Annotated in this window: 47 protein-coding genes and 6 pseudogenes; 27 read left to right on the forward strand and 26 right to left on the reverse strand. The window is 64.9% G+C overall.

Annotation, left to right across the window (positions count from 1 at the left end; genetic code table 11):
* Positions 1 to 522 (reverse strand): radical SAM protein (locus G205_RS11165; protein ID WP_200859157.1); only part of this gene is annotated, 522 nt, incomplete at its 3' end.
* A gap of 278 nt (positions 523 to 800) precedes the next feature.
* Here G205_RS11165 and G205_RS11170 point away from each other — a divergent pair.
* The 6 genes and pseudogenes from G205_RS11170 to G205_RS11190 all read left to right on the forward strand — a co-directional run bounded on the left by G205_RS11170 (position 801) and on the right by G205_RS11190 (position 6,103).
* Positions 801 to 2,090 carry a molybdopterin molybdotransferase MoeA gene (locus G205_RS11170; RefSeq protein WP_083875050.1) on the forward strand — a complete coding sequence of 430 codons (1,290 nt, stop codon included), beginning with the start codon at positions 801 to 803 and terminating at the stop codon, positions 2,088 to 2,090.
* Complete coding sequence (gene moaC, locus G205_RS11175; protein ID WP_009358050.1) at positions 2,087 to 2,572, forward strand: cyclic pyranopterin monophosphate synthase MoaC; 486 nt, start codon at positions 2,087 to 2,089, stop codon at positions 2,570 to 2,572. Before G205_RS11170 ends, moaC begins: the two co-directional genes overlap by 4 nt.
* Before the next feature lie 64 nt (positions 2,573 to 2,636).
* On the forward strand, positions 2,637 to 3,158 hold the full coding sequence (locus G205_RS21090; protein ID WP_083875047.1) for a molybdenum cofactor biosynthesis protein MoaE: 522 nt from the start codon (positions 2,637 to 2,639) through the stop codon (positions 3,156 to 3,158).
* A 250-nt stretch (positions 3,159 to 3,408) separates the two neighbouring features.
* Entirely contained in the window at positions 3,409 to 4,221 is an 813-nt protein-coding gene (modA, locus tag G205_RS11180; protein ID WP_009358052.1) for a molybdate ABC transporter substrate-binding protein, read from the forward strand.
* 18 nt (positions 4,222 to 4,239) lie between these two features.
* Positions 4,240 to 5,057: pseudogene (locus G205_RS11185) on the forward strand (ABC transporter permease).
* Positions 5,054 to 6,103 carry a sulfate/molybdate ABC transporter ATP-binding protein gene (locus G205_RS11190; protein ID WP_009358054.1) on the forward strand — a complete coding sequence of 350 codons (1,050 nt, stop codon included), beginning with the start codon at positions 5,054 to 5,056 and terminating at the stop codon, positions 6,101 to 6,103. Before G205_RS11185 ends, G205_RS11190 begins: the two are co-directional and overlap by 4 nt.
* Positions 6,104 to 8,210: 2,107 nt before the next feature.
* Here G205_RS11190 and G205_RS11195 read toward each other — a convergent pair.
* From G205_RS11195 to G205_RS22790, 3 genes are all read right to left on the reverse strand, one after another.
* Positions 8,211 to 8,516, reverse strand: a complete 306-nt coding sequence (locus G205_RS11195; RefSeq protein ID WP_009358055.1) for an antibiotic biosynthesis monooxygenase family protein — start codon at positions 8,514 to 8,516, stop codon at positions 8,211 to 8,213.
* A gap of 274 nt (positions 8,517 to 8,790) precedes the next feature.
* Positions 8,791 to 9,915 (reverse strand): APC family permease, encoded by a 1,125-nt coding sequence (locus tag G205_RS11200; protein WP_235046870.1) that lies wholly within the window; start codon positions 9,913 to 9,915, stop codon positions 8,791 to 8,793.
* On the reverse strand, positions 9,816 to 10,124 hold the full coding sequence (locus G205_RS22790) for a hypothetical protein (protein ID WP_235046883.1): 309 nt from the start codon (positions 10,122 to 10,124) through the stop codon (positions 9,816 to 9,818). Before G205_RS22790 ends, G205_RS11200 begins: the two co-directional genes overlap by 100 nt.
* A gap of 788 nt (positions 10,125 to 10,912) precedes the next feature.
* Between G205_RS22790 and G205_RS11205 the strand changes: the two genes are divergently transcribed.
* Positions 10,913 to 12,289 carry an FAD-binding oxidoreductase gene (locus G205_RS11205; protein WP_035752807.1) on the forward strand — a complete coding sequence of 459 codons (1,377 nt, stop codon included), beginning with the start codon at positions 10,913 to 10,915 and terminating at the stop codon, positions 12,287 to 12,289.
* A gap of 546 nt (positions 12,290 to 12,835) precedes the next feature.
* On the opposite strand, the gene G205_RS11210 is transcribed toward G205_RS11205, so the two are convergent.
* Positions 12,836 to 13,426: a TetR/AcrR family transcriptional regulator gene (locus tag G205_RS11210; RefSeq protein ID WP_235046871.1), complete on the reverse strand. Its 591-nt coding sequence runs from the start codon at positions 13,424 to 13,426 to the stop codon at positions 12,836 to 12,838.
* A gap of 624 nt (positions 13,427 to 14,050) precedes the next feature.
* On the opposite strand from G205_RS11210, the gene G205_RS11215 reads away from it, so the two are divergent.
* Positions 14,051 to 14,308, forward strand: coding sequence for a DUF3072 domain-containing protein (locus G205_RS11215; RefSeq protein WP_009358058.1), 258 nt, complete (start codon positions 14,051 to 14,053; stop codon positions 14,306 to 14,308).
* A 26-nt stretch (positions 14,309 to 14,334) separates the two neighbouring features.
* Here G205_RS11215 and G205_RS11220 read toward each other — a convergent pair whose 3' ends face one another.
* Complete coding sequence (locus G205_RS11220; protein WP_009358059.1) at positions 14,335 to 14,538, reverse strand: hypothetical protein; 204 nt, start codon at positions 14,536 to 14,538, stop codon at positions 14,335 to 14,337.
* 398 nt (positions 14,539 to 14,936) lie between these two features.
* Between G205_RS11220 and G205_RS11225 the strand changes: the two are divergent.
* Positions 14,937 to 16,176 (forward strand): annotated as a pseudogene (locus G205_RS11225) (glycosyltransferase 87 family protein).
* A gap of 28 nt (positions 16,177 to 16,204) precedes the next feature.
* Positions 16,205 to 17,464: a glycosyltransferase 87 family protein gene (locus G205_RS11230; protein WP_009358061.1), complete on the forward strand. Its 1,260-nt coding sequence runs from the start codon at positions 16,205 to 16,207 to the stop codon at positions 17,462 to 17,464.
* Between the two features lie 20 nt (positions 17,465 to 17,484).
* On the opposite strand, the gene mptB is transcribed toward G205_RS11230, so the two are convergent.
* The gene (gene mptB, locus G205_RS11235) at positions 17,485 to 19,068 is read right to left on the reverse strand and encodes a polyprenol phosphomannose-dependent alpha 1,6 mannosyltransferase MptB (RefSeq protein ID WP_009358062.1); all 1,584 of its coding nucleotides are present in this window, start codon (positions 19,066 to 19,068) and stop codon (positions 17,485 to 17,487) included.
* A gap of 292 nt (positions 19,069 to 19,360) precedes the next feature.
* Between mptB and G205_RS11240 the strand changes: the two are divergent.
* Positions 19,361 to 20,859, forward strand: a pseudogene (locus G205_RS11240) (SulP family inorganic anion transporter).
* A 52-nt stretch (positions 20,860 to 20,911) separates the two neighbouring features.
* On the opposite strand, the gene G205_RS11245 reads toward G205_RS11240, so the two are convergent.
* The 5 genes from G205_RS11245 to G205_RS11265 all read right to left on the reverse strand — a co-directional run bounded on the left by G205_RS11245 (position 20,912) and on the right by G205_RS11265 (position 25,655).
* A complete protein-coding gene (locus G205_RS11245; protein ID WP_009358064.1) occupies positions 20,912 to 22,033 on the reverse strand; it encodes an NAD(P)/FAD-dependent oxidoreductase in 1,122 nt (373 codons plus the stop codon).
* Positions 22,034 to 22,108: 75 nt separating this feature from the next.
* Complete coding sequence (locus G205_RS11250; protein ID WP_009358065.1) at positions 22,109 to 23,152, reverse strand: Gfo/Idh/MocA family protein; 1,044 nt, start codon at positions 23,150 to 23,152, stop codon at positions 22,109 to 22,111.
* Positions 23,152 to 23,931 (reverse strand): amino acid ABC transporter ATP-binding protein, encoded by a 780-nt coding sequence (locus G205_RS11255; protein WP_009358066.1) that lies wholly within the window; start codon positions 23,929 to 23,931, stop codon positions 23,152 to 23,154. The genes G205_RS11250 and G205_RS11255 overlap by 1 nt, the downstream gene beginning before the upstream one ends.
* Positions 23,928 to 24,716 (reverse strand): amino acid ABC transporter permease, encoded by a 789-nt coding sequence (locus G205_RS11260; RefSeq protein ID WP_009358067.1) that lies wholly within the window; start codon positions 24,714 to 24,716, stop codon positions 23,928 to 23,930. Before G205_RS11260 ends, G205_RS11255 begins: the two co-directional genes overlap by 4 nt.
* A gap of 78 nt (positions 24,717 to 24,794) precedes the next feature.
* Complete coding sequence (locus G205_RS11265) at positions 24,795 to 25,655, reverse strand: ABC transporter substrate-binding protein (protein ID WP_009358068.1); 861 nt, start codon at positions 25,653 to 25,655, stop codon at positions 24,795 to 24,797.
* Between the two features lie 173 nt (positions 25,656 to 25,828).
* On the opposite strand from G205_RS11265, the gene G205_RS11270 reads away from it, so the two are divergent.
* The gene (locus G205_RS11270) at positions 25,829 to 26,935 is read left to right on the forward strand and encodes a LacI family DNA-binding transcriptional regulator (RefSeq protein ID WP_035752803.1); all 1,107 of its coding nucleotides are present in this window, start codon (positions 25,829 to 25,831) and stop codon (positions 26,933 to 26,935) included.
* Here G205_RS11270 and G205_RS11275 read toward each other — a convergent pair.
* Positions 26,891 to 28,042, reverse strand: coding sequence for a GGDEF domain-containing protein (locus G205_RS11275; protein ID WP_035752809.1), 1,152 nt, complete (start codon positions 28,040 to 28,042; stop codon positions 26,891 to 26,893). The two genes, G205_RS11270 and G205_RS11275, sit on opposite strands and share 45 nt — an antisense overlap.
* A gap of 156 nt (positions 28,043 to 28,198) precedes the next feature.
* Here G205_RS11275 and G205_RS11280 point away from each other — a divergent pair, with 156 nt between their 5' ends.
* From G205_RS11280 to G205_RS11290, 3 genes are all read left to right on the forward strand, one after another.
* Positions 28,199 to 28,435 (forward strand): zinc-ribbon domain-containing protein, encoded by a 237-nt coding sequence (locus tag G205_RS11280; protein ID WP_009358071.1) that lies wholly within the window; start codon positions 28,199 to 28,201, stop codon positions 28,433 to 28,435.
* 250 nt (positions 28,436 to 28,685) lie between these two features.
* Positions 28,686 to 29,849, forward strand: a complete 1,164-nt coding sequence (gene rsgA, locus G205_RS11285) for a ribosome small subunit-dependent GTPase A (RefSeq protein WP_009358072.1) — start codon at positions 28,686 to 28,688, stop codon at positions 29,847 to 29,849.
* Between the two features lie 96 nt (positions 29,850 to 29,945).
* Positions 29,946 to 30,974, forward strand: a complete 1,029-nt coding sequence (locus G205_RS11290) for a LacI family DNA-binding transcriptional regulator (RefSeq protein WP_009358073.1) — start codon at positions 29,946 to 29,948, stop codon at positions 30,972 to 30,974.
* 3 nt (positions 30,975 to 30,977) lie between these two features.
* Here G205_RS11290 and G205_RS11295 read toward each other — a convergent pair whose 3' ends face one another.
* From G205_RS11295 to G205_RS11330, 10 genes are all read right to left on the reverse strand, one after another.
* Positions 30,978 to 32,009 (reverse strand): arabinan endo-1,5-alpha-L-arabinosidase, encoded by a 1,032-nt coding sequence (locus tag G205_RS11295; protein ID WP_235046872.1) that lies wholly within the window; start codon positions 32,007 to 32,009, stop codon positions 30,978 to 30,980.
* A 1-nt stretch (position 32,010) separates the two neighbouring features.
* Complete coding sequence (arfA, locus tag G205_RS11300) at positions 32,011 to 33,516, reverse strand: arabinosylfuranosidase ArfA (protein WP_035752812.1); 1,506 nt, start codon at positions 33,514 to 33,516, stop codon at positions 32,011 to 32,013.
* 120 nt (positions 33,517 to 33,636) lie between these two features.
* The gene (locus G205_RS11305; protein WP_009358076.1) at positions 33,637 to 33,954 is read right to left on the reverse strand and encodes a hypothetical protein; all 318 of its coding nucleotides are present in this window, start codon (positions 33,952 to 33,954) and stop codon (positions 33,637 to 33,639) included.
* Positions 33,942 to 34,262: a DUF624 domain-containing protein gene (locus G205_RS21915; protein WP_009358077.1), complete on the reverse strand. Its 321-nt coding sequence runs from the start codon at positions 34,260 to 34,262 to the stop codon at positions 33,942 to 33,944. Before G205_RS21915 ends, G205_RS11305 begins: the two co-directional genes overlap by 13 nt.
* 7 nt (positions 34,263 to 34,269) lie before the next feature.
* Positions 34,270 to 35,628 (reverse strand): arabinan endo-1,5-alpha-L-arabinosidase, encoded by a 1,359-nt coding sequence (locus G205_RS11315; protein ID WP_235046873.1) that lies wholly within the window; start codon positions 35,626 to 35,628, stop codon positions 34,270 to 34,272.
* Between the two features lie 3 nt (positions 35,629 to 35,631).
* Positions 35,632 to 36,102, reverse strand: a complete 471-nt coding sequence (locus tag G205_RS22795) for a carbohydrate ABC transporter permease (RefSeq protein WP_235046874.1) — start codon at positions 36,100 to 36,102, stop codon at positions 35,632 to 35,634.
* A 17-nt stretch (positions 36,103 to 36,119) separates the two neighbouring features.
* The gene (locus tag G205_RS22800; RefSeq protein WP_235046875.1) at positions 36,120 to 36,584 is read right to left on the reverse strand and encodes a carbohydrate ABC transporter permease; all 465 of its coding nucleotides are present in this window, start codon (positions 36,582 to 36,584) and stop codon (positions 36,120 to 36,122) included.
* An 11-nt stretch (positions 36,585 to 36,595) separates the two neighbouring features.
* Positions 36,596 to 37,108 (reverse strand): carbohydrate ABC transporter permease, encoded by a 513-nt coding sequence (locus tag G205_RS22805; protein ID WP_235046876.1) that lies wholly within the window; start codon positions 37,106 to 37,108, stop codon positions 36,596 to 36,598.
* Positions 37,081 to 37,503 carry a carbohydrate ABC transporter permease gene (locus G205_RS22810; RefSeq protein WP_235046877.1) on the reverse strand — a complete coding sequence of 141 codons (423 nt, stop codon included), beginning with the start codon at positions 37,501 to 37,503 and terminating at the stop codon, positions 37,081 to 37,083. The genes G205_RS22805 and G205_RS22810 overlap by 28 nt, the downstream gene beginning before the upstream one ends.
* A gap of 17 nt (positions 37,504 to 37,520) precedes the next feature.
* Positions 37,521 to 38,852 carry an ABC transporter substrate-binding protein gene (locus tag G205_RS11330; RefSeq protein ID WP_009358079.1) on the reverse strand — a complete coding sequence of 444 codons (1,332 nt, stop codon included), beginning with the start codon at positions 38,850 to 38,852 and terminating at the stop codon, positions 37,521 to 37,523.
* 296 nt (positions 38,853 to 39,148) lie between these two features.
* On the opposite strand from G205_RS11330, the gene G205_RS20610 reads away from it, so the two are divergent.
* Entirely contained in the window at positions 39,149 to 40,609 is a 1,461-nt protein-coding gene (locus G205_RS20610) for an arabinan endo-1,5-alpha-L-arabinosidase (RefSeq protein ID WP_009358080.1), read from the forward strand.
* A gap of 11 nt (positions 40,610 to 40,620) precedes the next feature.
* Here the strand turns inward: G205_RS20610 and G205_RS21100 are convergent, their stop codons facing one another.
* Positions 40,621 to 40,758 carry a methionine/alanine import family NSS transporter small subunit gene (locus G205_RS21100; protein WP_009358081.1) on the reverse strand — a complete coding sequence of 46 codons (138 nt, stop codon included), beginning with the start codon at positions 40,756 to 40,758 and terminating at the stop codon, positions 40,621 to 40,623.
* Positions 40,755 to 42,328: pseudogene (locus tag G205_RS11340) on the reverse strand (sodium-dependent transporter). Before G205_RS11340 ends, G205_RS21100 begins: the two are co-directional and overlap by 4 nt.
* Before the next feature lie 112 nt (positions 42,329 to 42,440).
* On the opposite strand from G205_RS11340, the gene G205_RS11345 reads away from it, so the two are divergent.
* From G205_RS11345 to G205_RS11385, 10 genes and pseudogenes are all read left to right on the forward strand, one after another.
* Positions 42,441 to 43,154 carry an alpha/beta fold hydrolase gene (locus tag G205_RS11345; RefSeq protein WP_009358082.1) on the forward strand — a complete coding sequence of 238 codons (714 nt, stop codon included), beginning with the start codon at positions 42,441 to 42,443 and terminating at the stop codon, positions 43,152 to 43,154.
* Between the two features lie 28 nt (positions 43,155 to 43,182).
* Positions 43,183 to 43,806 carry a TetR/AcrR family transcriptional regulator gene (locus G205_RS11350; protein ID WP_009358083.1) on the forward strand — a complete coding sequence of 208 codons (624 nt, stop codon included), beginning with the start codon at positions 43,183 to 43,185 and terminating at the stop codon, positions 43,804 to 43,806.
* A 105-nt stretch (positions 43,807 to 43,911) separates the two neighbouring features.
* Complete coding sequence (locus tag G205_RS22090) at positions 43,912 to 44,355, forward strand: MFS transporter (RefSeq protein ID WP_200859158.1); 444 nt, start codon at positions 43,912 to 43,914, stop codon at positions 44,353 to 44,355.
* A complete protein-coding gene (locus G205_RS22095) occupies positions 44,352 to 45,137 on the forward strand; it encodes a hypothetical protein (RefSeq protein WP_235046878.1) in 786 nt (261 codons plus the stop codon). The genes G205_RS22090 and G205_RS22095 overlap by 4 nt, the downstream gene beginning before the upstream one ends.
* The gene (locus tag G205_RS11360) at positions 45,137 to 46,843 is read left to right on the forward strand and encodes an amidohydrolase (protein WP_009358084.1); all 1,707 of its coding nucleotides are present in this window, start codon (positions 45,137 to 45,139) and stop codon (positions 46,841 to 46,843) included. The genes G205_RS22095 and G205_RS11360 overlap by 1 nt, the downstream gene beginning before the upstream one ends.
* Positions 46,844 to 46,888: 45 nt before the next feature.
* Positions 46,889 to 47,959 (forward strand): annotated as a pseudogene (locus G205_RS11365) (agmatine deiminase family protein); the annotation flags it as partial.
* Positions 47,960 to 49,724, forward strand: a pseudogene (locus G205_RS11370) (amidase).
* A 193-nt stretch (positions 49,725 to 49,917) separates the two neighbouring features.
* Positions 49,918 to 50,781, forward strand: coding sequence for a pentapeptide repeat-containing protein (locus tag G205_RS11375; protein ID WP_009358085.1), 864 nt, complete (start codon positions 49,918 to 49,920; stop codon positions 50,779 to 50,781).
* A 97-nt stretch (positions 50,782 to 50,878) separates the two neighbouring features.
* A complete protein-coding gene (locus G205_RS11380; RefSeq protein WP_009358086.1) occupies positions 50,879 to 52,135 on the forward strand; it encodes a D-arabinono-1,4-lactone oxidase in 1,257 nt (418 codons plus the stop codon).
* 46 nt (positions 52,136 to 52,181) lie between these two features.
* On the forward strand, positions 52,182 to 52,517 hold the full coding sequence (locus G205_RS11385) for a hypothetical protein (RefSeq protein WP_009358087.1): 336 nt from the start codon (positions 52,182 to 52,184) through the stop codon (positions 52,515 to 52,517).
* On the opposite strand, the gene G205_RS11390 is transcribed toward G205_RS11385, so the two are convergent.
* A complete protein-coding gene (locus G205_RS11390; RefSeq protein ID WP_009358088.1) occupies positions 52,518 to 53,102 on the reverse strand; it encodes a MarR family winged helix-turn-helix transcriptional regulator in 585 nt (194 codons plus the stop codon). It abuts the gene before it with no gap.
* 259 nt (positions 53,103 to 53,361) lie between these two features.
* Between G205_RS11390 and G205_RS11395 the strand changes: the two genes are divergently transcribed.
* Positions 53,362 to 54,207 (forward strand): hypothetical protein (locus G205_RS11395; protein WP_009358089.1); only part of this gene is annotated, 846 nt, incomplete at its 3' end.

Genomic DNA, 54,207 nt, shown 5'->3' on the forward strand with positions numbered 1-54,207 from the left:
ATCCACCCCGGCCAGGACCTGGTCCAGGAACGGGCGGCGGGTCAGCTGGGTGAATGTTTCCTCGTGCAGCGAGTCCAGGGACACGTTAATCCGGGTCAGCCCGGCGGCCTTGAGGGGCGCGGCCTTCCTGGCGAGCCCCACGCCGTTGGTGGTCATGGAAATCGGCAGGTCGGGATGGTTCCGCCGCAGCTCCGCGATGATGTCCACCAGGTCGTGCCGCACCAGCGGCTCACCGCCGGTCAGCCGGAGTTCGCGGACGCCCAACTGCTCGACGCCGATCCGGACAATGCGGACAATTTCCTCGGCGGACATGACCGCCTGTTTCGCGAGCCATTCGAGGCCCTCTGCAGGCATGCAGTAGGTGCAGCGCAGGTTGCACTTGTCTGTCAGGGACAGCCGCATGTCCGTGGCACGGCGGCCGTAGCGGTCCACCAGCCCGGCACCCGCGCCGGCAGGACGGGCCGCCGGTACGGACAGCCCGGCATCCTCCCGCGGCTGCGGCATTCCTAGCTGGACACTCATGAAATCAGGCTACGCGAAACCAAGATGGACGCGTTTGTGCTGGAAGGGACAATTGGGGCGGCCAGTTATGCCAAGTAGCTATAGCCCGAAACTCCGCATACCTGCTGAAATCATTTTGCAGTCAGGATTACCAGCTTATACACAGCGCAATGGACGCGACGCGTATCTGAAAATCATGCAAGGAGCCGGCGGCCAAAGCTTTCGTCGGAAAAGTGAAGCGCCCTGGCGTGGCCAAGCAGGATTTCAGTAAGACCGAAAAGATCTCCCGAAGGCAGGACATGCAGAGGCAAGAAGAGCAGTTGATCGCGCTGACCGGCAACAGTCCCGGCCCGGGGACCACCGGAAACTCGCTGCCGGAACATGAACACCGAAGCATTTCCACGCACCTACAGGCAATCCGGGATGTGCTCTTTCCGCTGTTGACCCCACCCAAGGTTGAGCAATTGCCTCTAATGGCTGCGCTCGGTCGCGGCCTGGCGGAGACCTTATATGCACCGATAGATTTGCCACCCTTCACCAACTCTCAGATGGATGGCTATGCAGTCAGATCCCAAGACGTAGCAGAGGGCCGGGGACAATTGCGTGTGGCGCCGCCGGTCCCGGCGGGCGCATTGCCGTCCCCTTTGACTCGAGGGACGGCTGCTCCAATCATGACTGGAGCCCTATTACCCGCTGGGGCTGATGCTGTCGTCCCCATCGAGCGGGCAGTGCCAAACCTTTTTCCGCCCCCTGGTTCGGATACGACAGTGCGGCTTCCCGAGACAGCCGCGGGAACGTTCGTCCGTGGTGCTGGCACTGATATAGCTTCCGGCGAGTGTGCACTCGCCGCTGGCACTGTTCTCGGCCCACGTCAGCTTGGTTTGCTCGCGGCGTTGGGTGTCACTGAGGTTGTTGTTAACCAGAAGCTCACAGTGCTGCTGGCCACCACGGGGGACGAGGTCCTTGAGCCCGGAGAGAACCTCGCGCCAGGAAAGATTTACGACGCAAATAACACTCTTTTGGAGTCCTCGATGCTCCAGGCCGGGCTTACCGTGATCAGGGCGGGCATTGTCAAGGATGAGCCTGGCGCTCTATCAAAGCTCCTGAGAAGTCATGCTGCCCATGTCGACCTGATTGTTACCAGTGGTGGTGTGAGTAATGGTGCCTACGAGCCCGTTAGGCAGACGATGGTCGATCATGACGTTGAATTTTCCCATGTCGCCATTCAACCCGGCGGACCCCAGGGAGTCGGCACTTTTGACGGAATTCCAATCCTCGCGTTCCCCGGAAACCCGGTCAGCTGCTTAATCTCGTTCGAGATGTTCCTGCGTCCGCTGCTCAGCGAAATGTTTGCCGCGCCGACACCGAGGCTTTCCCTCCATGCACCCCTTTCGCATCCCCTAACGTCGCCCACAAAAAAGCATCAGGTCAGGCGGGGAGTCCTCTTACCGAATGGCACAGTACGGCTGGAAGGGGGTGAAGGTTCCCATCTGCTCGGAGCACTTGCACGGGCGAACGTTCTGGTGCACATCCCAGAGGGAATCTCTGAACTAGCTGAGGGATCGAAGGTGGAGGTGTGGGCAGTATGAGGCTAAGAAGCTATCCTGGTGGGCTCACTCACCTGCGGCCGGACGGCAGCGCGCAAATGGTGGATGTTTCAGGAAAAATTGAATCCGACCGGGAGGCGACGGCTACGGCAACGCTCCGTACAACTGGTGAAGTTCTGCTGCTGCTCACAGCAGAAGGGTTGCCTAAGGGTGACGCCTTGGCCGTGGCCCGGATCGCTGGCATCTTGGCTACCAAGAGAACGTCCGACTTGATTCCGCTGTGCCACCCGCTGCCTATCTCGAAGGTCGCGGTCGACTTCGTACTGGCGTCGGACAGCGTGCAGCTTGTTGCCACTGTGAAAACCAATGGCGTGACAGGTGTAGAGATGGAAGCCCTGACTGCGGTGACCGTCGCCGCCTTAACCGTTTACGACATGATCAAGGCTGTAGACAAGCATGCTGTTCTCACCGATATCCGGGTGCTCGCCAAGAGTGGCGGCAAGAGTGGAAACTGGGCGCTGTGAGCATTCTTGGAAAGATGCATGGTTCTAATGGAAGAGGCTGCGCTGGCCTAATGAGAGGACAGGCATGAGCACTGTTCAACAGACGAGTCGTGGAAAAATTGCTACCGGACGGCAGCCAAGCAGGCAGGCCCTTACCGTGGTCCATTCCGGGCTCAGCGATCGACAGCTCTCCGTAGACGTGGCCATCGCTGCCGTGGAGTCGAGCGCATCCGGAGCAGTGGTCAGCTTTAGTGGAGTAGTGCGCAATCACGACGGCGGTAAGGCAGTCGAGCGACTGAGCTACACCGCCCACCCCAAGGCGCCCCAGATCCTGAAAGACGTTTTGGAGGCGGTTGCTGCCGAGTACTCATTTCCAGATGAGGCTGAGGGGTCCGTGCCTGTGCGAATTTGGGCGGCACACCGCGTGGGTGCACTTCGGATTGGGGATGCGGCTCTTGTTTGTGCTGTAGCCACCGGACACCGTGGACAAGCTTTCGCCCTGTGTGCGGAACTGGTTGACCGGATCAAGGATGAAGTACCCATTTGGAAGGAGCAGTTCTTTTCCGATGGAACCGTGGAATGGGTTGGTGTCGGGACCGCAGGATGAACTTTTCCGTACCCCTCACATCTGAATTGAGGTGATCAGGTCATCCAGGAAGGATGTCCACGAGTTCTCTCAGTCAGCACGTAGACGTCGTCGCATTGCCCACCGCCACGGTTGTGAGAACCATCAGCGGAGTCGCGAGCCCGGCGATGCACCGACCCGGAAGCAAAAGGGGTGACTACCCGGGCGCGAATGTAGCGTCGGAGCCCTGCTGGGTATTCCCACATTGAATGATCTATAGAAAGAGGACCATGTGAGCATCACCCGTTGCATCAGCGCCCTGCTGGCCGCGGGCTTCCTTGCCGCCGGACTGGCCGGCTGCGCTTCCGCTACCGCGGGCACAGCCCCGAGCGGCTCCACGAACGCAAGCGCCGGCGGCACCAAGGCGACTGTCGGCACCGTGACCGTTTACGCCGCCGCGTCCCTGAAGTCGACCTTCACCGAGATTGCCGCCGAGTTCGAGGCTGCGCATCCGGGCACGAAGGTCACGCTCAACTTCGCCGGATCCTCGGACCTGGTCGCCCAGATCACCCAAGGCGCCCCGGCCGACGTGTTCGCCTCCGCCGACACCAAGAACATGGCCAAGCTCTCGGACGCCCGGCTCATCGACCGAACACCAACCAACTTCGCCACGAACGTCCTGGAGATTGCAGTTCCACCGACCAACCCGGCGTCGATAACTTCCTTCACGGACCTGGCGAAGCCGGGCGTTAAGGTGGTTGTCTGCGCACCGCAGGTACCTTGTGGCTCCGCCGCCGAGAAGGTGGAAAAGGTCATGGGAACAACCTTGAAGCCAGTCAGCGAGGAATCCTCAGTTGCGGATGTCCTAAGCAAGGTCATTTCCGGGGAAGCCGACGCTGGCTTGGTCTATGCCACCGACGTCAAGGCCGCAGGCGACAAAGTCAAGGGCATCGAATTCAGCGAGTCGCGCCAGGCCGTGAACACATATCCGATCGCCACTGTGGACAGCAGCAAGAACAAGGATCTGGCCAATACCTTTATCGCCATGGTCACTGGCAGCGAAGGCAAAAAGGTCCTTGCTCACGCCGGGTTCGGCACCCCGTAAAAAGCCTGGACAGCCAGCATGACGCACCGGCACAAGACCGGCTATAACGGTGTCCCGCCGTGGGTTTTCGCCATCGCAGCAGCAGGAGGGCTGTTTGTCCTGCTGCCGCTGGCCGCCATGGTGGCCAAGGTCAACTGGGGGCAGTTCATCCCGCTCGTTACGTCGGAATCCTCGCTCACGGCGCTCGGCCTTAGCTTAGGACGTCGGCGGCCAGCACGGTGTTATGCATCGTCTTAGGGGTACCGCTGGCCCTCGTCCTGGCCCGCGCGAGATTCCCGGGTCAGCGCCTGCTGCGGGCGTTCGTTATGCTTCCCCTTGTCCTTCCCCCCGTCGTCGGCGGCATCGCATTGCTCTATACCTTTGGCCGCCAAGGCCTGCTCGGGCGGAGCCTAGAGCTGGCGGGCATCCAGATCATGTTCTCCACCACCGCCGTCGTCCTCGCCCAGACGTTTGTGGCATTGCCGTTCCTGGTGGTCAGCCTTGAGGGATCTCTGCGCACCGCTGGCGTAAAGTATGAGGCGGTCGCGGCAACGCTAGGCGCCCACCCCACAACGGTGCTGCGCCGCGTCACTATCCCGCTGGTCCTGCCCGGTCTCGCCTCCGGATCCGTGCTGTCCTTCGCGCGCTGCCTGGGCGAATTCGGCGCCACCCTCACTTTCGCCGGCAGCCTGCAGGGTGCCACCCGCACATTGCCGCTGGAAATCTATCTTCAACGCGAAACGGACGCCGATGCCGCCGTCGCGCTTTCCCTGGTGCTGGTGGCGGTGGCAGTGGCCGTCGTCGGGCTTTCCTTCCGGCAGCCCCGGACGCTGGCGGCAGAGGCGGAATCAAAATGACCCTGGATCTCAATGCCGCGCTGCACGCGCGCAACTTCGACGTCTCTTTCACACTTGAGGCCACGGAAACAGTGGCCGTGCTTGGTCCCAACGGCGCCGGCAAGTCGACGCTGCTGGGGATCATCGCCGGGCTCATCCGCCCGGACAGTGGGAATGCCGTGCTCGGACAGAAAAGGCTGTTCAAACTCGACAGGGGGACGAACCACTTCCTGCCGCCGCACACTCGGGGAACGGCACTGCTCGCCCAGGAACCGCTCCTGTTTCCGCACATGAGCGTGCTGGAGAACGTAGCCTTCGGGCCACGGGCGGCCGGTGCGAACCGGACCAATGCGCTGCAGACGGCCTGGCACTGGCTCACCGAAGTGGAAGCCGAGGAGTTTGCCGACCGGCGACCCGCCCAACTCTCCGGCGGCCAGGCGCAGCGCGTCGCCATCGCGCGTGCCCTGGCCACGGACCCCGAACTGCTGCTCCTCGATGAACCCATGGCCGCCCTCGACATCCATGCCGCTCCCATGCTGCGCCGCCTTCTCAAACGGGTCCTCGCCAACCGCCGTGCCATCATCATCACGCACGATGTCCTGGACGCGCTCGTGCTCGCCGACCGGGCAACAATCATCGAAGGCGGACGGATCACGGAGGAAGGCTCCACCCGCCAGGTCCTGGAAAAACCACGCAGCAAGTTCGCCGCCGGACTGGCGGGCATGAACCTGCTCCCCGGAACCATTACCGGCCACGGGCTCACGTCCCACGGCGGACTGGACATTACTGCGCACCCCGAGGACGGTGCCGTCCCCGGCCAGAACGGCGTCGCCGTCTTTTCGCCGACGGCAGTCTCGGTCTTCCCAAGCGCCGAGCACGGCAGCCCGCGGAACTCATTCGCCGTCACCATCACAGACTTGGAACCCCACGGCGACCAGATTCGTGTGCACGCGGGCGGCCTTTCCGCGGACATCACCCCGGCGGCCTCGGTGGACCTCGGGCTCACGCCCGGGATGCGCGTCCACTTCGTCATCAAGGCCACGGCCATCGCCGTCTATCCGGCGTAGCCTACAGGACACAAAGCAGCCCGTGTTCTCCCCCGCCACGACATGTCCCTTCCCCGCAAATCAAATGGGTGTAAACGCAGGGGTGGGTTCTTGGTTCATTCCTGCCGACCGACTGGCCTCCGTCGAAGTTGATATCAACGGCGTTCAGGCCACTGCCTCCAACGTTGCCCAACATTTTGAGGCAACAAACACACCAAGGAAAGACCCGGCCGGACATGGGCAATCCTGGCCCGCCTGATGCTCCGGCGCACTGGCGTCATCGCTATTGGACGCCTCAATGTACAGCTAGAGCCTGGCTGTTGGTCTTCCCGTTACAGGCAACGGTCTGCGGAAAACTGGGTAGACCACTTCAGATCAGTCCTTCGCTGGCGCTGCGGGATTGGTGGTTCGTCCGATGAGACCCCACCTGCAGGACCCAGCCATTAATCGATGATCTCTCGGCTCCAGGACCATAGGCTCCGATGTCAGGCGACGTTGATCCCGCTGTTACCACACAAGAACATATTGATGACCCGCTAACAGAGGAAGGAGGCAAGGGGCGCAGCAGGCCTCATCAGGTCACACGGCTTCAATCTGACAGTCGGCGGAAAAACTTCAGGCGTTTCCGAATCCATCTCATCACACGACGCTCTCCCCGGCTCCCTTCAGCGGGGATGTAAAAATCTGGATCTGTGCCCCCGCGAGGAAGATAGACCTCCTCCCCCGGCGCTGGGAATGACGTTGCTGTTTTCATATTCTCAGAAGTCATCCAATCCTCCTCTCGGCCCTCCTTAGGGCATCTTGATGAACCGACGTGCCACAGGGAAATTCTTGGTCTGCATTGCTTCAACCTGCGAACGCGCCCTTGACCATAACGGATCCACGGTAGCCTCAGCGTGGCTCGGCGTCTTTAGACGCGACCATCAAATTTGTACTTCTGGCAGGGCCTAGGAAACCCTTCACTTCCGGCTAGGTGCATGATAAACACCCTCGCGCCAAGCGAATAAGGCCCCCATGTGTCATGGCAAAAGCTGCGACACGCCCGCCTTGAAGTGAGCTTTATAAGAAGCCTTGCGAGTCACCTTTTTGAAGCAATTGCAACGACCGGCTCCACCCCTGCGGCAAACCGCCCTGAAACCTTTTGGGTGCATCGGCGATCAGCTGGTTCGACCAGCTAATATACAGGCGGACAGCTTCCGCTACAGGGAAAAGAAGAAGTCGATCCGATCCCCTCCGAGATGGCGGGTACTCGACCGAGCTCCCGGGTTTCCCGCTTCGGGCCAATAGGGGGCCAGCACGTTGCAGTGATCGCGCTCCTTAGACGTACAAGCCTTATGCCGCAGTTGGCCGACGGTGACTGTTGGATGAGCCCTTACCTCGTACTGGCTCATTCCAAGATCAATGACCAAGACCCCATGTCGTAGCGCTGCGCGGACTGAGCTACCAGTTCGATGGCGGCGTCCTATGTTCGCCCCTTTTCGGCGACCTCGTTGACGTCACCTCGATCTTCCTGGCGACCTTGCGTCTCGTTTCGGATGTTGGGGCTGCCTGCATTCTTAGATCAGAAGCTTTGCTTTGAGGGTAAAGACCATTAGTTATAGCATCCGGCACCGTGGTTCCTTGTCGTCGCCGTGAGCCCGGAGAGCAGTCAAAACTCACCGATCTCTCTTGGATGATTCCCTTCGCGAGGGCCGTTGTCGTTAACGTCCAGCGCGCATTGGACGGCTTAAGCGAGGTGCCTAACTGAGTGACCTGAAGTCAGGCCCGCATTTAGCTTTAGTCCAAAGCCTGCGCGGAAGAGCGGAACGGTCATGTCGAACGGCACATCTTCCTATGAGGCCTCGACAGCGGCCATGGAAGACGCAAGGCCGAAGAGGACGGGTTCCCTTGGGCGGGGTGCGTCCAGTAAGTGCTTCTGTCAAACCTTATTGCTGAAGCCAAACCGACATCGGCTAACGCAACCCGGATGAATTGAATGAGACTGCCCGGGCGTTCCAATGTACAGCGCAGCGCTGGATAGCCCAAGGTTTGGGTTGCAGTCACGGTACGTGAACCTATCGAATCTCTGGACCTAAACAAGACATTTCTGGAGCGCCTGTTTTTGGACCGAGTTCGTGCTCGTCGAGAACTAATTTGTACCCTGAGCATCCTCTATAACGTCATAAAGTGCAGTCTGATGGTCTACCGATTGTAGTTCGTCCAGCCTGGTTCGTGAGGCGAGAAAGGCAGGATCCTTATGCCAGGCCTCCCAGTCCTGCCGGCTTCTCCAGGTCCCTATGATGACTCGCGTGCTGGGTTCATGAGAGGGGGCGAGCAGCTGACCGGAAATCCAGCCTTCCTTGTCGTGGGCTGATTTGAAGCGCTCTCGGATTAGGTGGTCCCATTCGTTCTCTGAGTTCGACTTGAGTTGCATAGTGCTGACAACGGTTATCATGCAATCTCCTCATACCGTGACAATTGTCTACCACTAAGGGTCTAGTCGTGTTATTGGGTTAGATGCGGGCTTATCCACGGAGCAAGAGTCAGGCAGAATGGGGTCGGTTTCGGGAGACCCGCCCGAGGGCTTCGAGATTCTCCTATTTCGTCGCCAGAACCACGGCCTCCAGCGAGCCACGGAAATCCGTTCTACCTAAGGGACCCGCCCATATGAGAGCGGGCCCCTTAGATCAGTGCAGGTGTAGAAGGAGCGGGAACGCTTTTGATGCTTCTTACTGCCGTACCGGCAATCGATTCGTCTTTCTGGAACGGACAGATACTACTAAAGCGATTAGAAAGACCACCACCGTGCCGATCATGACGTACGGTAGTGCGTTCAGGGGCGCAGGCCCGGGGTTTAGGATGCCGTTGAGGTATAGCCAGAGAACCGTTGCTGAAGCCATAACTGCTCCGACGTTGACGATGAGGGACCCACTGGCCTTCGATCGGTTCAGTAGAACGGCGCCCCCGATACAGATGAGGAAGTAAGGGATCACCCAGAAATACACCAGCAAGGTTGCAATGTACCCATTGATTTCCAGGGGGCTTGCTGGAGTAAGCCAGAGAAGCAGGGCTGGCCCGATCACGGAGGGAATCCCGATGAAAGCGATCGCAGCACCCGGGCTTTTGTATCGTTTGTTGACTCTGATCAGTGCAGACGGCAGGAGGGCATCGGATGCGGCGCTGACAATTACGCGGGATCCATAGTTGAAGAACCCGATGAGGCTGGCGAAGATGGCCACCGCCAGAACGAGGTCGCTGACGTTGGCTAGGAATCCGACACCTGCTGCTTCTGCAAGTACGGCGTTCGGGGAGATGCCTAGGGCGAGTTTGTCGGCCGCATTAACGAGGGTTGGTACCTGTATCTCGGTGCCGGCCAGGTAGAAGAGACCGATGCCGACGGGGATGACTATGATCGCGCGGGGGATGTTGCGGTGGGGGTTTTTGGTTTCGGCGCCAAGAGCGGCGCTGCCCTCGAACCCGATGAAGTATGCCGAGCCGATTGCCAGACCCTGAAGAAAGCTATTGAGCGTCAAGTCGTTGAGGCTGAGCTGTCCCGCCAAGTCGACGTTTCCACTGAACGCGGTGGCTATAGTGATGACCAGCATGACGGGCAGGGAAATGATGGTGAGAATGACGCTGGATCGGACTGAAAGGTCGATGCCTCGATATGCGATGGTCATAGCTATCAATGTTGCGACCACATAGATTAACAGCTGGATTCCTGGTCCCGCCGCGTTTTGTACCCCGACCGATACTAGGAAACTTCCAAAAAAACCCCCACTCCTACAATGAGTGACATGATCGCGACGATGTAGCCAGGGATCATCGCGGCGGCGATGACGAGAGTGCTCCATGAGCCGAACACATGGCGAATGTACGAGTAAAGCGACCCGGTTCCGATGAAGCGTCGGGCAAACACGGTAATGAACAGCCCAATGAGAGTGAATGCCGCTACCGAGGCGGCCATCGCCAGCCAAGAGGACCGCCCGGAGTACGCGGCGAGGTATGCCGGCACTTGTGCCAGACCAACAGCTGGAACAAATGAGGCTATGGAAAGGCCCATGACCTGGCGTCCTGTCAGGTGCCCTAGCTGCAGGTCGGGGTTGGCAATATCCCCCGCCCTCCCTATTTGGGGACCAACGCCCTCTCCCTGGCTTCCAGAAGAAGTAACTTGCATGGCAGTACGCCTTTCAATTAACTCGAGTGACCCTATGGACAGAATGCATGAGGTTCAATAGCAGATTGTTATTCGACCGCAAATTTGGGAAGCGTGCTTCTGTGCGTTCACCCGCTACGCGTTCTCCCGTATTGTCCTCGTTGACATAGTCAGCATTCAGGAGGAAAACCGATCCAGGCGCCTCGGTTAGGCCATCCACGGACAGTACACTCACACGACAGTTCTGTCATCGATCTACTGTCTTGCTCGTACGGCCTGACAACGGCCTCCTATTGCTCAACCTGTTGCGGAACGCCCTTTGCGGCCCTACCTGTTCTGTTCGACCTGTTAGAGCGGACGTCTGACGTCTACTCGCTACAGTGACAAAACAGAGCCGAAGTGGATTGTCTTGCTGCCTCGCCCAAATCTCAACCGAGGCTGACTCATCATCTTCCGTTCTTTCGTCAAGGCTCGCGATAGACGACAGGACGAAGTTTCCGCACTATTTGAACTGCAAATACCCTTGACAAGGGCAACCGCCCATGTATAACGGTCGGGTCGCGCGAGCCGGAATGCGAAGCCGCTTGCAATTCGGAAAAATTGATTGACGTGGACGCCTGTCCATGTGTTAATGGACGATAACTCTCTCAAGGGCGAGGTCGCTGATTGTCAGCAAGATAAAGGAGTTTGACTTGGTGTCACCAAAAGTAACCACCCCACTTATTATTCAAGGTGACGTTCTTTACCCTGACGACAGCGAATTTGATGCCACCGCAAAAATCTGGGATGGTCGCCACTTGCAGCGGCCGTCTATAATTGCCCGGTGCATAAATGCGGAAGACGTTGGGACATCCATCCGATACGCCCGCGACAACCATCTAGAAATCTCCGTTCGATCCGGCGGCCACAATCCAAATGGCTATGCGACCAACGACGGCGGCATCGTCTTGGACCTCAGGCTGATGAATGCCATTCACATTGACACGTCCGCGGGTCGGGCGCGCGTAGGTGGTGGTGTGATCGCCGGCGATCTCGTCCAAGAGGCAGCCAGGCACGGACTGGCAGCTGTAACGGGCATGCATCCCAAGGTCGGGTTCTGCGGCCTCGCGCTCAATGGTGGCGTTGGCTTCCTCACTCCTTTGTATGGGCTCGCCAGTGACAACATCCTGGCAGCGACTTTGGTGACGGCAACTGGAGACCTTATTCGCTGCTCAGAGGATGAACGGCCCGAATTGTTTTGGGCAATCAGGGGTGCAGGCCCCAACTTTGGCGTCGTGACAGAGGTCGAGGTCGCTCTCCACGAGCTGCCCAGGCAGATGCTTGCCGGGTTCATGACGTGGGAGCCGGCTGTCGATGAACTCGCCGGACTCTTGGCGTCCATCCTCGATGCGCTCAACGCAATGGCGGATCATCTTTACCCGAGCGTTTTCGTCAGCCTGGATGAAGACAGGGCACCTGCCATCACAGTCTGCGTGGGGCACCTCGGAAACCACGATGTCGCCAAACAGGACATGGAACGGCTTCGTGGCCTAGGCCGGCCGGTCTCCGACTCGATTGTCGTCCGCTCCTATGACGAAGTAGTCATGCTCAATGCCGAGGTGGGTAGTTTCGAGGACGGCATGTCAAATCTTTGGATCGACCGGGAGATCGCGGTGTCGAACAAGCGTTTCGCTGAAGCGGTTGCGGCGAATCTCGACAAGTTCATCAGCGAGCCCTCAAATGGAAGTTCCGTGAAGCTGGAGATCGAGGGGATCCCCTTCGCAAACCCGAAGGGGACGCCAGCCCGGCATCGCGATGCGATGGGCGTGTTGGCCGTCGCGGAATGGAACGGGACGAGCCACGGAGGTGCTAAATACCCCGAGAGGGCACGAGAGCTGGACGCCGCACTGCTTCGCGCAGGAGCTACGACTTCTAAATTCGGCCTCCTGAATAACAACTCAGAGGTCACACCAGAGATGGTCGCGGAGGTTTATACCCCCGAAGTTTACCGCCGGCTTGCGGCAGTCAAACGCGAATACGATCCTGAGAACCGCTTTCATCGCAACTACAACATAGCTCCCGAAAGATCCTAACCCTCCAAGGCCCTGCACTAAAGCCCAGGAGGCTCTGACTGATTACGAAGAAGTTGGAGCTACCCATCGCTATCCCAGGCGCCACCCAACAGGAAGGAGCATGGAGAGCCGGGCCCAGCATGGCACCGTTGCATCTCTGCTGCCTCGTCCAATTGGGGGACGCGCAGCAGATCCGGTTCTACTGCGGCCGACGGCCGGCGCCTTCCGTACGGGTGAGGCAGGTAAGCCCTCCCTCCGTGTGGGCGCATGCACTTGGGCTTGCAAGGAAAAGTATCCTCTCTACATACAGAGATAATACTTATGCCCCGGGTCCTCCTAGCTTTGACTGAGCGGAAAGGTCTGCGAGCCCCAACTACACATCCCTATTAGCGGCTTGCTTACCGTGGTTCGGCAGCGTTCTAAGACCACCAAAGCAGTCGGATGGCAAGAAGCTATGGTGAAGGTGGAAGCACCGAGAGCATATTGCCTTGCCTCTTGCTGCCCGCCTATTCCGCTAAGAAGGATGAGTCTGCAGGAGGCAGAGCATCCAGATATGGTGGAAGGCCGTTATAGACCTACCTTATCGAGGTATGCATCTACGAGGTTGTCGCAGAGGTCCTTGTGACGCGGGTCGGATGGATCGGCAAAGTACTGGAGACTGCATCCGTCCATGATTACAATCAGTGCCCTGGCAAGATTTCGTGCAGAAATAGTCTGGTCCTGATTCCCCCGCTTTGCGGCGGCAATCAGCAATTTGGAAATTTCTTTTTCATAGTCACTGTAAACACTGCGGGATAAGTCACCGTGATGCGGGTTACGCTTCGCCCACATCCCGATTTCAAATTGGGCCAGGACGTTCAACTCGTCTGAGACCATCTGGGCCCAAAACAAGTCCATGACGCGATGCGCGATACCTCTTAAGTCCTCCGAGCCGTCGACTACGTGCGGGATGGCACGGACCAGTTGCTGAAGCAGCTCCGCCGCAGCTGCCTGCATGAGCTCATCTTTGTTCGTGAAGCAAACATGCACAGCTGCTAGAGAAGCATTCGCTTCCCCGGCTATCGTTCTTAGGCTGGCATTTTCGACTCCATCACGCTTGATGACCCGAATGGCCGCGTCGATGAGCTGTTCGCGACGATCTACCGTGGAAATACGCAACTTGTCTCCTCGCCCCCTAGACTCAGGTTCTACTCTAAATGCCGTAGAGGCCCCGCGCGGAGCCACCCGGTTGGACCGTGCTGGTTTCGCCCCACCAACAGCGCGGGTTCAACTGATTACAGTGCATGCGGCATTCAGAGCAACCTGTGCTTCTTGCCATCGGCCGTATAACTTGAAGCGGAGGCGGTGAGGCGCTGTTTGAACTGGGACATGGCATCTTTGCATAAATATCCAGCCCCTTAGGTTTGTCTGGATTGCGGAGCGGCCTACCACTGCGCGGCGTGGCCGTCGCAGCTCTGGGGATGGGCTAGCGTTGGGCCGCTGTCTGATGCCTCCACCGGCAGCACCGTTGCTGTGCGACCAGTAGCGAGGAGCTTTTCGGCCGAATCTGGCGCAGAAAAGCCGCCTAAGTACACCCCAAACTGACGTCAGATTGACGTGGAAAACGCGTCAGAATAGTCCAGTCAGCACTTCCCGGACACTGCCGAAGCCGGGTCCTAGACCCATACCTGACAGAAGCACGCAGGCGCGAAGCTCCTGCCGCCGCTGCATCCCACGGGCACCACGCACGCAAAGACAAGCATCCTTCCCAAAATGTCCCACCCCGCCCCTAGACTTTTGGCCATGGACAACAACGGGAAAGAAACCATCGGCAGCCCGACCCCCGAGCCGGATGCAGGCCTGAACCGCGATCCCGAGGACTGGGTGACCGGGGACGAGCCCATGACTGCGGCACAGCGCAGCTACCTGGACACGCTCGCCCGGGAGGCGGGGGAAGAACTGCCCGCGGACCTCAGCAAGGCCGAGGCGTCCAAGCACATCGACCGTCTGCAGCAGCGCAGCGGGAGGGTGTCAGGGGACGGGAACGACGCCGGCGACTAAGCACCGGCGCAATAAAAGAGAAGGGCCTACCAGGCCTGGTGTTCCCGCGTGAGGCCGAAGGGAACGGACTCGCTCAGCGAAATCGTGAACTTGTCGGCGGCGTGCCGCGTGACCAGGATGCCGTGCCGCCGGTCGGCAAGGGCACGCGCCTTGGCAGCTGAGACGGCAGCGTCCAGTTCGCTGTCCATGCTTTGGCGGTCGGCGACGGTGAGGGTCAGGGGGAAGTTCATGGGTGAAGCCTTAGGTAGATCGCGGGGATAGGGGGCAGGGCAACCGCCTGCGCTCCCCAAGGCTGCAGACGACGACAGGCACATAAAAAGGCCTTCGGACCATGATGCCCGATCATCGGAAGGCCAACAACTGGAGAAAAATAACCGCAGGTCAGAGCGGATAGCGCTTTCCTGCCGAGGGTAATTACGGCACCCAATGCGCGGTCAACTAAAGTTGGATCCGGGGCGGAGGCTGATTTCCAGCCGGCTCCGATGCCACAGACACCGCCACGCGGCAGAACCAAGCACCAGCGCAACACCACACGTGTGCCACAACTGACAAGGATCCCGCCATTTCCACCGACGCTTTCTTCGGCAAACTGACCAGGATCCGCAACGTCATCCTCCCCGCACCGGCCATGGAAAACCTGAACACCGGCCGCGGACTGCTGGGCGGGTTCATCGTGGTCCACCTTGTCTTCCTCATCTTCGCCGCCTCGCTCTCGCTGCGCGGCGAAGCATTCAGTGACACCTTCATCTACCGCGACTGGGCCATGGCCGGGTTCGACGACGCCAACCTCTCCGGCGGCCCCAGCCCCTGGGTCTACCCCATCCTGGCGCTCATCCCCATGGCCATCGCAGGCATCGCCGGGCCGGGGCCATTCTTCTTCCTCTGGGTCCTGATGACCACCCTCCTCAACGGCTGGGCGCTCCTGAAGCTCACCGGACGCGGCCGCCATCACGAGGCAATCCCCGCCGGCTGGTGGTGGCTGGTGTTCACCTTCCTCATGGGCTGGCTGGGATTCGCCCGCGTGGACGGCCTCACCGCCCCGCTGGTCCTGGTGGCACTGGCCTACGGCGTCAACCGGCCGTTCATCGCCTCCGTTCTCCTCGCCATCGGCACCTGGGTGAAGGTGTGGCCGGCGGCCGTCATGCTGGCCCTCTTCGCCGTCGTAAAGAACCGGATCCTGGTGGTCCTGGCAGGACTTGCGACGACGGCGGGCGTCGTCGCGCTGGCAGCGGCAGTGGGCAGCGTCCCCAAGCTGCTGAACTTCCTCACCCAGCAGGGCGACCGCGGCATGCAGCTCGAGGCCACCTTCACCACGCCCTGGCTCTGGCTCTCCGTCCTTAACGTCGGTGATTCCCGGATGTATATGAACACCGCCATCAACTCCATGCAGGTGGACGGTCCGGGCACCGCCGTCATGTCCGTCCTCATGCAACCGCTCCTGATCCTGGCCGCCCTGCTCGTGGCCGGCATGACCTTCTGGGCCCTCCATAATGGCAAAATCAGCGGCGGCGTGGACCGTACCGAGCTGCTCCTCGCCGGCGCCCTCACGCTCGCCACCGCGTTCGTTGTCTTCAACAAGGTGGGCTCGCCGCAGTTCATGGTCTGGCTCGCCCCCGCCGTCGCCGTCGGCCTGGCCCACAGCTGGCGCGACTGGCGCGTCCCGGCCGCCATGCTGATCGTCATCGCCGTGGCCACGTACTTTATCTACGCTGTTCTACGACGCGCTCAGCCACAACAATCCGTGGATGGCCCTGGTGCTCACCATCCGCAACGTCCTCCTGGTGGTCCTGTTCCTCTGGAGCGTCCGGCGCCTGTACCTGCTGGGCAAGAAGGCCCCGGCCGCCGCCCCCGCGCTCAAGGAGTCCTGAGATTTCCACGAGGTTCTTCGACCGCCTGGTGGCGGTCCGCAGCAAAGTCCTCCCCGCCAAGGTGGTGGACTGGTTCGCCCGCCCGTCCAGCGTGTGGTGGGGCTTCGCCGTCGTCCATCTCTACTTCCTGGGCTGGATGGCGTCCTTCTTCCTGCACGGCGACACCTTCAGCGACACCGAGCAGTACCGGCAGTGGGCCACGGCCGGCTACAACCCGTCGGACCTGGACGGAAAGATCAGCCCGTGGGTCTACCCGGTGCTGGCGCAGATCCCCATTTTCCTGGCCAACATCGCCGGGCCAAGCCTCTACCTGCTCACCTGGTTCCTCATCATCACGGCGCTCAACGCCGTCGGGCTCCTCTACCTGACCCGCGGCCCCCGGAGCACCAAAGGCATTGCCCCGGCCTGGTGGTGGCTGTTCTTCACCGTTTTCATGGGCTACCTCAGCTTCGCCCGGGTGGAAGGCATCACCGCACCCATCGTGCTGATCGCACTGCTCTATGCAGCCGAGCGGCCCGTGGTGGCCGGCGTCCTGCTCAGCATTGCCACCTGGATCAAGGTCTGGCCGGCCGCAGTGCTGGCGCCGATCGTGATCGCGAGCCACAAGCGGATCCAGGTGGTCCTGGCCGGCGTTGCCGTGACCACCGTGGTCACCGCGGGCACGTGGCTGTCCGGCGGCCTGCCGCACATCCTGGACTTCCTCCTCAACCAGGGCGAGCGCGGGATGCAGCTCGAAGCCACGTTCTCCACACCGTGGGTGTGGCTGAGCGTGTTCAACATCGCCGGGTCGAAGATGGCGGACAACACCGCCATCAACTCCACCGAGGTCTACGGCCCGGGCGCCGCCACCGCCGCGGTCCTGATGCAGCCGCTGCTCATCCTCGCCGCCCTTGGAGCGGCCATCCTGCTGGTCCGCGCCATGAAACGGGGGGCCGAACGCGAGGAACTGTTCCTCGAAGGCTCCCTCATGATGGTCACCGCGTTCATCGTGTTCAACAAGGTGGGTTCACCGCAGTTCATCATCTGGCTGGCGCCGGTGATCATCGCCGGGCTGACCCACGACTGGAACCGCTGGAAGGTCCCGGCCGCGCTGCTGATGGGCATCGCCATGACCACCTTCGTGATCTACCCGCTGTTCTACACCCCGCTGATCCATGCCCACCCGGTCATGGCAGCCATCCTCACCACCCGCAACGTCCTGCTCGTGGTGCTGCTTTGGTGGTCGGTGCAGCGGACGGCGGAACTTGGCCGGAAATCCACCGCGCCGGTTCCCGCCGCGAACGCTTAGGGGTCAGCGGGAGAAGGGGGTCAGCGGCTGACGGCCCGTTCCCGCTGCGCCATCAGCCACTGCCAGCCGCGCCGCGCGAGGTCCCAGGGCTTGCCCTGGATCAGCAGCTTGCGGGTGTGCACGTCCAGGAACAGCAGGTAGAACGTAAAGGCGAGCGCGGTGAAGAACGCCAGGGTGGACGCATCGATGGGAAGCTCCACGAACGACCATACAGACAGCTGGTCCTGCGCGCCGAACACCACGAAGAACGTGACGCCCACGTACAGGGACCGGATCTGCCAGTCGTCGCGGATCCCCGTGACGGCCAGGAACGGCAGGAACCACAGGATGTACCAGGGCTGGATGATGGGTGAGAGCATCACGACGGCGGTGAAGGCCAAGGCCATCCGGCGCACCGCGCGCGAGTAGTCGCCGCGGAACATCAGGAGCAGGACCAGCGCGATGGCGCCCCACTTCATCCCGGTCCGCAGCCAGGTGGCGAGCGTGCCGCCCGGGAGACCCAGCGCGTTGGCGAGCATTTCCACCTGCTGGCCCAGGAAGCCGGACGGCGAATACCCCGTGTACCCGGGGGTGGGGTCCATGATGGCCCAGGTCCAGCCAATGCCCAGGTTGTAGGGGATGCCGCTGAGGAGCAGCACACCGAAGCTGAGGCCCGCCGTCGCGCCCCACATCAGGAACTTGCGCGTCCAGGTGGCGGACGGGCCTGCCCACATCACGCCAAGGAAGGGCAGCAGCAGGACAGTGATGGGCTTGATGCCGATCGACGCGGTGACCAGGAGGATCCCCACGATGTAGCGGCGGGTGGCCGCGAAGTAGACGCCGGCCACGGCCAGGCCCACCATCAGGGCATCGTTGTGGGCGCTGGCGATGAAGCTGATGAGGAACAGCGGGTTGGCCACGGCGATCCAGAGTGCCCGCGCGCCGTTGATGCCGTGCAGCTCCGCCAGCTTGGGCACGTAGATGACGCAAAGAAGGACCCCGACGCCGGCCAGCAGGCGGAAGAGGAGGACGGAGACGTCCGGCTGGGCGCCGGTCAGTCCCACCACCCCGCGCGCCAGCCACAGGAAGTACGGCCCGTAGGGGGTCCGGTTTTCCGCCCAGGCGGGGTCCGCGCCGAGGGCGAACCAGTTGCTGAGCGTGGAGATGCCCACCTCGTAGGGGTTCTGGCCCTCCTGCACCAGCCGCCCCTGGCCCGTGTAGGCATAGACGTCCCGGGAGAAGACGGGCACGCAGAACAGCAGGGGCAGGGACCAGGCGGAAATGGCAATCACCACCGACCGCAGGGACGACTTCCCCCACTCGGCCAGGCGCTGCCCCAGCCGCAGCCAGGACCGCATCAGCACCATGGCGCCAACGGTCAGCAGGACGGTGGAAACGGTGACGCCCCAGCCCTCCGTGCGGAGCGCGATGACCACGGGCTGGCGGATCATGGGCGAGCCGTTGGCGATCCAGCCGGTTCCGATGGAACCGGCGAACATCATGAGGGCCCCGACGAACCCTTCGATGATTGCCAGGTAGGCGCGTCCGGTCGCCGGCGCGGAGGCCTTGACCGGCGCTGCCGGCTGGCTCTCCGACGTCCCGAGATGTGACCCGCCTGCCGTCATGATTGTGTCTGGTCCCCTACTTCGTTACGGCGCTGGTTGGACCAGCTGAAAGGCCGCCCTGCAACCCGGCCATTTTATCAGCAGGCTTTCCTGCCGCCCCGGGACCAGACGGGATCGAAGGCCACAATCACGCAACAAGGCTGGGGTAGCCTTGGAACGGCAGCCGAGTCGTCGGCGCATTCCTTTTTCCACCCACTGTCTTCCGCGGCCGGGCTGGAACCGTGCGCATTGTGGCGCGCAATCACGTTGCCCACCCGCTCTTCCCGCAGAGCCAAGCACCTGGAGCCGCTCCTTGGCCGTCGCCGCCAGCACCCGTCCCGCCCGGCAACCGATTACCGTCCTGACGGCCCTGCGCTCTCCACGGCAGCTTTCCCGCGAGGTCCTGGCCGGCATGGTCACCACCCTGGCCCTGGTCCCGGAAGTCATCTCCTTCTCGATCGTGGCCGGGGTGGATCCCATGGTGAGCCTCGTGGCCTCCATCGTCCTGGCCCTGGCGATGTCCATCCTGGGCGGACGGCCCGGCGTCATCACTGCCGCAGCCGGTTCCGTGGCCCTGGTAATCGCCCCTCTTGTGCATGAGCACGGTGTCCAGTACGTCCTGCCGGCGGTACTCCTGGCCGGCGTGATCCAGGTGGTCTTTGGCCTCGCGGGGCTTGCCCGGCTGATGCGGTTCATTCCGCGGTCGGTGATGATCGGGTTCGTTAATGCCCTGGGCGTGCTGATTTTCATGGCGCAGGTGCCGCACGTCATCAACGTCCCGTGGCTCGCCTATGTCCTGTTCGCCCTGACGTTCGCCATCATCTTTATCCTGCCGCGCTTCACCAGGGCCGTCCCGTCGCCGCTGGTGGCCATCGTGGTGGTGACGGCAATCGTCATCGCCGCCGGACTCACCGTTCCCGATGTCTCGGACGAGGGGCCCCTCACCGGCCGGCTGCCCGGGATCACCCCCTTCCTTTTTCCGGTGACCCTCGAGACCTTCCAACTGGTCCTGCCCACGGCGCTGAGCGTGGCGTTTGTTGGCCTCATGGAAACCCTCCTGACGGCGAAACTCGTCGATGACATGACGGACACCCCCTCGCACAAGGGCCGTGAATCGTGGGCCCTGGGCGTGTCCAACATTCTGGCCGGTTTCTACGGCGGGATCGCAGGCTGCGCAATGATCGGCCAGACCGTCCTGAATGTGAAGACCGGCCAGGCGCGCACCCGTATATCCACGTTTGTGGCCGGCCTGTTCCTGCTGGCGCTGGTGACCGGACTCAGCTCCGTCTTGGGGCAGATCCCCATGGTGGCCCTGGCCGCGGTCATGATGGTCGTCGCGGTCACTACCGTCGACTGGCACAGCGTCAAACCGTCCACCCTGAAGAGGATGCCGGTGCCGGAGACGCTCGTCATGGTGGTCACGGTCGCCGTCGTGGTCGTCACTGGCAACCTGGCGTACGGGGTGCTGGTGGGGGTCATCCTGGCGATGGTGTTGTTCGCCCGCCGCGTGGCGCACGTCATCAGCGTCGAGCGGAGCCTCGCGGATGACGGCGAAAGCGTCCGTTACGAGGTGGTGGGGCCGCTGTTCTTCGGGAGCAGCAACGACCTGGTGGAGCACTTCGCCTATGCCGACGACCCCGCCTCGGTGACCATTGACCTCAGCCGCGCCAGATCTGGGATGCCTCGACTGTCGCCGCCTTGGACTCGATCGAGACGAAATATGCCGGCCACGGGGCTGCGGTGGCAATCGTTGGGATGGATGAGCGCAGCACCGGCTTCCACGGCCGCCTCACCGGACATTTGGGCGCCTGAGCACACGCGAAAGAGCGGGGCCGCGCGGCCCCGCTCATTCCGGGTATGAGGCTTAGGAGAACCGTCCCGGCCGGAAGGTGGCGAGCATGGGGTGCTTCCTGCCGGTCAGGATCTCGCCGGCCAGGAGCTCACCGGCAATGAGGCCCAGGGTGGCGCCGGAGTGCGTGAAGGCGACGAAGCAGCCGGGCACCTGTCCCAGTTCGCCAAGGACCGGCTCGCCGTCGCCGGGGATCGGCTTGTAGCCCATCTTCCAGGACGCCGGTTTGAGCTCCGGGTTGCCGGCAACCAGCTTCGACGCCTCGTCGGCCAGCTCCTGCACCACCTCATCCGGGATGCTGAACGAGCCGTCCGCGTGCTCGGTGATGTGCTCCTCGTACCAGTCGTGGTCCAGCGCGAACGTGCCGCCGGGGTTGGGCCGGAGCGCGGCCCGCGGGGTGTTCATCACCGCAGCGACATCGTGCTGCACCTGCTTGGTCACCACCAGCATCGACACCGGTGAGCCGTTGGGGATCCGGACGCCAAGGGGTTCGACGACGGCGGGCGTCGCCGCGCCGCACGCCACCAGGACGGCGTCGGCCGGGTAGGTCCCGCCCGCGGCCGTTTCCACCCCCGTGGCCCGTCCACCCTCCACCATCACGGAGGTCTTGCCCGCGTTCAGGACGAGTTCACCGCCGCGGGAGTGGAATTCCTCCATCAGGAAGTCGATCAGGTCGGGCAGGCTGACCCAGCCCTCGCCCGGGTTGAAGATGGCCTTCTCCGGGACGGCGGCGGCGTCGATGCCGGGGGTAGCGGAAGCGATGTCACCGGGCCGGAGGAGCTTGGAGTCGTAGCCGATGGACTTCTCGTAGGCGTGCCGGGACTCGGTGGCAGCCTGCTGCCCTTCGGCATTCCACATCAGGCCGCCGCCGAACTGCAGCCACTCCCGGGTCGGGTCAGCGGCAAAGAGGGTGCGGTAGCGGTCCACGCCGGCGACCCGCAGCTGGTGGTAGGGGGTGGAGCGTTCGCCGGCGGAATTGAGCCAGGACAGTGACCGGCCACTGGCCTCGCTGGCCAGGCCGCGTTCGGTCAGCAGGATGACGGAGGCGCCTTCGCGGAGCAGGTGGACGGCCGTGGAAACGCCCAGGATGCCGCCGCCGATGACGGCGACGCGCTTGGTGGAGGCTGCAGAGGACATGGTGTCCCTTTCTGTGAAGCGTGATGGTGGTGGCGCGGCGACGCGCCGGAGGGAAAAATGGCGGGGTGCCGGAGGTCAGGCCATGGCGTGGATGCCTTCGATGACCCTCAGCACCTCGAGGGGTTCGGACGGGTTGACGGGCAACGGTCCGTCTCCGCGCAGTGCGGCGGAAAGCCCGGCATAGAACTGCGGGTAGGCTCCCCGCTCCGCCGGCACGGGAACGGTGGCACCGTCCGCCCCCAGGAGCCCCCAACGCTCCTGGGGTTCCACACCGTAGGCGGGGTCCGACGGCGGCAGTTCGGCCGCGAGGGCAGGTTCCTGGCCGTCCAGGCCCCACTTGGTATAGCCGGACCGGGAGCCCAGGACGTGGAAGCGCGGCCCGGCCTGGGCGGCCATGCCGTTCATCCACAGCCTTGAGCGGACGCCGGACGCGTGCTGCAGTGACACGAAGGCCTCGGTATCGGCGGCATCGGGGTGGGGCCCGCGGTTGGCCGTCTCGCCGTAGCTCCTGTCCACCGGGCCGAACAGCTGGATCGCCTGGTCGATGAGGTGGGCCCCCAGGTCGTGCAGGATGCCGCCGCCCTCGGCGAGGGACACGGTGTCCCGCCAGTTGCCGAAGCCTTCCGGACGCCACCACTCAAAGCGCGACTCGAAGCTGCTGATGTCGCCGAGGACGCCCGACGCCAGGACTTTCCGGAGGGTCAGGAAGTCGGCGTCCCAGCGCCGGTTCTGGAACACGGTGAGCTGCACCCCGCCGTCGGCCGCCCTGCTGATCAGTTCTTCCCCCAGGTCCGACGTGGGAACAAAGGGCTTGTCCACCACCACGTGCAGTCCGTGGGCGATGGCCGTGGCTGCCAGCCCGAAGTGGGTGTCCGGCGGAGTGCCAAGGATAACCAGGTCGAGGTTTCCCGCCTCCGCGAACAATTCCTCCGGGGTGGCAAGGATCCGGGTCTGCGGGTAGAGCCTGGCTGCCTCAGCCACCCGCTCCGGGTTGGAGGTGACGATGACATCCAGGGAGAAGTCCGGATTCGCGGCGATCAGTGGCGCGTGGAACACACGGCCGGAAATTCCGAAGCCGACGACGGCAGTACGGATGGGTGCCGCTGCAACGGTCCGCATCACAGCACCTCGGACAGGAAGCGCTGGAGCCGTTTGCTGCGCGGATTGTCGAACAGCTGGGCGGGGGTACCGGCCTCCACCACTTCGCCTTCGTCCATGAAGACCACCTGGTCGGCCACCCTGCGGGCGAAGCCCATTTCGTGGGTCACCACCAGCATGGTCATTCCGCGGCGGCCCAGTCCGGCCATGAGGTTCAGCACGCCCTTGACCAGTTCGGGATCCAGGGCGCTGGTGGCCTCATCGAAAAGCATGACCTCAGGCTCCATGGCAAGCGCCCGCGCAATGGCGACGCGCTGCTGCTGGCCGCCTGACAGGTCCCTGGGCCGGTGGTCGGCCCGCTCCGCCAGCCCCACCTCGGCGAGGCGGCGGCGGGCGAGCTCCATCGCCTGCGCCTTCGGCATTCCCTTAACGCTCCAGAGGGCCAGCGCCACGTTCTCCAGGGCGGTGTGGTCCGGGAACAGATTGAAATGCTGGAAGACCATGCCGATGCGGGTCCGCAGGGTGTCCGGGTTGGCGGTCAGGGTGCTTTCCCCCGCGAGCAGCACCTCGCCGCTCTTGGGCTCGTGCAACCGGTTGATCCCGCGCAGCAGGGTGGATTTGCCCGAACCTGATGGTCCGATGATGCAGGTGGTGGTGCCCGGAGCGACGGTGAGGCTGACGTCGCGCAGGACGTTGATGTCCCCGTAGGCCATGGTCAGGTTGCGGAGTTCCAGGCTCGAGCCGTGGAACGTGGGCGAGTCCGCCGCGGTGTTGTGGGCGGCTGTGGTTGGCAGGTTCATGTGTTGCTCCCGGTGGTGAGCGGCGAGGCCGCGTCGAGTTCCTTGACTTCCTTCAGCCCGCTGGTGGGGGCGGCGGGGCGGCGGCGGCCGGTCCGGAACTTGTTGTCGAAGTGGTTTACGAGGTGGGTCAGCGGAACCGTGATCACCAGGTAGAAGACGCCCGCGGCGACCAGCGGGGAAAGGTTGCCGGACAGGACAGCTGCGTCCTGGCCCACGCGGAAGAGTTCTCGTTCACTGACCAGCAGTCCCAGGAAGTAGACCAGCGAGGAGTCCTTGACGATGGCGATGAACTGGTTCACCAGTGCCGGAAGGACCCGGCGGACGCCCTGCGGCACCACCACCAGGGCCATGGACTTGGCGTAGCTCATGCCCAGGGCGCGGCAGGCTTCGCCCTGGCCCTTGTCCACGCTGAGGATCCCGGCGCGGAAGATCTCACCGATGTACGCGCTGGCGATCAGGCTCAGCGCAATGATTCCCAGGGGGTAGGGCGACGGACCAAAGATGGACTGGCTGAGGCGTGCGAAGCCCTGGCCGATCAGCAGGATGGTGAGGATGGCGGGCAGGCCACGGAAAAGGTCCGTGTAGATCCTGGCCGGAACGCGCAGCCACTTGGAGGGGGAAATGCCCATGACGGCAACCACCATTCCCAGCACCGTCCCAAGGAGGGTGGCTGCGATGGAAATGATCAGGGTATTGAGAAGGCCGACCCCCAGCAGCTGGGGCAGGACCTCGGCCATCGCGCCGAAGTCGAAGAAGGTACGGATGATGGTGTTGAGCCAGTCCATGGTTGCTCTCAGACGTTAGATGGTGTTGGCGGTCCGGGCGGACTGCGGGGTGCAGCCCGCCCGGTGGTTGGCCTGGGCCTATTTGCTGGGCTCGGGCGAGGCGGTCTGCTCGGCTTTTGGCAGGTACTGCTCGGGCATCGGGGAACCCGGGAACCACTTCTGGTAGAGCTTCTTCCAGGTGCCGTCCTCCATGGCCTCCGCGAGTCCCTTGTTCAGGGCTTCCTTGAAGGCCGGCTTGTCCTTCGCCACGGCGAACCCTGCCGGCGCGTCGAAGGACGGGATGTCCGCGGCGCTGACCAGGCCGTGCTGTTCCTGGTAGGCCTTGGCGGCCTCGTAGTCCAGGAAGTGGGCGTCAACGGTGCCGCTGTTGACGGCCGCGATGGCGGTGTTGTTGTCCGGGAAGCGGACCAGGCTGGCGGACGTGAAGTTCTTCACGGCATAGGCTTCCTGGAGGGTCCCCTGGACCACGCCCAGCCGCTTTCCGGCAAGACCCTCGGCACCCGTGATCCCGGAGGTCTTGGTGGTGATGACGGTCAGGTATCCGGCGAGGTAGCCGTCCGAGAAGTCCACAGTCTCTTTGCGCTTGTCCGTGATGCCGATCGCGGCCACTCCGGCGTCGAACTGCCCGTTGGCCACGGCGGCAAGGAGGCCGGAGAAGTCCTGTCCGGTGAAGACCACGTTGTCTACGCCGGCGCGGTGGGCCACGTCCTTGAAGAGTTCCACGTCGAACCCCGTGAAGTTGCCCGAGGCATCCGCGAAGGTGTACGGCTTCGAGTCACCCAGGCTGGCCACCCGGATGGTGCCGGGCTGGATCAGGCCGTAGGGGTTGTCCTCCATGGTGGTGGAGGCGGCAGTGGTGGAGCCGCAGCCGGAGAGCGCAAGCACTGCGGCAAGGGCGGCCGCAGCCAGGCCGGCGGGGCGGAAGTTCAGTTTTTTCACAGCGTTGTCCAATCGTTGATGGGGAGGCGGTGCTGTCAGGGCCGCCAAAGAAAGTGGCCGATGTTCTTGTTGAGTCCGGTCTCAACACCTAGGATTGAGACCGGACTCACATCGATTGATAGAAATGTAGCCGAACTCACATGGGCCGTCAACAGCCCCGTCGAAAGGTGAAGATGAACGGTGAAGGAGCGAGGCGGCGGGACGTGACCGTTGCCGACGTCGCCAAGGCAGCCCAGGTATCCAAGGCGCAGGCCGCGAGGGCGCTGGGCAACTACGGCGCCGTCAGCGACGATGTCCGCGAACGGGTACTCGCCGCAGCCGAGGCGCTTTCTTACCGCCCCAACGAGCTTGCCCGCAGCATGAACACGGGGAAATCGCACACCATCGGCGTGGTGGTGGGCGATATCGAAAACCCGCATTTCGGCCTTGCCACCCGGGGCATCACCGACGCCGCGAAGAAAGCCGGCTACAACGTCATCCTGGTCAACACAGACGAGGACCGGGCGGCCGAAGTGGAGGCCGTCCGGATCCTGCTGGACAAACGGGTGGACGGCCTGATCGTCGCACCCGCATCATCGGTGGATACCGCGCACCTCCAGCAGGTGCACCAGTCAGGCCGCCCCCTGGTCTTTATTGATCGGACCGGCGGGGACCTGGATGTGGAGACGCTGGCAGTGGACATGGCCAAGATTTCACTCGAGGCCACGCAGCATCTGCTCGAGGCCGGCCACCGCAGGATCGCCTTCATTTCCACGTTGCGGACCGACGCCCCCTACAAGCCGGGGATGACGCTGGACTCGTCGCAGATCGAGGACCGTTTGGAGGGAATGCAGAGGGCATTCCTGGCGGCAGGCCTTCCGTTCCCGGAGGACCTGGTCCGGCTGAATGCCGGAGACGCCGAATCCATCCGCAGCATTACCCGGGACGTCCTTCGCGGGCCGGAGCGGGCCACTGCGGTGGTCGCTTCCGATGGCCTGATCGCCCTCAGCGTGGTGGAGGCGATCCAGGAACTTGGACTGTCGATTCCCGGCGATGTTTCGTTCCTCATGTACGACGACTTCCCCTGGACCCGGCTCACCACCCCGCCCCTGACCGTAATCGCCCAGCCGGTCTACAACATGGGTGTGGCTGCAGCCAAGGCGCTGATCCGCCAGATGGAGGGCCTTCCGCCTGCCGCACCGGCGCAGTTCACGGCTACCCTGGTGCGGCGCGGTTCGGTCGGACCGTGCCCGGACCTACAGGAGCCGGTCGCTGCGGGCCGTACGGTTGCGGCCCCCTGACTTCGCCACATACAACGCCGCGTCCGCGGCGGCGATGACGCTGTCCACCTCGGCGGTCCCGGCGTCGTACGTGGAAATTCCGTAACTGGCAGTCGGCATTTCCATGCCGTCCACCGTTGGCGCGGAGGCCAGGCGGCGGCTGATCTCTTCCGCGATCAGTTCGGCCCGCTCAGCACTGGCGCCGGGAATCAGGAGGACGAATTCTTCGCCGCCGTACCGGCCCACCAGGTCCGTGGACCGGACGGTGTCGGTGCAGGCTTCGGCGAAGCGCTGCAGGGCGATGTCCCCGGCGGCGTGGCCGTAGGTGTCGTTGACGGTCTTGAAGTGGTCCAGGTCCGCCAGGATCAGGGCGCCGGAACCGCGCGTGATGGTGCGGTCCGAGAGCAACTCGGCGGCCAGGTCAACGAAGGCCTTGCGGTTGAGCAGGCCGGTCAGGTCGTCCCGGGACGCGACCACCCGGAGGGCCCGCGTCTGCTGCTCGCTGCTGAGCGCCGCCATGCTGAAGGAGACCACCACCAGCAGCACCATGGTCACCAGGGTTGTCACTGCAGAGCCAAAGACCGTGGTGAAGGTGGGCCCGTGCTGTCCCTCGAACAGGAACGCCACCCAGCGGAAGAAGTAGAAGACGGCCAGGCCGCCGGCGGATACCGCCATGGGGATCCGGACCCGCGAATAGCCCGGCTCCAGGCGCCAGAGCTCGCGTGACGCCAGCCCGATGCTGACACTCATCGCGGCGAGGAACACCGGGCCGCCGGACCAGGTGTTCGTGGCAGGGTTGTCCAGGACGGAGGCCACCAGCGTGACCAGCGGGATGCCGGTGAACGCCCACTTCGGCGGAGGTACAGTCCGCAACGACCGCGCACCTGCCCAGACCGCCACCCCGCCATGCACCAGCAGCACGTTGCCCAGCGGATTGGCCCATATCTGGTGGACTGTGCCGTCCAGCAGGAAGCAGGCGGACCCCGTAAGGAAAAACAGGAGCGCCAGGCACCACCAGCCGCTGTACGGCGAGCGCGTGATCCGGTAGGCGGAGAAGTAGAACAGCAGCACCAGGACCAGGGCCATCAGGCCGAAGGCGATCCGGAGGGTCGCGGTGTCCAGAACCATGTCTTCGAAGTCCCCCCCAACGCCGAATGCTGTGCCGACCATCAGTATCTCACCGGGCACGCGCATCGGCGTCGTACCCATGAACAGCCGCGGCGAAACCGCCTAAGGTGGTGCGATAAGCACAGGATTCCCGGACAGGACCACGAAAGGCCCGCCATGCTCCTCCTTTTCGGCTTCAAGACGGTGCTCAAGGCGCTGCCAGGAAAGCCCGCAACCTGCCAGTACTGCCGCTCCTTCGTCCATCACCACCTGGAAGAGCGCGCCACCAAGTTCACGCTGTTCTTCATTCCGGTGTTCACCACCTCCCGGAAATACAACATCACGTGCTCCAACTGCGGCTACGTCTCCTCCATCTCGGCGCGGCAGAAACGCGCCCTGGAACTGCAGCGCTGAGTTTCCGTTCTGGCTCTGGCCCCCGGCGGCGGCCGCGGCTAGAGTGGGACACGGTCGCCCCTGCCGTCCCCGGCAGAGCGGAGAGGACCCTTGGAGGGAATGGAGGTGGTTTTGATGACTGCAGTTGCCGTGCGCCCGGAGCGCCCCGCACCCATCAACCAGACCATTTCCCTCCGCTGCACGGTTCCAGCCTGACTTCCCTTTTTCTTTCGGCTGGGCGGTGCTGCGGGACTTACCCGAGGTAACCGACGTGACCAATCCTTCAGGGTTCTCCCTGACCAGCAGTGCAACAGACAATTCAAGCGACCCGGGCGGGCCGGTGGCCTATGGCTATACACCGGCAGTGGCCCGGCACTTCGCCGCCCACCCGCTGCCGGGAGCAACCGGCCGCGGCCGGGTGGTCCGCGTGGACCGCAACCTCCTGCTCGTGGCGGTGGACAACCAGCTCCTGCATCTTCCCTATCCCCTGGCCGGCGGCATTCCCGTCACGGGAGACTGGGTCTGGACGGGCCCCAACCGCGCCGGTGAATGCCAGATCCTGGCCGTCCTGCCGCGGCTGTCCGAACTGAGCCGCAAGCGGGCTTTCGAGGATTCGTCCGCGGCCCAGGTCCTGGCGGCGAACATGGACGTGGTGGGGGTGGTGGTTCCCGTGGACCGGCCGCTGACCCACAACCGGCTGGAGCGGACCCTTGTGGCAGCGTGGGACTCCGGCGCCACTCCCCTGGTGATCATCACCAAGGCCGACCTCGCCGCAGTGGCGGACGACGTCGTCGGGAAAGTCATTCTGCAGGCCGCCGGGGTGGAGGTGGTGACCACGTCCGCGGAAAACGGCGACGGGATTGACGAACTGCTGCAGCACATCCCTCCGGGCGGCACCATCGTGCTCCTGGGACCCTCCGGGGCAGGGAAGTCAACGCTGATCAACGCCCTGGTTGGCCGCGAGGTCCAGCACACCGGCGCGGTGCGCTCCGGCGACTTCAAGGGCAAGCACACCACCACGTCCAGGGAGCTGGTGCCGCTTGCCAACGGGACCGTGCTGATGGACACACCAGGGGTGCGCGGCTTCGGGCTGTTCGACGCCGAAGACGGCATGGAGGACATGTTCGGCGACGTGGAGGAACTGGCCGCCGGGTGCCGGTTCTCGGACTGCTCCCACCAGGGCGAACCCGGCTGCGCCGTACAGGAGGCCCTCGCGGACGGCAGCCTTCCCGAGCGGCGCTGGCACAGCTACCTGAAGCTGCAGCGCGAGCTGGCCGCCCTGGCCCGGCGCAGCAGCGTGGCCGCCCAGCGCGCGTACCACCGGGAATGGCACCAGAAGGTGGTGTCGGCCGGGAAGTCGCAGCGCTGGGCGGAGCGGGACCTGGCCGAACGGCAGGACCGCGCCGGCGGGAAGGACCGGAAGCGGCGGCGGTGAGGGTCCGGAGGCCGGCGGTGAGCGCACCAGAGGCGTTCAACGTTGTAAACTCAGCGTAACCGGCCTCCGGGCCTCAAACCTTTTGCAGGGGGATCCATGGCGGCCACGCTCCACGATGTTGCCCGGGTAGCGGGCGTGTCCTTCAAGACGGTGTCCAACGTCATCAACAACCACCCGCACGTCCGGGAATCCACCCGCGCCAAGGTGGAGCAGGCTATCCGCGAGCTGGGGTACCGGCCCAACCTCACGGCCCGCAGCCTACGTTCCGGACACACCGGCGCCATCACGCTCGCGTTGCCCCAGCTGAGCCTTCCCTACTTCGCCGAACTGGCCGACGCCGTCATCGAGGCCGCGGCAAAGTGCGGGCTGGTGGTGCTGGTGGAGCAGACCGGCGCCGACCGCGACCGGGAACTCGAGGTCATGGCCAGCCCGCGGCTGAAGATGTCCGACGGCCTGATCTTCAGCCCCCTGGCGCTCGGGCAGGAGGACGCGGACCTGATCAAGGCCGAGGTGCCCATCGTACTTCTCGGCGAGCGCATCTTCGGCAGCACCTCCGACCACGTCACCATGCAGAACGTGACGGCGGCCCGCACCGCCACCGAGCACCTGCTGGACCTGGGCCGGAAGCGGATCGCCGTGGTGGGCGCCCACGAGGGTGAGGTCATCGGTTCCGCCGGCCTCCGCCTGCGCGGCTACCGGGAGGCCCTCGAGGCCAGGGGCATTCCGTACGACGACGGCATCGTGGCCTACGTGGTGGACTGGCACCGGTCCAACGGCGCCGCCGCCATGCACGACCTCCTGGACCGCGGGGCCCAGTTTGATGCCGTCTTCGGGTTGAATGACACGCTCGCCCAGGGTGCCGTGCGGGTGCTGCAGGAGGCCGGGTTCCGAGTGCCGGACGATGTGGCGGTGATCGGCTTCGACGACCTGGACGAAACCCGGTACTCCCTTCCCACCCTCAGCACCGTGGATCCCGGCCGCACGGAGATTGCCGAGACTGCCATCCGGATGCTGATGGACCGCATCAAGGACCCGGCCGGAATGCCGCCCCGCGAGGTCGAGACGGCATTCCAGGTGGTGCCGCGGGAGTCAACAGTGGGACGCGCGGCGGCCGTCCCGGCGTAGGGCCTACTCCCACCGCACTTTTGGCCAGCGGTCCTTCCACTCCAGCCCGGCCAGCCCCAGCCGGAAAGCGCCGTCGAGCTCCTCCGCGTAGTAGTGGAAGGCAAGGACGTTCCCGGAGACGGACTGCCCGCCCGGCCCCACCCGCCCGCCGTCGGATGCGAGCAACGGCGTGCCGCCGCCGTCGAGCAGGTCCTTGCCCTCCGCGTCCACGTAGGGGCCGGTGATGCTGTCCGACCTCCCGACGGCGATGTTGTAGGTGCTTTCCAGCCCCTGGCAGCAGAAATCGCGGGAGAAGAACAGATAGTAGGCACCGTCGTGCGGCAGGATATAGGGCGCTTCAATGGCGTTGGGCGGGGCCTGCCGGTCCGCGATGGCCACCGGTTCTTCCGTCCCCGCCCGCAGGCCGCTTGGCCACTCGAGCTCCACCAGCTGCAGCCCGGCCCAGAAGGATCCGAAGGACAGCCAAGGCCTGCCGTCCTGGTCCTCGGCAATGCCCGGATCAATCGCGTTGAACGCTTTCCCCTTGGACGAGATCACCTCGCCCCGGTCCACCCACTCATAGTTGGGGTCCGCAGGGTCAAGGGTGGTGTTGGTGGCCAGGGCGATGACGGAGAGGTTCCTGCCGAAGGTGGAGGCGGAGTAGTAGAGGTACCAGGTCCCGTCATGCTCGTAGAGTTCGGGCGCCCAGAGGTTGTCCACGCCCGGCACCGCCTCCGCAAGCCAGGCCGGCTTCTCCTGCCACACCTCGCCGGCATACTCCCAGTCCACGCCGTCCGCGGACCGACGCACCTGGATGTTGCCGTCTGCCACCTGCCCGTTGCCGGTGGAATAGATGAACCAGGGCTCCCCGTCCTCCCCCTTGACCAGGGCCGGATCGTGGGTAAAGAAATCGCCCGTGAGTCCGGCGTGCTTCGCCTCGGGTGCCGCCCCGGGTGCGGCGCACCCGGCCAGGACAAGGACGACGGCGGCCAGCGCCGCTGCCAGCCAGGCCCCCGGCGGGCGGCGGGCAGCGGCGCCTGTGGGGGGTGACGGCACGTCAGCCAAGCGCGACGGCGGACCAGGACACCGGAGGCAGGGTCACCGTGAGCGTGCCCTCGTCCAGGACAACGCCGTCGAGCTGCTTCAGGCCAACCCGGCCCTGGTCCTGGAGGGTGTTCTTGGCGTAGACGTCCTCGTCGTGCAGGGTCACTGCCTCGGTGACCACCGTGGCGTTGAGTTCGGCGACGTTGACGGTCACGTCGATGGACTCGGTCTGGCTGCGGTTCACCAGGAAGATGGCCGACTCTCCGGTGGCGGCGTCGGTGGTTGCCACGGAGTCCACCAGCGGGGCCTCGCCGTACACCGCCGTCGTGTAGGTTCCTGCCTCGATGCGGGGACGGAGCACCTCACCCTTGGCCAGCCGGGACGTGACGGAGAACGGGAAGAACGTTGTCTGGCGCCAGGTGTCGCCGCCGGGCTCGGTCATGATGGGGGCAATCACGTTGACCAGCTGGGCGAGGGAGGCTGCGGCCACCCTGTCATGGTTCTTCAGGAGCGTCATCAGCAGGTTGCCGAACACCACGGCGTCGGCCACGGAGTAGGTATCCTCCAGCTGGCGCGGCGCGTGTGTCCATTCCTCGTTAACCTCGTCGGAAGCCTGGTGCTCGTCCAGGTACCAGATGTTCCATTCGTCGAAGGAGAGCTGGATGGTCTTCTTGCTCTTGAGCTTGTGCTTGACGTGGTCGGCGGTGGCCACCACGGTTTCGATGAAGTACTGCATGTCCAGCGAGGACGCCAGGTAGGAGCCCAGGTCGCCGTTGCGCTCCTGGTAGTAGGCATGGCAGGAGATGTAGTCCACGTAGTTGTAGCTGTGCTCCAGGACCACGCGCTCCCACTCGCCGAACGTGGGCATGGCGGACCCGGAGGAGCCGCAGACCACCAGTTCCAGGTTCTTGTCCGCAGTCTTCATGGCCGATGCGGTGCGGGCAGCCAGCTTGCCGTAGTCCTCGGCGGACATGTGCCCGATCTGCCAGGGCCCGTCCATCTCGTTGCCCAGGCACCACATGCGGATGTTGTACGGGTCCTTGGCGCCGTTGGCGATGCGCTGCTCGCTGAGCGCCGTGCCTGACGGGTGGTTGGTGTACTCCAGCAGGTCCAGGGCGGCCTCGATGCCCCGGGTGCCCAGGTTGACGGCCATCATGAGTTCCGAGCCGGTGAGCTTGCACCAGCGGGCAAATTCGTCCAGGCCCACCTGGTTGGATTCGAGTGAGTGCCAGGCGAGGTCCCGCCGCACGGGCCGCTGGTCGCGGGGGCCCACGCCGTCCTCCCAGCGGTAGCCCGAGACAAAGTTGCCGCCGGGGTAGCGGATGGTGCTGGAGCCGAGTTCCTTGACCAGTTCGATGACGTCCAGGCGGAAGCCATCCTCATTGGCAGTGGGGTGGCCGGGCTCGTAGATCCCGTCGTAGACGCAGCGGCCGAGGTGTTCCACGAAGGAGCCGAAGATCCGGCGGTTGACGGGGGCCACAACGGCGTCCCGGTTCACGGTGATGACAGTGGGTGCCACGACAGCCAGGTGGGTCTGTTCGGCAGCGGCGGAGGTGATGGTCACGGTTTTTCCTATTCTTTATAACGTTGTAGAACTAGCGAAGGACGAGTTGAAGTGTGCGTGAGGGTGCAGATCGGCTTAGGGGCTTGCGGGCTCCAGGCCGCCGAGCCTCCGGCCCACCAGCCATCCGGACAGGAGCAGGGGAAGCGAAGCGCCGACCAGGGGCACCAGCACCGTCATTCCGGAGAAAATGACAGTGGCCGCCGCCAGGGTTGCCAGCAGGGAAAGGCCCATCACGGGCGAGATGAGCGGCAGCATGAACGCTGCCCGCCATGTCCTGCTAACGGTGTCCCGGTACCGGGCGCAGATGGACACCGCCGTAGCGGCTGCAGCAACGGTCACGGCGGCAACCACCGCGGACAGGACCAGCAGGACGGCCCGCATCAGGGGCGGCATCGCGGTCCCGGCCGGACCCAGCAGGTCCCGACGTTGAGTACCAGTACGACGCCGGCGGTCCAGAACGCGGCTCCCACCAGGTTGGCGTGCCGGAACTGGTACCGGTAGGCGGTGACGAAGTCACGTACCACATGGTCTCCGGCCGAACCGTCCCGCAGCCTGCCCAGGACCGTGCTCGCGGCCACTGCTGCAGGGAACAGGCCCAGGACCACGAGTCCGGCCAGGGTTCCTGCCACAATGAGCACGTTGACCAGGACCAGGGCTGTGGAGAAGCGGAGCCAGTCCATCAGGCGGCCTGCCCACCCCATCGGCTGATCATTCATAGGGCGACATCCGGGTTCCGCTCCAGGCCACCCCGTGCTGGTCCAGGCCGCTGAAGGACAGGGCCGGGCGGCTGCGGGACCAGTCCCAGGAATCAAAAACCACGGCATCGAGTTCAACGGCACCATCGGGGCTGCCGGGAGCAGCAACGCGGAGCCTCATCTGTTCGGGGGCGCCCGCGGAAACTGCTCCGCCCGCGTCAATGCACTCGACGCTCAGGGCCACCGCCGGGACGAGGTCAGGCGATTCCGGGGCGAAGCGGAGGACCTGCCAGGTTCCCGCGACTGGAACGGAAGTAGGCAGCGCCTCACGCCCTGCCCCTGCGAAGGGCTGGGGCGAGACGACGGGCCAGCCGGAAGCGGTGAAGAAGATCCGGCGCAGCTGCACCACATGCTGGCTGGGATCAGCCGCGAAGCGGACGTGGTGGACTGCGAAGTGCTCGGCCCGCCCGTCCGGCCCCTCCTGCGTCAGGACAGAGTTGTGGCCCGGCGCGAGCCAGCCCGTGCCGCCGTCGAACTGGTAGCTGCCCAGCACCTTCGTGCCCACCGACGCGGGCGGGGACTCCAGGTCCGTCATCGGGTTGCCCAGGAAGTCGCGGTAGGGGCCGGTGATGCAGTCCGCCACCGCCACCCGGATGTTGTAGGTGCTGAACAGGGAGTCGTAGGAGCAAAAGAGGACATACGCATCGTCCTCCGGGCGGTACAGCACAAAAGCCCCTTCGACTGCGCCCTCCACGGACTTGGGGCGGCGGGCGATGACGGTTCCGAGGTCGCCCTCCACCAGGGCCAGGCCCGTTGCGGCGTCCAGCGGCAGCGTGTAGATCCCCGAGAAGAAGGACCCGTACGTAAGCCACGGCTTTCCGTCGGCATCGAAGGTGACCGCCGCATCTATGGCGTTCTGGGAATGTTCGCCGGCGCGGGTGGCCACCACAAGGCCGCGGTCCTCCCAGGGCCCGGCCGGTGAGGAAGCAACGGCAAGTCCTATGGCTGAGGTGTTGGAGCCGAATGTGGACGCCGAGTAGTACATGTGCCATCCGCCGCCGGGCCAGCGGACCACATCGGGCGCCCAGAGGCCCTGCGCGCCGGACCAGGCTGCGGCTGGTTGCGGGACGCCGTCGAACGCCGTGCCGGCGTAGGTCCACTCCACGAGGTCGGTGGAGGTCCTGATATGTACCCCTGCCGGAATATCTTGCGCGTTGGCAACGGCATCGGTGGAGAACATGAAGTAGGTGCCGTCGTCGTCCTGCACCACCGTAGGGTCGTGGGCGTGGCGGGAGCCCCATGACGCAGATGGTGGGTTGGCGCCAGCGGGAAGCGGAAGCAGTTCGCGGGAAACATCAGTATCGGTGGCCACGGCTCAGCCCTTGGATCCGGACAGCGCAATGGACTCGATGATCTGGCGCTGGAAGACCACAAAGACGATCAGCACCGGCAGGAGCGCCACGAAGGACGCCGCCATGATCAACGGGTAGTCCGTCTGGATGGCGTACTGGGCGTTGAAGTTCGCGATCACCAGCTGCAGCGTCTGGGTGCCGGGCGAATTCAGGTAGATGATGGGGGCCAGGTAGTCGTTCCACATGGCCATGAACCAGAGGATGAACTGCGCCGCCAGCGCCGGCCGGATGGCGGGCATGATGAGGGTCCAGAAAATCTGCAGGTAGGAGGCACCGTCGATGCGGGCCGCCTCCACGATGGAATCGGGGATGCTGTTCAGGAACTGGCGCAGGAAGAAGATCATGATGATGTTCCCGAAGAGTCCCGGCACGATCAGCGGCAGAAGCGTGTCCACCCAGCCGATGCTGGCGAAGATGGTGAACTGCGGAATCATCAGTGTGGGAAACGGGATCATGAGCCGGACAGGAGTCCCAGGAACAGGACGTTCTTGAAGGGCATGCGCATCTTCGCGAAGGCAAAGGCTGCGAGCGCGGACGTCAGTGAACCCACGATGGTCACGGAGCAGGCCACGATCAGGCTGTTCTGGATGCCGCTGAGGAGCGGGCCGGCAGTCCAGATGCGGGCGTAGTTCTCCCAGACGAAGGGGTCCGGAATCCATTGCGGCGGAAGCGCAAACACCCCGTCCTTCGTCTTGAGGGAGGTGGAGAAGGTCCAGGCCAGCGGGGCAATCATGACGATCGCGCCCACGCTCAGGACCAGGGTGGTGATGACATTGCCAAGGCGGAGCGTTTCCTTGGTGGACCGCGGGCGGCCGCCTGTGGGGCGGGAAGCAGACTTACCTGCGCCCCCGCTGCCGTCGGGGAGTTCCTGCGTGGGTTCCAGCGGCGGAGTGGTGATGACATGCTGTGCGGACATGGCTGCCTGCCTCAATCGATCGAGAACTGGTTGCGGCGGTTGAGCCGGAACTGGATGAAGGTGATAGCGAAAACCAGCAGCCCCAGGACCACGGACATGGCGGACGCGTAACCCATCTGGAGGTTGTCGAACGCCTTCTGCCAGATGTACCAAACGATGGAAGCGGACTGGAACTCGGGGCCACCGGTGGGGGTCATGATGTTGATTTCCACGAAGATCTGGGAGCCGCCGATGATGCTGGTGACGATCAGGAAGAACGTGACCGGCCGGACCATGGGGATGGTGATGTGCCGGAACTGCTGCCAGGCCGATGCGCCGTCCAGGGCCGCTGCCTCGTAGAGGTACCGGGGCACCGACTGGAGGGCGGCCAGGTAGAGCAGCATGGAGTACCCCAGGCCCTTCCAGATGGCCATGATGATAAGGGCCGGCTTGACGGTGTTGGTGTCCTGGAGCCAGTTGGGGCCGTCAATTCCCACCAGGGCCAGGCCCTGGTTGATCAGGCCGAAGTCTCCGTTGAAGCCCACTGCCAGAGAATCGCGACGGCGGCGATCGAGGAGATGACCGGGAGGTAGTAGACGGTGCGGAAGAAGGTGGTTCCGCGCATCTTCCGATTCATGGCCAGCGCCAGGCCCAGCGAGATGGCCAGGCCGACGGGGATCCCGATCATCATGTAGAGGGTGTTCCACAGCGACTGGAGGAAGTAGCGGTCACCGAACATCTTGGTGTAGTTGTCCAGTCCCTTGAAGACCGGCGCCGAGATGCCGTTCCAGTTGGTGAAGGAGGCATACACCGAGAAAAGAAGCGGGAAGAGCGTAAAGAGGAGGAAGCCGATCACCGGTATGGCAACAAAAGCGAGGGCCGCCTGGTGTTCTTTCCGGTGAAGCCGCGAGCGGCGCGGGCGCGTGCTGGTTGTTGTCATACCGGTGATCCCTCCCGCTAGTTTCCGGCCTGCTGGTTAGCGGCGTCCAGAAATTCCTGCATCCTGGGCTGCGCTTCCTTCAGGTAGTCGGCGGCGGTCTGCTTGCCGTCCAGGACGGGCTGGATGTTGGTGAACAGTTCGTCATACCACTCGGCGTTGAAAGTATTGCCGCCGGGCAGGGCTCGGCCGTAGTCCTTCACGATCTGCAGGAACTCTTCCTTGTTGGCCGGCTTTGTGCTGGTGTCCGCAGCCCAGGCCTCGGCCATGTCCTTGAGGTTGGGGATCTGGATGCCGGCGTCCACCAGGCTCTGCTGGGCTTCCTTGTTGGCTGTCAGGTACTCCACGAGCTTGACGGCGTCCTCCGGGTGCTTGGTGCTTTCGGAGACGGCGATGCCCAGCGTTCCGATCCAGCTGGCGGTTTCCCCGCTGTCCCCGGCCGGGTAGGGGATGACGTCCCAGTCGAAGCCCAGCTTCTGGTAGGTGGACAGGTCCCAGGGGGCGATGGGGAAGAAGCCGATTTCGCCCTTCATCCAGCGCTGGTAGGTGTCCAGGGTCTGCGCCTCAGCCACGGACGGCGTGACGCCGTGGACGTTCTGCAGGTCCGCGAACCACTGCAGCGATTCAGCGAACTCGGGCGTATCCACCGTCACCTTTGTCCGGTCTTCGTTGAGCCAGTCACCGCCGTTGGACCAGACGAAGGGCTGCAGGTTCCACTGGACGTTCAGGCCGGTGCCCCACTGGTCAAGGGTGCCGTCGCCGTTTGTGTCCTGGGTGAGCTTTTTCGCGGCTGCCACGAACTCGTCGAAAGTGTATGGCTTGTCTTTGTCCGGCAGCGGGATTCCTGCCTTTTCCAGCATGGTCTTGTTGTAGCCGAAGGAGAACGGGCCCACGTCCTTGGGCAGGGCGTAGATGGCACCTTCACCTACGCGCTTGCCGTCATACCGGTAGCTGTCCACGCCGTATTCCCAGATGTTGTCCAGGTCGATAGTGTCAGAGCCCTCAACGTACTCGGTGATGTCCTTGACGATGCCGTTCTGCACATAGGCCTGGACGTCGCCGGGGCCGATGTAGAAGACGTCCGGAACCTGCTTGCCGGCGATCGCCGCCTTCAGCTTGGTGGCGTACTGGTCCGCGGTGGTGACAATGATTTCCACGTCCACCCCGTTATCCGCTTCGAACTGCGAGACTGCCTGCTCATAGGCCTTTTTCTCGTCCTCACCTCCCCTGAACATGAACGTGAGTTTCTTTTCGCCGCTGTCCTCGGCGGAGGGGGCGGAGCAACCGCCGAGCATCAGGCCGGCGGCGGTAAAGAGCGCCAGGGTCGCGGCCATGGGACGTGACTTCATCATCACGCAGTCCTTCCGGGTTGGGTGGAGCACACAAGTGTATGGGTGAGGCGATACGGGAGCCCCACTGTCCGCGGTGGCGGACCGGCATCCGGGGCGTTTTCTTGCAACGTTGTAAGAACCATCACACAGGCCCTCATCCGGCGTCAAGGGGCCGGCGCCGGATTTGTTTCCGGCGCGATTCCGCCGCCATTGACCCAAAACGTGATCCATGCCATATTTTTCTTACAACGTTGCAATGAAACGGCGCCGCGCATCCCTGCTGCCGACCAGCCCCTCTCTCCCGGAAGGACCACGTGATGACGTCACGTCCCTGGGTGCTGCGCGCCGCAGGATTGGCAGCAGCTGCAACCCTTGCCCTGGCAGCCGCACTGCCGACGACGGCCGCCGCCGGCCCCGCTCCCGTCACCCACGCCATCAAGAGCCAGATCAGCCAGGCCGGAGAACCGCCGGGCCAGCAGAAGCTTCCCGTGGACCTGCCCGGTGGAAAGACGGTTGTGGGCGAAACCTCGCCCATCCACGATCCGGCGCTGATCGTTGCCGCCGACGGCACCTGGTATGTCTATTCCACCGGCCTGGTGAACCGGGAAAACGGCGGCACCATCCAGGTGTGGACTTCCCGCGACCATGGGACAACCTGGGAGTACGCCGGGACGGTCTGGGACCGCATCCCGGCATGGATCGACGAACACTTCTCTGACGGCGAGCTGCCCGGCAACCTCTGGGCGCCGGAAATCACCGAACACAACGGCACGTACTACCTGTACTACTCGGCGTCACGCTTCGGCGGAAACAAGTCGCTCACGGCCCTTGCCACCAACACCACGCTCGATCCCAGCGACCCCGACTACGAATGGGTGGACCAGGGAATGGTGGTCTCCTCCCCCGCCACCGGCCTCGACCCGGCCAATCCCGCCAAGACCTTCAACGCCATCGACGCCGGCATCATCGAGGACGCCGACGGCACCCCCTACATGGCCATTGGCTCGTTCTGGTACGGCATCTTCCTGGTCCAACTTGAGTGGCCGAGCGGAAAGCCGGTTGCCGGATGGGAGTCCAAAGCCGTAAACATCGCGGACCGGTTCATGCCCGGGAACCCCATCGAGGCGCCGTACATCACCAGGCACGGGGACTACTACTACCTCTTTGTCTCCTTTGACGCCTGCTGCCGCGGCGGTGATTCGACGTACAAGGTGGCCGTGGGCCGTTCCACCTCGGTCAAGGGCCCGTACCTGGACCAGGAAGGGCGCGACATGTTCGGCGGCGGCGGATCCGTCGTCCTCGATTCGCATGGCGCAATCACCGGCCCGGGCGGCCAGTCCGTCTTTGGCGACTACCTGGCCTTCCACTACTACGACGGTTCCAACCAGGACATCCCGTATTTCCCAACCCTCGGCATCCAGAAGATTGACTGGGTGAACGGCTGGCCGGTCTTCAACCAGACCGTGGAAACGCCGTCGGTCCTGAAGCAGCCAAAGGCGGCCGCAGCAGGCGGCGCCGTCACGTTTACCGCCACCGCGGGCGGCACGCCGGGTCCGGTGGCAGTCTGGGAAATTTCGTACGACGGCGGCGCAAGCTGGCAGCGGGCGGACCACCAGCCCGTGACGAAGCGGACGGACGAAGGCAGCTACCGCTCGACGCTCGAAGTGTCCTCCGGCACGTACAGCGATGCAGGCCTGCTGGTCCGGGCAGTGTTCCGGAACGCCCACGGCAAGGCTGCCACTGACGCCGTCGGCTTCCCCGCCCCTCCCGGCAGGTAAGGCTCCTTCCGTCAAAGTTCGGGGGCGCGCTCCTCAGGCAGCGCGCCCTCGTCCTCCGGATGCCGTTTCAGGTTCAGCAGGGCAAGCGCCAGGCCGCCCCAGACCGTGAGGATGGCGATGATCATCATGGTGATGGCTATCGGCGTCACAGTGCCTTCTCCTTCTCCTCGTCGGCCACCACGGCGTCGTACTCGGGGTCGTGGTGGGCCTTGGACCGGTGGCTCCAGGGAATGAATGTCAGTGCCAGCGCCAGCACCACCAGGGCCCCGGCCATACCCCAGCCGAAGATGCCCACAAACCATTCCGGGTAGCCCTCATAAGTGGCGGTGATCTTGCTGATGAACTCGTTCGACACCATGTAGATCAGCGCCAGTGGAACGACGCCAGCCACCAGGATCATCCACGTGCGCCGCATCTTGACGGTGGAGATCCTGTTCAAGTGCGAGGACAGCAGAGGCAGTTTGCGCAGGAACCAGGCGAGCACCACGACGGTGACCAGGGCCCCGAGCGTGATGCCGAAGCTGTTGACGAACGCATCGGAGGTGTCCAGCAGGTAGAGGCCGGTGGCCGTGGGGAAAAGGCCCAGCGAGACCGCCGCCACCAGCCCGCTGACCACCAGCGACGCCTGGACCCGGCCCCAGCCGAGCTTGTCCTGGACCGCGGCCACAATGACTTCGAGGACCGAGATCAGGGACGTGATGCCCGCGAAGACCAGTGACCCGAAGAACAGCACGCCCATGAAGGCTCCGAACGGGGCCTGGGACACGATAGTGGGGAACGCGACAAACGCCAGCCCGATGCCCTGCGTCACCACCTCGTCCACGGCGGTTCCCGCAGCCTGGGCCATGAAGCCAAGGGCGGCAAAGACGCCGATTCCGGCCAGGATCTCGAAGCCCGAGTTGGAGAAGGCCACCACCATGCCGGAGCCCGTGAGGTCCGTCCGGCGCTTCAGGTAGGAGGCGTAGGTGACCATGATGCCGTACCCCACGGAAAGGGAGAAGAAGATGTGTCCGTAGGCCGCCGCCCAGACGGCCGGATTTGCGAGCGCCGCCCAGTCCGGGGTGAAGAAGGCGTTCAGGCCCTCGGCCGCGCCGGGAAGGAAGAGCGACTGGACCACCAGGAGGAGGAACATCACCATCAGCAGCGGCAGCAGGATGGCGTTGGCGCGGGAGATGCCCTTCCTGATCCCGGCCACCATGATGAGGATGACGGCGGCCCAGGTCAGCAGCAGCGGGAAGAACACGGACGGCACGTATTCGAATCCCAGGCCGGGGGCTTCGGCGATGCTCAGGAAGTTCCCGAAAAAGAAGCCCTCGGCGTCATCTCCCCACGCCTCGGTGAAAGAAAAGACCGTATACATAACGGACCAGGCGATGATGACCGCGTAGTACGCGGCAATCACAAAGCAGACCAGCACCTGCCACCAGCCGAGTGGTTCGGCGGCACGGTGCAGCCGCCGGTAGGCAACGGCGCCGAGCCGCGGAACTTATGGCCCACCGCATAGTCGAGGAACAGCAGCGGGATGCCGGCCGTCAGCAGGGCCACCAGGTACGGGATGAGGAACGCACCGCCGCCGTTATCGTAGGCGATGTAGGGAAAGCGCCAGATGTTGCCCAGCCCCACCGCCGAGCCGATGGCGGAGAGGATGAACAGCCGGCGGGACGAGAATGTTTCGCGCTTGGCCGGACTGGCGGGCTGCGCTGGCGAGGAAGCAGTCATGTCCGGACTTTACTGCTGCCCTTCCGCCTGCAAAAGCCCCCTCTGTTGTGCGCGCACCCGGGAAGGCCTGGCCGGCGGCCTTTCTGTCACCCCAGGAGAGTAGGGTTCCGTCATGGACATCATCTTGGTTCCCGGTTTCTGGTTGGACGCTTCATCCTGGGAGGAGGTGACGCCGGCGCTTGAGGCGGCGGGACACCGCACGCATCCCCTCACCCTTCCCGGCCTGGAGTCGGTGGATGCCAACCGTGCCGGCATCGGCCTGCGCCAGCATATCGACGCCGTAACCGCGGAAGTGGACGCCACGGACGGAAAGGTGGTGCTCGTGGGCCATTCAGGCGGCGGGGCCATCATCCACGGGGTGGTTGATGCCCGCCCGGACAGGATTGCGCGGGCCATCTACGTGGACAGCGGCCCCCTCGGTGAGGGCGGCGTGATCAACGACGAACTGCCTGCAGACGGCGACGACGTTCCGCTTCCGCCCTGGGAAGGATTCGAGGACGCCGATCTGGTGGACCTCGACGACGGCCTCCGCAGGAAATTCCGCGAACGGGCCATTCCGCAGCCCAGGGGCGTGGCCTACGATCCGCAGCACCTGCACGACGAGCGGCGCTACGACGTCCCCGCCACAGTCATCGCCTGCGAATTCCCCTCCGCCATGCTGCGCGAATGGATCGACGCAGGCCATCCATTCGTGGCCGAGCTTGCCCGGGTCCGCGACGTGGAATACGTGGACCTGCCCACTGGCCACTGGCCGCAGTTCACCAGGCCGGCGGAACTGGCCGGGGCCATCCTCGCCGCCGTGGACCGGAACGGCCAGCTACATTGAACGGACCGCCCCGTGCCTAGGAGTTCCCATGCCGCGCCCCCGATCACCGCAACTGTCCGTGGATGCCATCATCCGCGCCGCTCTGTCCCTCGTCGATGCCACCGGAGACTTCAGTTTCCCGAAAGTGGCCAAGGAACTTGGCGTCAGCCAGGCCTCGCTCTACAACCACATCGACAACCGCGAACACATCATCGAGCTGATGCGCGGACTCGTCTTCTCCGAGTTCTCCGCACGGAGGCACCTTGACCCTGCCAGCCTGCCCTGGGACGAGGCACTTCGGACCCTGGCCCACGAGTACCGCGACTGCCTGGTGGACCACCCCCGGCTGGTGCCGCTCCTGGTGACCCAGACCGTGCAGGACTTGGGCGTGATGCGGATCTACGAGGATATGGCGATCGTCCTGGGCAAGGCAGGCCTGGACCTTTCGGTCATCGTCCCTGCCATCACCACCGTGGACTACCTGGTCCTCGGCTCCGCACTGGAACTGACTGCCCCCGACGTCGTCTGGTCTCCCCCGCCGGGAGAATTTCCGGCGCTGACTGCAGCCATCAGCGGACTGGGCTCCCCTGCCGAGCGCTCCGACGCCGCTTTCGCCTTCGGGCTGGCGACGATCGTGGCCGGGATCCGGGAGGTAACAAAAATAAGTTTCTGAAAGGCTTTCACTAAAACCCTTGTGCCGGGCGGGGTCCATCTTCATAATAAATGAAGGCCATTCATTTTGTGACGGCATTCACTCCATCCCAGCAAGGAGAATTCCATGTCCCAGGACGACCCCACCACAGGGCGCGTACCCCTGACGCCGCGCCGGGCGGTTTCCGTCTTCGGCATCAGCGTCGTCGGCTTCATGACCGCCAACCTGGTTCCCGTCATGATCGTCGCCCTGACCGGCGAACTCGGCTTTTCGGACACCGAAGCCGGCACCCTGATGACCGGCTCGCTGCTCGCCTGCGCCGTCGCATGCCTGCTGTCGTCCAGGCTGGCAGCCGGAAAAGGAAGGTACCTGGTGGCGCGCGCCGGTCTGGGGCTTGCCGCGGCAGGTTTCGCAGCCGCAGCCTTCATCCCGTCCGTTCCCGTCGTCGTCGCCGGCGTCCTGATCGGCGGGCTCGGCGCGGGCGGCGCCGTCTCGGCAGGCGGGGCCGCCCTGGCGCCCTCCGCAACCCGGACCGCGCCTCGGGCCTCAGCGGCTTCGCCAACCGCGTGATCGTTTCCGTGGTTCTCTTTGTCGTCCCTGTTCTGGGCGCGGGCATGGGCAGTGCGTTCGGCCTGCTCGCGGGCCTTGCCCTGGCGGCCCTGTTCACCACCGCCTGGCTGCCGGGCAGCCCCGCCAGTACCACCGACGGGCCGCGGGCAGCCGCCGCCCCGGGTAAGGGCTCCCGGTCCACGACCCTCGCCGGGCTCGGCCTGCTGGCCTGTTTCGCCCTGTGGGCCCTCAGTGAGGATTCCCTCTGGGCCGTGGCCGCCACCATGGGCGCCGACCAGGCGCGGCTCGACGAAACCGGCATGGGGCTGGTCCTCAGCCTCTCCACGCTCGGCGGACTCCTCGCCTCTGGCCTCATCGGGTTGGCCGGGCGCCGGCTGGGCAGGACAGCGCCGCTGGCCGTGGCGCTGGTGGCGGGGGCAGCGTTGAAGATGCTGTCCGGAACAGTGACCGATCCGGGCCTCTACATGGCAGTGATCATCGCCTGGAACACCATCTACATGCTGGCCTTCATCTACATCGTGGCCACCGCGGCCGCGCTGGACGCCTCCGGGCGCTGGTCCGCCCCCGTGCTCGGCGTCTACCTGATTGGGTCCTCATTCGCCCCGTTCTTCGGAACGTTCCTCTCGGCTTCGGCGGGGTATGACGTCCTCGGCTACGTCCTGGCGGGCATGACCCTGGTCCTGGCTGTTCCGCTGATCCTGATCTCCCGCCTGTCCGTCCGGATCGACCGGGAGGCGGTCGGCAACCCCCCGACCAACATCAACAAGGCGGCCATCGTCTAATGCCCTGCTCCGACCTGAAGGAAAGCACTCCCTTGCCTGCACGCACGCTGTATACCAACGCCGCCGTGTTCACCGCCGACGGCGCTCCCGCGGAAGCCTTCGTCGTGGAAGGATCACAGTTCATCCACGTGGGGGACGAAGCCGGTGCCCGCATCGCGGCGGGGAAAGGCGCTGCGGAAGTGGACCTTGAAGGCCGCTTTGTCCTGCCCGGCTTCGTAGATGCGCACACCCACCTGCTGATGACGGGCCAGGCCCTGCAGAAGGTCCAGCTGCGGGACGCCGCCAGCCTCGCCGAACTGCAGCAGCGCCTCCGGGACGCTGCTGCGGCCAGCGATGCACCGCGGATCCTCGGCGCCGGCTGGCTCCACAGCGCCCTCGACGGGCAGCCCCCTACCCGCCAGTTGCTGGATGCAGCGGTCCCGGACCGCCCCGTCTACCTGGACGCCAATGACCTGCACTCCGTCTGGGTCAACAGTGCGGCCCTGGCGGAACTGGGCATCGACAACGACACCCCGGACCCCATCGGCGGACGCATCGGCCGCGACCCTGGGACGGGCGAGGCTGACGGGGTGCTGTATGAAACGGCAGTCCAGCAAATCATCTGGCCCGCCCTTGCGGCGCAGGCCACGGACCAGGACCGCGACGCACAGCTGGAGGAGGCCTTCGCCAACTACCTGGCCGTCGGCGTGACCAGTGCCGTGGACATGGCCGTCCAGGACGACGACCTGGCTGCTTTCCGCCGCGCCATGGAACGCCGGAACGGCACATTGCCCATCCGGGTCAAGGGCCACCTCCTGGTGGCCCGCCACGAAGCGGAGTCCGACAACCTGGCACAGGTGGCCAAGGCCGCGTGGCTGGCGGCCGAACTGCACAGTGACTGGCTGCAGATCTGCGGCATCAAGCTGATGGTGGACGGCGTTATCGACAGCTGCACCGCCGCCATGAAGGAGCCGTACGCGGACGGCAGCAGCGCCGAGCCGGTCTGGGACCGCGCATCGCTGACCCCGGTGGTGATTGCGGCGGACGCCGCAGGGCTGCAGATCGCCCTGCACGCCATCGGCGACGAAGCGTCAGACATCGCCCTGGATGCGCTGGAGGAGGCGTACCGCCGCAACGGGCCGCGGGACCGCCGGCACCGCATCGAACACCTGGAAACAGTCACGGAGGCGAACGTTTCGCGGCTGGCGGCCCTCGGCGTCGTGGCTTCCATGCAGCCCGTCCACGCGGACCCTGCCATCCAGGACACCTGGCGCAGCATGCTGGGCGACCACCGCTGCGAGCGGGCCTTCCCCTGGACCGAGTTCACGGAGGCCGGCGCCACTCTTGCACTGAGCACCGATGCGCCGACGGCACCGCACCAGCCGCTGCCCAACATGTACATTGCCGCCACCCGCCGCTCCGCCCTTGACCCCGCACTGGACGCAAACCTTCCCCGCTACGCCCTGAAGCTTGCTGACGCGTTCTGCCACGCCACCCGGGACGCCGCCTACTCCTGCCGCGCCGAAGACCGCCAGGGCAGGATCGCCGCCGGCTATCTGGCGGACTTCACCGTCCTGGACACCAACCCGCTCCAGGCGGACACCGCCGAACTGCTCACCAACTCCACCCGGCTCACCGTTGTGGGCGGCAAGGTGGCGTACGACGCCGGAGTCTCCCCGGCCGGCCGTCCCGCCGCAGCCGGTGCCCGCGTGGGCCAGCCCGCCTAAGACATTTCCCCACCACAAGCCAGACCGAAAGACCCAGGAATACCGATGAAACCCGCTCCCGCCCCCACCGCAGCCGCCACCGAACCGGCACCGGCAACGTCCATGCCCGCTGAATGGGACGCCCACCAGGGCACCTGGATGGCCTTCCCGCCGCCCAACGACACCTTCGGCGAAGTAGGAAGTCCAACCCTGGACCGCGCGCGCGCCGCCTGGACCAAGGTGGCCCAGACCATCGCCCGCTACGAACCCGTCACTGTGGTGGCCGATCCCCGCGATGCCACCGCAGCCCGGGAATGGCTGGGCGACGGCATCACCGTGCTCGAAGTCCCCCTCGATGACGCCTGGCTCCGGGACAGCGGACCCACCTTCGTGCACCAGCCGGACGGTTCGCTGGCTGCCGTGGACTGGATCTTCAACGGGTGGGGCGCGCAGGAGTGGGCCGCGTGGGACAAGGACCAGGACGTTGCCCGCACCATCGCGGCGGAGACTTCCGTTCCCGTCAGGTCCAGCTCCCTGGTCAACGAGGGCGGCGGATTCCATGTGGACGGTGAAGGAACCGTGCTGTTGACCGAGACCGTCCAGCTTGATCCCGGCCGCAACCCGGGAGCCACCAAGGACTCGGTGGAGGCCGAGATCCATGCCGCGCTGGGCACCACCAGGGCCATCTGGCTGCCCCGCGGCCTCACCCGCGACTACGACGAGTTCGGCACCCGCGGGCACGTGGACATCGTGGCCGCCTTCGCCGGTCCCGGCACTATCCTGCTGCACCGGCAGGACGACCCCTCCCACCCGGACCACGCCGTCTACCTGCAGCTGAAGGCAGCTCTCGCCAGCCAGTTGGATGCGCAGGGACGGCCCCTCCGGATCATTGACGTCCCCGCCCCCACCACGCTCAAGGACGACGAAGGCTTCGTGGACTGGTCCTACATCAACCACTACGTGGCAAACAACGTGGTGGTGCTGTGCGCCTTCGATGATCCCAACGACGCCATCGCCGCCGGCATCCTGGAGCGTGCCTACCCCGGCCGCACCGTGGAACTGGTGGACGCCCGCGACATCTTCGCCTTCGGCGGCGGCATCCACTGCATCACCCAGCAGCAGCCGGCAGCGCGGGAGGTGCGGCATGAGGCTCGCCGAAACAGCCGGCACACCGGCACAAAGGCCCGCTTCGACGTCGTCGAGGCCTCCATCAGTGAACTCCGTGAGGCACTGGAGTCGGGGGAGGTCACCAGCGAGGAACTGGTGCGGCTGTACCTGGCGCGGATCGAGAAGTATGACTGCTCCGGAATACATCTGAATGCGCTGGTGGTGATGAACCCGGACGCCCTCGCCGACGCCAAGGCATCCGACGATCGCCGCGCCCGGAACGCCACCCTGGGACCCCTGGACGGCATCCCCTACACCGCAAAGGACAGCTACCAGGCCCGCGGCCTCACGGTGGCCGCCGGATCTCCCGCCTTCAAGGACCTGGTGGCCCAGAAGGACGCCTTCACCATTGAACGGCTGCGCGCCGGGGGTGCCGTCCTGATCGGGCTGACCAACATGCCGCCCATGGCCAACGGAGGTATGCAGCGCGGCGTATACGGCCGCGCCGAAAGCCCGTACAACGCGGACTACCTCACCGCCGCCTTCGCCTCCGGGTCCTCCAACGGCTCCGGCACGGCCACGGCCGCCAGCTTCGCCGCCTTCGGGCTCGCGGAGGAAACCTGGTCATCAGGCCGGGCGCCGGCGTCGAACAACGCCCTCTGCGCCTACACCCCCTCACGCGGCGTGATCTCCGTCCGGGGCAACTGGCCGCTGGTCCCCACCATGGACGTGGTGGTGCCGCACACCCGGACCATGGACGACCTGCTGGAGGTCCTGGACGCCGTGGTGGCGGACGACGCGCAGACCCGGGGCGACTTCTGGCGGGTCCAGCAGTGGGTGCCGGTTCCCAAGGCCTCCGAGGTGCGGCCGGCCTCCTACCTGGAGCTCGCGGTCCCGGACAGCGCAGCCGCCAGGGGTGTGCTCGCCGGCAAGCGGCTGGGGATCCCCCGGATGTACATCAACGCGGACCCGGAGGCCGGAACAGCACCCGCCGGCGGGATCGGCGGCCCCACCGGGCAGCGCATCGAAACCCGGCAGTCCTTCATCGAGCTGTGGAACGCCGCGCGGCGAGACCTGGAAGCCGCCGCGCCCACGTCGTCGAGGTCGACTTCCCGGTGGTGTCCAACTATGAGGGCGACCGCCCCGGCGCGCCCACCATCGCCACCCGCGGCCTGGTGTCGCCGGACTACCTGCGCCGCGAAATCGTGGACCTCTCCGCCTGGTCATGGCACGACTTCCTCGACGCCAACGGGGACCCGCACCTGAACCGGCTGGCCGACGTCGACGGTGCCGCCATCTTCCCCGCTCCGGACGGTTCCCTGCCGGACCGGTACGACGGGTTCGACGACGACATCAGCGACTACCCCGCCTGGATCCGGAAGCACGGGGTCCCCTCCCTCGCGGACATCCCCCACCTCGAAGAAGGCTGAAGGGGCTAGAGGAAACGCGGCGGGTGGACCTGGAAGAGTGGATGGACGGGCTTGGCCTGGACGCCGTCGTCTTCCCGGCAGTCGCGGACATCGGCCGGGCGGACGCAGACGTCAACGAAGCTTCGGCTGACCTCGCCTGGCGCAACGGCGTGTGGGTGGCCAACGGGAACCTGGTGCCCCGGCACCTCGGCATCCCCACGGTCACAGTACCTATGGGACTGGCACCGGACATCGCCATGCCGGTTGGCCTCACCTTCGCCGGCAAGGCGTACAGCGATTCGGCACTGCTGCACCTGGCCGCGGCCTTCGAGGCCACCGGCAGCCGACGCGTCCCGCCGCCGCGCACCCCTGCCGCTGGCGCCTGATCTCCTGGCATCACCCCCGGAAACGGATATTCTGGAGGCAGTGATCTTCATATCCTGCCTGTGACCCGCAGCCTCCGCTGCTTCCTCCCGTCGCTCCCCTTCGGAGCGGTGATTCCGCGTGCCCCGGAGGGGAACTCCACGACGAGTTCCCCTCCTCCCCACACCCCAACCGGAACCATCGTCGGGAGACACCATGAACATCCTGCCCCCGGGCACCACCGCCCCGGTCCCAGATCAGAATCGGCTGCGGGCTGACTGCTCACGCTGCTTCGCGCTGTGCTGTACAGCCTTCGGCTTTACCCGCTCGGCGGACTTTGCCATCGACAAACCGCCGGCCTCGCCGTGCCCCAACCTCGGGGCGGACTTCTCCTGCACCATCCATGACCGGCTGCGGCCCCGCGGCTTCCGGGGCTGCACTGTCTTTGACTGCTTCGGTGCCGGCCAGGCAGTCAGCCAGGGCCTGTTCCAGGGTGTCAGCTGGCGTGCCAGCCCGCAGTCCGGGCCTGCCATGTTCGGGGCCTTCAAGATCATGAAGCAGCTGCATGAGATGCTCTGGCACCTGGCCGGGGCCGAGGCACGGGTGTTCAGCCCGGACACTGCTGCCGAGGTGCGGGAACTGCGGGAGGAGCTGGCCTCCGCGGCGGACGGAACCCTCCAGGACCTGCTGGACCTTGACCTCGACGTCCTTCACGGCCGGGCCCGCGATGTGCTGGGTGAGGTCAGCGCGGAAATCCGGGCCGGCTATTTCGCCGCGGACGGTGATCCCGGGGCCGGCCGGCTGCATGCCGGTGCCGACCTGGCGGGTGCCCGTCTGCGCGGCGGCCGGTTGTGCGGGGCGGACCTGCGCGGCGCCTGCCTCATCGGGGCCGACCTCCGCGACACCGATCTCGCGGGCGTGGACCTGCTGGGTGCGGACCTGCGCGATGCAAGGCTCGACGGCGCCAACCTCACCAGCGCACTGTTCCTCACCCAGGCGCAGGTCAGCGCTGCCCGGGGAACCCTCGCCACGCTGCTCCCGCCGGTGCTGGCCCATCCCGACCATTGGAAGGGGTCCTGATCCCCGGCGGGGCGGACGGGCTGCTGTCCGCCTTGACACCGCGATTGTTAGCGCTGACAGTGGAGGGAGCCATCCCCGCCGACCGAAAGCCGACTTTATGAAGAACTGGGCAGGAAACCTCGACTACTCATCCCGTGAGGTGCAGCGGCCCGGGTCCGTGGCCGAACTGGCCGAGGTTGTTGCCCGGTCGCCCCGGGTGAAGGCGCTGGGGTCCCGGCACTCCTTCAACACGGTGGGCGACACGGATGGCGTGCACGTTCTGCTGGACGCCCTGCCCCGGCAGATCGAGCCCGATTCGGCGAAAGCCACCGTCCGCGTCAGCGGCGGCGTCAGTTACGGCGAGCTGTGCCGGACGCTGGAAAGGCGGGGCCTGGCCATCCATAACCTGGCTTCCCTGCCGCACATTTCGGTGGCGGGCGCGGTGCAGACCGGCACGCACGGGTCCGGCGTCGGCAACCAGTCCCTGGCGGGCGCCGTCCAGACCATCGAGCTGGTCCGGCCCGGCGGCGACGTGGCCACCCTGTCCCGCGGGGACGGCGACGAGTTCCTGGCCGCCGTGGTGGGATTGGGGGCATTCGGCGTCGTCACCGGCCTGGAACTGTCCGTCCGGCCCAGCTTCCGGATGCGCCAGCGGGTGCTCGAGGACCTGCCGTGGGACCGCGCACTGGAAAACTTTCCGGCCCTGGTGTCCAGCGCCTACAGCGTAAGCCTCTTCACCAACTATGCCGGCGACGCCATCAGCCAGGTCTGGCTCAAGGCTCTCGACGAGGAACCGCCCCTGGCCGGCCTCTTCGGTGCTACGGCCGCCGCCCGGCCCCGGCACCCGCTGCCGGACATGTCCGCGGAAAACTGCACGCCGCAGATGGATGAGCCCGGCCCCTGGCTGGACCGGCTGCCGCACTTCCGCCACGAGTTCACGCCCAGCAAGGGCGAGGAGCTGCAAAGCGAATTCATCCTTCCGCTGGAGCACGCACCCGCCGCCATCGAGGCGGTGCGGGGGCTCGCAGACAAGCTGGCACCCCTGCTGTTCGTCTCGGAGATCCGCACCGGCGCGGCCGACGATTTCTGGCTCAGCCCGTTCTACCGCCAACAGAGCGCCGCCCTGCACTTCACCTGGAAGCCCCTGCAGCCGGAGGTGGAGGCCCTCCTTCCCGAACTCGAGGACCGGCTCCGTCCCTTCGGGGCCCGCCCGCACTGGGGCAAGCTGTTCTCACCCGCCGGCCATGACTGGGAGCAGCTGTACCCCCGCTTTGCAGGGTTCCGCTCGCTGGCGGCAGCGCACGATCCTGACGGAAAGTTCCGGAACGGGCTGCTGGACACCGTACTCGGGGTGCCGGCGGCCAGCCCGCGCTGATTTTGCCCGCTCGGGGCGGCGGCGGAGCAGCGGCTAGGCTTGAAGCATGAAACGCCGCCTCGCCGCCCTGTCCGCCGTCCCCCTGATGCTGCTGCTTGCCGGCTGCGGTGCCGTGGAGGAAGCTGCCACCGATGCCGCCAACGATGCCGCGTCTAAAGTTGCCACGGCGGCCGCGGACGAAGTGAACCGGCAGATCTGTGCCGTGGTCCAGGACGGACTGGTGAGCGTGGAGGACAAGCAGGTCCTTGCCGGGTTGGTTTCTGCAGCCCGCACGGCAGGGGTTCCCGCGGAAATTACGACGCCGCTGGGCGAGATTGCGGAGGCCGGCGACCAGGTGCCGCAAGAGTCCGTCGAGGCATTGAAGGACGCCTGCCCGGCTTAGCTAGTCTTTCCGCTCGGGGTCCACGGCCCTAGCCGGCTGCGCATCGGACTGTGGCTCCTGGGCCAATTCCTCGCCCGGCCCGCGCCGGCCCCCAGTCTTGGGCGTGTGCGGCCGCCGCGTCCGGTGGTCCGGCGCCACGAAGGGGAGCACTTCCGGATGCCGGTTTGCCGGCAGCGCGCTGACGAACTTGGTCAGCTCGTCCTGCAGCACTTTCCAGCCAATGCTGGGGTCATCCGGGTAGGCATTGATCTCGGCATGCCGGGCCGATTCCAGTGCCGTGCGTCCGGCTTCGGTGAGTTCGACTTTGAGCTGCCGGCGGTCTGTTGCCTGCCGCGTCCTGGTGATATGCCCCGCTGCTTCCAGCCGGGTAAGGATCCGGCCAAGCGTCTGGCTTTGCACCCGAATGGCGTCGGCCAGCTGCTCCTGGTTCAGCGGGCCCGGGGCCAGGCCCTCCAATGCAATAACGGCAGCCCTCGTCAGGCCCAAGTGAGCCAGCGCATCATCCTGCCGCCTTTGGACCAGCCGCGCCGCCAACGTGATGAGGCGGTAGCTGTTCCGGGCGTCGGGATCAAGGTTGCTCGTCATCGGCCATGGCCTTCCTGTAGGTGGCAATAGGCTGCTGCACTTGCTTCTCTACGGTCCTACAATAAGCATGCTTAGCATCAAATTCGCAAGTAGGCTTACTATCCTCCCACGTCCCGGCCGCGCAAAATCACAAGCGCTTGCCGCTGCCCCTTGCGCATCAAAAGGGAAGTGTGCTTAGTATCTAGTTAGTAACCATGCTTACTAATCGCCAGCACTGCTGGTTCTTGATCGCCAGCTAACCCTTGAGAAAGAGAGCCCGATGACAGAGAACCAATGGCCCCAGACCCCGAACACCACGCCGGCCGATCCGTACGCCGGACAGGCCACAGGAGTTGATGGCAGCTACACGACTGCTGCCGCGGACACCTCCTCCACCTCCAAGACGCAAGCGGCGAAGGAAGAGGCTTCGCATGTAGCCAGCGACGCAGCAACCGCAGCCCAGGGGGTCGCCCAGACGGCCAAGAGTGAGGCTGCCAACGTGGCTGCCGAGGCGAAGTACAACGCACAGGACCTGCTGAACCAGGCAAAGTCCGGCCTGACCAGCCAGGCCGGCACGCAGCAGCAGAAGGCAGCGGAGGGCATCCGCTCCCTGTCCAGCCAGCTGCAAAGCATGGCCTCCGCCCCGGACCAGCAGGGAATGGCCAGCGATCTCATTCGGCAGGCCGCCCAGCGCGGTGAATCGGTCGCATCGTGGCTTGAGAACAAGGAACCCGGCGATATGCTGACCGAGGTCCAGCGCTTCGCCCGCAACCGCCCCGGCACGTTCCTGCTGCTTGCGGCCGGTGCCGGCGTCCTGGCGGGCCGCCTTACGCGGAGCCTCACGGCAGGCGCACCGGAGACCAGCACTGGAGTGACGGGCACGCTGGCACAGCAGGCGGCCACCCCGCCGGCAGCACCGCTCCGCCAGGAAACGGTCTACGCCGCAGGCACGGACGATCTTTTCACGGAACCGACAGTGGGCACCGGAGCGCCGGTATCCACCTCCACCCTTCCGGCTGGAACCACGGAGGACACCCCGCTCCGCTTCGAGGATGACCCTACCGGGATGAGGACGGCAGCTACCGTGCTGCTGACGGCACCTACCGGTCAACGGAAGGGCGGCAAC

Source organism: Arthrobacter nitrophenolicus (assembly GCF_000332815.1).
GTDB classification, from domain to species: Bacteria; Actinomycetota; Actinomycetes; order Actinomycetales; family Micrococcaceae; genus Arthrobacter; species Arthrobacter nitrophenolicus.

Coding starts and splice junctions, on each gene's coding strand:
- G205_RS11170 (WP_083875050.1), top strand. CDS start 801: ATGCAGAGGCAAGAAGAGCAGTTGATCGCGCTGACCGGCAACAGTCCC.
- moaC (WP_009358050.1), top strand. CDS start 2,087: ATGAGGCTAAGAAGCTATCCTGGTGGGCTCACTCACCTGCGGCCGGAC.
- G205_RS21090 (WP_083875047.1), top strand. CDS start 2,637: ATGAGCACTGTTCAACAGACGAGTCGTGGAAAAATTGCTACCGGACGG.
- G205_RS11190 (WP_009358054.1), top strand. CDS start 5,054: ATGACCCTGGATCTCAATGCCGCGCTGCACGCGCGCAACTTCGACGTC.
- G205_RS11195 (WP_009358055.1), bottom strand. CDS start 8,516: ATGATAACCGTTGTCAGCACTATGCAACTCAAGTCGAACTCAGAGAAC.
- G205_RS11200 (WP_235046870.1), bottom strand. CDS start 9,915: ATGGAGCACTCTCGTCATCGCCGCCGCGATGATCCCTGGCTACATCGT.
- G205_RS22790 (WP_235046883.1), bottom strand. CDS start 10,124: ATGGGCCTTTCCATAGCCTCATTTGTTCCAGCTGTTGGTCTGGCACAA.
- G205_RS11215 (WP_009358058.1), top strand. CDS start 14,051: ATGGACAACAACGGGAAAGAAACCATCGGCAGCCCGACCCCCGAGCCG.
- G205_RS11220 (WP_009358059.1), bottom strand. CDS start 14,538: ATGAACTTCCCCCTGACCCTCACCGTCGCCGACCGCCAAAGCATGGAC.
- mptB (WP_009358062.1), bottom strand. CDS start 19,068: ATGACGGCAGGCGGGTCACATCTCGGGACGTCGGAGAGCCAGCCGGCA.
- G205_RS11245 (WP_009358064.1), bottom strand. CDS start 22,033: ATGTCCTCTGCAGCCTCCACCAAGCGCGTCGCCGTCATCGGCGGCGGC.
- G205_RS11250 (WP_009358065.1), bottom strand. CDS start 23,152: ATGCGGACCGTTGCAGCGGCACCCATCCGTACTGCCGTCGTCGGCTTC.
- G205_RS11255 (WP_009358066.1), bottom strand. CDS start 23,931: ATGAACCTGCCAACCACAGCCGCCCACAACACCGCGGCGGACTCGCCC.
- G205_RS11260 (WP_009358067.1), bottom strand. CDS start 24,716: ATGGACTGGCTCAACACCATCATCCGTACCTTCTTCGACTTCGGCGCG.
- G205_RS11270 (WP_035752803.1), top strand. CDS start 25,829: ATGAACGGTGAAGGAGCGAGGCGGCGGGACGTGACCGTTGCCGACGTC.
- G205_RS11275 (WP_035752809.1), bottom strand. CDS start 28,042: ATGGTTCTGGACACCGCGACCCTCCGGATCGCCTTCGGCCTGATGGCC.
- G205_RS11280 (WP_009358071.1), top strand. CDS start 28,199: ATGCTCCTCCTTTTCGGCTTCAAGACGGTGCTCAAGGCGCTGCCAGGA.
- G205_RS11290 (WP_009358073.1), top strand. CDS start 29,946: ATGGCGGCCACGCTCCACGATGTTGCCCGGGTAGCGGGCGTGTCCTTC.
- G205_RS11305 (WP_009358076.1), bottom strand. CDS start 33,954: ATGCCGCCCCTGATGCGGGCCGTCCTGCTGGTCCTGTCCGCGGTGGTT.
- G205_RS21915 (WP_009358077.1), bottom strand. CDS start 34,262: ATGGGGTGGGCAGGCCGCCTGATGGACTGGCTCCGCTTCTCCACAGCC.
- G205_RS22795 (WP_235046874.1), bottom strand. CDS start 36,102: ATGATTCCGCAGTTCACCATCTTCGCCAGCATCGGCTGGGTGGACACG.
- G205_RS22800 (WP_235046875.1), bottom strand. CDS start 36,584: ATGTCCGCACAGCATGTCATCACCACTCCGCCGCTGGAACCCACGCAG.
- G205_RS22810 (WP_235046877.1), bottom strand. CDS start 37,503: ATGACAACAACCAGCACGCGCCCGCGCCGCTCGCGGCTTCACCGGAAA.
- G205_RS11330 (WP_009358079.1), bottom strand. CDS start 38,852: ATGATGAAGTCACGTCCCATGGCCGCGACCCTGGCGCTCTTTACCGCC.
- G205_RS20610 (WP_009358080.1), top strand. CDS start 39,149: ATGACGTCACGTCCCTGGGTGCTGCGCGCCGCAGGATTGGCAGCAGCT.
- G205_RS11345 (WP_009358082.1), top strand. CDS start 42,441: ATGGACATCATCTTGGTTCCCGGTTTCTGGTTGGACGCTTCATCCTGG.
- G205_RS11350 (WP_009358083.1), top strand. CDS start 43,183: ATGCCGCGCCCCCGATCACCGCAACTGTCCGTGGATGCCATCATCCGC.
- G205_RS22090 (WP_200859158.1), top strand. CDS start 43,912: ATGTCCCAGGACGACCCCACCACAGGGCGCGTACCCCTGACGCCGCGC.
- G205_RS11360 (WP_009358084.1), top strand. CDS start 45,137: ATGCCCTGCTCCGACCTGAAGGAAAGCACTCCCTTGCCTGCACGCACG.
- G205_RS11375 (WP_009358085.1), top strand. CDS start 49,918: ATGAACATCCTGCCCCCGGGCACCACCGCCCCGGTCCCAGATCAGAAT.
- G205_RS11380 (WP_009358086.1), top strand. CDS start 50,879: ATGAAGAACTGGGCAGGAAACCTCGACTACTCATCCCGTGAGGTGCAG.
- G205_RS11385 (WP_009358087.1), top strand. CDS start 52,182: ATGAAACGCCGCCTCGCCGCCCTGTCCGCCGTCCCCCTGATGCTGCTG.
- G205_RS11390 (WP_009358088.1), bottom strand. CDS start 53,102: ATGACGAGCAACCTTGATCCCGACGCCCGGAACAGCTACCGCCTCATC.